58 protein-coding genes and 1 tRNA gene (1 of these 59 cut by a window edge) are annotated in these 56,131 nt (G+C 70.8%); 21 read left to right on the top strand and 38 right to left on the bottom strand.

Annotated features, from left to right (window positions below):
• The 15 genes from H5965_RS00295 to H5965_RS00225 form a co-directional block, all read right to left on the bottom strand.
• Positions 1 to 59, bottom strand: the 5' portion of a protein-coding gene (locus H5965_RS00295; protein WP_310967044.1) for a hypothetical protein. The gene continues 94 nt to the left of window position 1, outside the view; 59 of the gene's 153 nt are visible here — the first part of the coding sequence; the start codon lies at positions 57 to 59; its stop codon lies beyond the left edge, outside the window.
• A complete protein-coding gene (gene aroA / locus H5965_RS00290) occupies positions 59 to 1,297 on the bottom strand; it encodes a 3-phosphoshikimate 1-carboxyvinyltransferase (RefSeq protein ID WP_310967043.1) in 1,239 nt (412 codons plus the stop codon). Before aroA ends, H5965_RS00295 begins: the two co-directional genes overlap by 1 nt.
• 9 nt (positions 1,298 to 1,306) lie before the next feature.
• A complete protein-coding gene (locus tag H5965_RS00285) occupies positions 1,307 to 1,627 on the bottom strand; it encodes a putative quinol monooxygenase (protein WP_310967042.1) in 321 nt (106 codons plus the stop codon).
• A gap of 67 nt (positions 1,628 to 1,694) precedes the next feature.
• Positions 1,695 to 2,129: a DUF2550 domain-containing protein gene (locus H5965_RS00280; protein ID WP_003102655.1), complete on the bottom strand. Its 435-nt coding sequence runs from the start codon at positions 2,127 to 2,129 to the stop codon at positions 1,695 to 1,697.
• A gap of 25 nt (positions 2,130 to 2,154) precedes the next feature.
• Positions 2,155 to 2,520: a F0F1 ATP synthase subunit epsilon gene (locus tag H5965_RS00275; RefSeq protein ID WP_003102658.1), complete on the bottom strand. Its 366-nt coding sequence runs from the start codon at positions 2,518 to 2,520 to the stop codon at positions 2,155 to 2,157.
• A gap of 113 nt (positions 2,521 to 2,633) precedes the next feature.
• A complete protein-coding gene (gene atpD, locus H5965_RS00270; protein WP_086840690.1) occupies positions 2,634 to 4,061 on the bottom strand; it encodes a F0F1 ATP synthase subunit beta in 1,428 nt (475 codons plus the stop codon).
• Positions 4,061 to 4,999: a F0F1 ATP synthase subunit gamma gene (locus H5965_RS00265; RefSeq protein ID WP_310967041.1), complete on the bottom strand. Its 939-nt coding sequence runs from the start codon at positions 4,997 to 4,999 to the stop codon at positions 4,061 to 4,063. The genes atpD and H5965_RS00265 overlap by 1 nt, the downstream gene beginning before the upstream one ends.
• A gap of 11 nt (positions 5,000 to 5,010) precedes the next feature.
• Positions 5,011 to 6,648 carry a F0F1 ATP synthase subunit alpha gene (atpA, locus tag H5965_RS00260; protein ID WP_310967040.1) on the bottom strand — a complete coding sequence of 546 codons (1,638 nt, stop codon included), beginning with the start codon at positions 6,646 to 6,648 and terminating at the stop codon, positions 5,011 to 5,013.
• Positions 6,649 to 6,705: 57 nt separating this feature from the next.
• Positions 6,706 to 7,530 (bottom strand): F0F1 ATP synthase subunit delta, encoded by an 825-nt coding sequence (locus H5965_RS00255; RefSeq protein ID WP_310967039.1) that lies wholly within the window; start codon positions 7,528 to 7,530, stop codon positions 6,706 to 6,708.
• 6 nt (positions 7,531 to 7,536) lie between these two features.
• Entirely contained in the window at positions 7,537 to 8,097 is a 561-nt protein-coding gene (locus tag H5965_RS00250) for a F0F1 ATP synthase subunit B (protein ID WP_310967038.1), read from the bottom strand.
• Positions 8,098 to 8,126: 29 nt separating this feature from the next.
• Positions 8,127 to 8,384 (bottom strand): ATP F0F1 synthase subunit C, encoded by a 258-nt coding sequence (locus H5965_RS00245; protein WP_310968453.1) that lies wholly within the window; start codon positions 8,382 to 8,384, stop codon positions 8,127 to 8,129.
• Positions 8,385 to 8,439: 55 nt separating this feature from the next.
• Positions 8,440 to 9,225, bottom strand: a complete 786-nt coding sequence (gene atpB / locus H5965_RS00240) for a F0F1 ATP synthase subunit A (RefSeq protein WP_310967037.1) — start codon at positions 9,223 to 9,225, stop codon at positions 8,440 to 8,442.
• A 520-nt stretch (positions 9,226 to 9,745) separates the two neighbouring features.
• The gene (locus H5965_RS00235) at positions 9,746 to 10,189 is read right to left on the bottom strand and encodes a hypothetical protein (protein ID WP_086840678.1); all 444 of its coding nucleotides are present in this window, start codon (positions 10,187 to 10,189) and stop codon (positions 9,746 to 9,748) included.
• 48 nt (positions 10,190 to 10,237) lie between these two features.
• A complete protein-coding gene (locus tag H5965_RS00230; protein WP_310967036.1) occupies positions 10,238 to 11,395 on the bottom strand; it encodes an MraY family glycosyltransferase in 1,158 nt (385 codons plus the stop codon).
• 74 nt (positions 11,396 to 11,469) lie between these two features.
• On the bottom strand, positions 11,470 to 12,120 hold the full coding sequence (locus tag H5965_RS00225) for an L-threonylcarbamoyladenylate synthase (RefSeq protein ID WP_310967035.1): 651 nt from the start codon (positions 12,118 to 12,120) through the stop codon (positions 11,470 to 11,472).
• A 741-nt stretch (positions 12,121 to 12,861) separates the two neighbouring features.
• Between H5965_RS00225 and H5965_RS00220 the strand changes: the two genes are divergently transcribed.
• Positions 12,862 to 14,835 (top strand): M6 family metalloprotease domain-containing protein, encoded by a 1,974-nt coding sequence (locus tag H5965_RS00220; protein WP_310967034.1) that lies wholly within the window; start codon positions 12,862 to 12,864, stop codon positions 14,833 to 14,835.
• Positions 14,836 to 15,190: 355 nt separating this feature from the next.
• On the opposite strand, the gene prmC is transcribed toward H5965_RS00220, so the two are convergent.
• Positions 15,191 to 16,057: a peptide chain release factor N(5)-glutamine methyltransferase gene (prmC, locus tag H5965_RS00215; RefSeq protein WP_191316922.1), complete on the bottom strand. Its 867-nt coding sequence runs from the start codon at positions 16,055 to 16,057 to the stop codon at positions 15,191 to 15,193.
• 245 nt (positions 16,058 to 16,302) lie between these two features.
• On the opposite strand from prmC, the gene H5965_RS00210 reads away from it, so the two are divergent.
• The 4 genes from H5965_RS00210 to H5965_RS00195 are packed head-to-tail and all read left to right on the top strand — an operon-like array spanning position 16,303 to position 19,403.
• Positions 16,303 to 17,307 carry a glycosyltransferase family 2 protein gene (locus H5965_RS00210; protein ID WP_310967033.1) on the top strand — a complete coding sequence of 335 codons (1,005 nt, stop codon included), beginning with the start codon at positions 16,303 to 16,305 and terminating at the stop codon, positions 17,305 to 17,307.
• Complete coding sequence (locus H5965_RS00205; RefSeq protein WP_310967032.1) at positions 17,304 to 17,738, top strand: GtrA family protein; 435 nt, start codon at positions 17,304 to 17,306, stop codon at positions 17,736 to 17,738. Before H5965_RS00210 ends, H5965_RS00205 begins: the two co-directional genes overlap by 4 nt.
• Complete coding sequence (locus H5965_RS00200) at positions 17,731 to 18,996, top strand: mannosyltransferase family protein (protein ID WP_310967031.1); 1,266 nt, start codon at positions 17,731 to 17,733, stop codon at positions 18,994 to 18,996. The genes H5965_RS00205 and H5965_RS00200 overlap by 8 nt, the downstream gene beginning before the upstream one ends.
• A gap of 11 nt (positions 18,997 to 19,007) precedes the next feature.
• A complete protein-coding gene (locus H5965_RS00195) occupies positions 19,008 to 19,403 on the top strand; it encodes a VOC family protein (RefSeq protein ID WP_310967030.1) in 396 nt (131 codons plus the stop codon).
• A 128-nt stretch (positions 19,404 to 19,531) separates the two neighbouring features.
• On the opposite strand, the gene prfA is transcribed toward H5965_RS00195, so the two are convergent.
• From prfA to argS, 8 genes are all read right to left on the bottom strand, one after another.
• Positions 19,532 to 20,602 carry a peptide chain release factor 1 gene (gene prfA / locus H5965_RS00190; RefSeq protein ID WP_310967029.1) on the bottom strand — a complete coding sequence of 357 codons (1,071 nt, stop codon included), beginning with the start codon at positions 20,600 to 20,602 and terminating at the stop codon, positions 19,532 to 19,534.
• A gap of 78 nt (positions 20,603 to 20,680) precedes the next feature.
• Entirely contained in the window at positions 20,681 to 20,908 is a 228-nt protein-coding gene (rpmE, locus tag H5965_RS00185) for a 50S ribosomal protein L31 (protein ID WP_003102730.1), read from the bottom strand.
• Between the two features lie 182 nt (positions 20,909 to 21,090).
• On the bottom strand, positions 21,091 to 23,061 hold the full coding sequence (rho, locus tag H5965_RS00180) for a transcription termination factor Rho (RefSeq protein ID WP_310967028.1): 1,971 nt from the start codon (positions 23,059 to 23,061) through the stop codon (positions 21,091 to 21,093).
• A gap of 410 nt (positions 23,062 to 23,471) precedes the next feature.
• On the bottom strand, positions 23,472 to 24,356 hold the full coding sequence (thrB, locus tag H5965_RS00175) for a homoserine kinase (protein WP_310967027.1): 885 nt from the start codon (positions 24,354 to 24,356) through the stop codon (positions 23,472 to 23,474).
• On the bottom strand, positions 24,353 to 25,414 hold the full coding sequence (gene thrC, locus H5965_RS00170) for a threonine synthase (RefSeq protein WP_310967026.1): 1,062 nt from the start codon (positions 25,412 to 25,414) through the stop codon (positions 24,353 to 24,355). The genes thrB and thrC overlap by 4 nt, the downstream gene beginning before the upstream one ends.
• A complete protein-coding gene (locus tag H5965_RS00165) occupies positions 25,411 to 26,721 on the bottom strand; it encodes a homoserine dehydrogenase (RefSeq protein WP_310967025.1) in 1,311 nt (436 codons plus the stop codon). The genes thrC and H5965_RS00165 overlap by 4 nt, the downstream gene beginning before the upstream one ends.
• A 6-nt stretch (positions 26,722 to 26,727) precedes the next feature.
• Positions 26,728 to 28,158, bottom strand: coding sequence for a diaminopimelate decarboxylase (gene lysA, locus H5965_RS00160; RefSeq protein ID WP_310967024.1), 1,431 nt, complete (start codon positions 28,156 to 28,158; stop codon positions 26,728 to 26,730).
• Between the two features lie 3 nt (positions 28,159 to 28,161).
• On the bottom strand, positions 28,162 to 29,817 hold the full coding sequence (gene argS / locus H5965_RS00155) for an arginine--tRNA ligase (RefSeq protein ID WP_310967023.1): 1,656 nt from the start codon (positions 29,815 to 29,817) through the stop codon (positions 28,162 to 28,164).
• Between the two features lie 196 nt (positions 29,818 to 30,013).
• On the opposite strand from argS, the gene H5965_RS00150 reads away from it, so the two are divergent.
• Complete coding sequence (locus tag H5965_RS00150; RefSeq protein ID WP_310967022.1) at positions 30,014 to 30,823, top strand: DUF3105 domain-containing protein; 810 nt, start codon at positions 30,014 to 30,016, stop codon at positions 30,821 to 30,823.
• A complete protein-coding gene (locus tag H5965_RS00145; protein ID WP_310967021.1) occupies positions 30,823 to 31,524 on the top strand; it encodes a DUF305 domain-containing protein in 702 nt (233 codons plus the stop codon). Before H5965_RS00150 ends, H5965_RS00145 begins: the two co-directional genes overlap by 1 nt.
• Before the next feature lie 10 nt (positions 31,525 to 31,534).
• Here H5965_RS00145 and H5965_RS00140 read toward each other — a convergent pair whose 3' ends face one another.
• Both H5965_RS00140 and H5965_RS00135 read right to left on the bottom strand, forming a co-directional pair.
• Positions 31,535 to 32,455: a cation diffusion facilitator family transporter gene (locus tag H5965_RS00140; RefSeq protein ID WP_310967020.1), complete on the bottom strand. Its 921-nt coding sequence runs from the start codon at positions 32,453 to 32,455 to the stop codon at positions 31,535 to 31,537.
• Between the two features lie 195 nt (positions 32,456 to 32,650).
• Entirely contained in the window at positions 32,651 to 33,751 is a 1,101-nt protein-coding gene (locus tag H5965_RS00135) for an epoxide hydrolase (protein WP_310967019.1), read from the bottom strand.
• Between the two features lie 150 nt (positions 33,752 to 33,901).
• Here H5965_RS00135 and H5965_RS00130 point away from each other — a divergent pair.
• A tRNA-Arg gene (locus H5965_RS00130) sits at positions 33,902 to 33,974 on the top strand.
• Positions 33,975 to 34,050: 76 nt separating this feature from the next.
• On the opposite strand, the gene H5965_RS00125 is transcribed toward H5965_RS00130, so the two are convergent.
• From H5965_RS00125 to H5965_RS00095, 7 genes are all read right to left on the bottom strand, one after another.
• Positions 34,051 to 34,248: a ferredoxin gene (locus H5965_RS00125; protein ID WP_310967018.1), complete on the bottom strand. Its 198-nt coding sequence runs from the start codon at positions 34,246 to 34,248 to the stop codon at positions 34,051 to 34,053.
• Between the two features lie 15 nt (positions 34,249 to 34,263).
• On the bottom strand, positions 34,264 to 35,448 hold the full coding sequence (locus H5965_RS00120) for a cytochrome P450 (RefSeq protein WP_310967017.1): 1,185 nt from the start codon (positions 35,446 to 35,448) through the stop codon (positions 34,264 to 34,266).
• A gap of 9 nt (positions 35,449 to 35,457) precedes the next feature.
• Positions 35,458 to 36,918 carry a bifunctional 3-(3-hydroxy-phenyl)propionate/3-hydroxycinnamic acid hydroxylase gene (locus H5965_RS00115; RefSeq protein WP_310967016.1) on the bottom strand — a complete coding sequence of 487 codons (1,461 nt, stop codon included), beginning with the start codon at positions 36,916 to 36,918 and terminating at the stop codon, positions 35,458 to 35,460.
• The gene (locus H5965_RS00110; RefSeq protein WP_310967015.1) at positions 36,915 to 37,256 is read right to left on the bottom strand and encodes a DoxX family protein; all 342 of its coding nucleotides are present in this window, start codon (positions 37,254 to 37,256) and stop codon (positions 36,915 to 36,917) included. The genes H5965_RS00115 and H5965_RS00110 overlap by 4 nt, the downstream gene beginning before the upstream one ends.
• Positions 37,253 to 39,130, bottom strand: coding sequence for an acyl-CoA synthetase (locus H5965_RS00105; protein ID WP_310967014.1), 1,878 nt, complete (start codon positions 39,128 to 39,130; stop codon positions 37,253 to 37,255). The genes H5965_RS00110 and H5965_RS00105 overlap by 4 nt, the downstream gene beginning before the upstream one ends.
• Positions 39,127 to 40,056 carry a fumarylacetoacetate hydrolase family protein gene (locus H5965_RS00100; RefSeq protein WP_310967013.1) on the bottom strand — a complete coding sequence of 310 codons (930 nt, stop codon included), beginning with the start codon at positions 40,054 to 40,056 and terminating at the stop codon, positions 39,127 to 39,129. Before H5965_RS00100 ends, H5965_RS00105 begins: the two co-directional genes overlap by 4 nt.
• 73 nt (positions 40,057 to 40,129) lie before the next feature.
• Positions 40,130 to 41,254 carry a VOC family protein gene (locus H5965_RS00095; protein WP_310967012.1) on the bottom strand — a complete coding sequence of 375 codons (1,125 nt, stop codon included), beginning with the start codon at positions 41,252 to 41,254 and terminating at the stop codon, positions 40,130 to 40,132.
• A gap of 136 nt (positions 41,255 to 41,390) precedes the next feature.
• Between H5965_RS00095 and H5965_RS00090 the strand changes: the two genes are divergently transcribed.
• The 3 genes from H5965_RS00090 to H5965_RS00080 all read left to right on the top strand — a co-directional run bounded on the left by H5965_RS00090 (position 41,391) and on the right by H5965_RS00080 (position 43,782).
• Positions 41,391 to 42,047: a TetR/AcrR family transcriptional regulator gene (locus tag H5965_RS00090; protein ID WP_310967011.1), complete on the top strand. Its 657-nt coding sequence runs from the start codon at positions 41,391 to 41,393 to the stop codon at positions 42,045 to 42,047.
• A gap of 184 nt (positions 42,048 to 42,231) precedes the next feature.
• Positions 42,232 to 43,392, top strand: a complete 1,161-nt coding sequence (locus tag H5965_RS00085) for a right-handed parallel beta-helix repeat-containing protein (RefSeq protein WP_310967010.1) — start codon at positions 42,232 to 42,234, stop codon at positions 43,390 to 43,392.
• 114 nt (positions 43,393 to 43,506) lie between these two features.
• The gene (locus H5965_RS00080) at positions 43,507 to 43,782 is read left to right on the top strand and encodes a YggT family protein (protein ID WP_176175160.1); all 276 of its coding nucleotides are present in this window, start codon (positions 43,507 to 43,509) and stop codon (positions 43,780 to 43,782) included.
• Here H5965_RS00080 and H5965_RS00075 read toward each other — a convergent pair.
• Positions 43,779 to 44,438: a TetR/AcrR family transcriptional regulator gene (locus H5965_RS00075; RefSeq protein ID WP_310967009.1), complete on the bottom strand. Its 660-nt coding sequence runs from the start codon at positions 44,436 to 44,438 to the stop codon at positions 43,779 to 43,781. The two genes, H5965_RS00080 and H5965_RS00075, sit on opposite strands and share 4 nt — an antisense overlap.
• 115 nt (positions 44,439 to 44,553) lie before the next feature.
• Between H5965_RS00075 and H5965_RS00070 the strand changes: the two genes are divergently transcribed.
• Complete coding sequence (locus tag H5965_RS00070) at positions 44,554 to 45,783, top strand: FAD-dependent monooxygenase (protein WP_310967008.1); 1,230 nt, start codon at positions 44,554 to 44,556, stop codon at positions 45,781 to 45,783.
• A 4-nt stretch (positions 45,784 to 45,787) separates the two neighbouring features.
• Positions 45,788 to 46,750 (top strand): MCE family protein, encoded by a 963-nt coding sequence (locus tag H5965_RS00065; protein WP_310967007.1) that lies wholly within the window; start codon positions 45,788 to 45,790, stop codon positions 46,748 to 46,750.
• Between the two features lie 53 nt (positions 46,751 to 46,803).
• Here the strand turns inward: H5965_RS00065 and H5965_RS00060 are convergent, their stop codons facing one another.
• Positions 46,804 to 47,184, bottom strand: a complete 381-nt coding sequence (locus H5965_RS00060; RefSeq protein ID WP_310967006.1) for a PaaI family thioesterase — start codon at positions 47,182 to 47,184, stop codon at positions 46,804 to 46,806.
• Positions 47,185 to 47,246: 62 nt separating this feature from the next.
• Between H5965_RS00060 and H5965_RS00055 the strand changes: the two genes are divergently transcribed.
• Positions 47,247 to 47,609 carry a MarR family winged helix-turn-helix transcriptional regulator gene (locus tag H5965_RS00055; protein WP_310967005.1) on the top strand — a complete coding sequence of 121 codons (363 nt, stop codon included), beginning with the start codon at positions 47,247 to 47,249 and terminating at the stop codon, positions 47,607 to 47,609.
• A 6-nt stretch (positions 47,610 to 47,615) separates the two neighbouring features.
• Here the strand turns inward: H5965_RS00055 and H5965_RS00050 are convergent, their stop codons facing one another.
• Positions 47,616 to 48,347, bottom strand: a complete 732-nt coding sequence (locus H5965_RS00050; protein WP_310967004.1) for a class I SAM-dependent methyltransferase — start codon at positions 48,345 to 48,347, stop codon at positions 47,616 to 47,618.
• On the bottom strand, positions 48,344 to 49,264 hold the full coding sequence (locus tag H5965_RS00045) for a PAC2 family protein (RefSeq protein WP_310967003.1): 921 nt from the start codon (positions 49,262 to 49,264) through the stop codon (positions 48,344 to 48,346). Before H5965_RS00045 ends, H5965_RS00050 begins: the two co-directional genes overlap by 4 nt.
• Before the next feature lie 173 nt (positions 49,265 to 49,437).
• Between H5965_RS00045 and H5965_RS00040 the strand changes: the two genes are divergently transcribed.
• From H5965_RS00040 to H5965_RS00010, 7 genes are all read left to right on the top strand, one after another.
• Positions 49,438 to 49,947: a PH domain-containing protein gene (locus tag H5965_RS00040; RefSeq protein ID WP_310967002.1), complete on the top strand. Its 510-nt coding sequence runs from the start codon at positions 49,438 to 49,440 to the stop codon at positions 49,945 to 49,947.
• A gap of 110 nt (positions 49,948 to 50,057) precedes the next feature.
• Positions 50,058 to 51,518: a PH domain-containing protein gene (locus tag H5965_RS00035; RefSeq protein WP_310968452.1), complete on the top strand. Its 1,461-nt coding sequence runs from the start codon at positions 50,058 to 50,060 to the stop codon at positions 51,516 to 51,518.
• Positions 51,519 to 51,595: 77 nt separating this feature from the next.
• Positions 51,596 to 52,288 (top strand): family 16 glycoside hydrolase, encoded by a 693-nt coding sequence (locus H5965_RS00030; RefSeq protein ID WP_310967001.1) that lies wholly within the window; start codon positions 51,596 to 51,598, stop codon positions 52,286 to 52,288.
• Between the two features lie 121 nt (positions 52,289 to 52,409).
• Positions 52,410 to 53,195, top strand: a complete 786-nt coding sequence (locus tag H5965_RS00025; RefSeq protein ID WP_310967000.1) for an IclR family transcriptional regulator — start codon at positions 52,410 to 52,412, stop codon at positions 53,193 to 53,195.
• A gap of 31 nt (positions 53,196 to 53,226) precedes the next feature.
• Complete coding sequence (locus H5965_RS00020) at positions 53,227 to 53,730, top strand: GNAT family N-acetyltransferase (RefSeq protein WP_310966999.1); 504 nt, start codon at positions 53,227 to 53,229, stop codon at positions 53,728 to 53,730.
• Positions 53,731 to 53,864: 134 nt separating this feature from the next.
• On the top strand, positions 53,865 to 54,062 hold the full coding sequence (locus H5965_RS00015; protein ID WP_004561810.1) for a hypothetical protein: 198 nt from the start codon (positions 53,865 to 53,867) through the stop codon (positions 54,060 to 54,062).
• On the top strand, positions 54,062 to 54,478 hold the full coding sequence (locus H5965_RS00010; protein ID WP_310968451.1) for a VOC family protein: 417 nt from the start codon (positions 54,062 to 54,064) through the stop codon (positions 54,476 to 54,478). The genes H5965_RS00015 and H5965_RS00010 overlap by 1 nt, the downstream gene beginning before the upstream one ends.
• A gap of 253 nt (positions 54,479 to 54,731) precedes the next feature.
• On the opposite strand, the gene H5965_RS00005 is transcribed toward H5965_RS00010, so the two are convergent.
• Entirely contained in the window at positions 54,732 to 56,000 is a 1,269-nt protein-coding gene (locus H5965_RS00005; protein WP_310966998.1) for an aminotransferase class III-fold pyridoxal phosphate-dependent enzyme, read from the bottom strand.
• Positions 56,001 to 56,131 lie beyond the last annotated feature (131 nt).

Here is a 56,131-nt window from a genome sequence, read left to right as displayed (position 1 = left end):
ATCATGTCCTCCGGCTTCACGCGCTCCGGCAATTTCGCGAAGCGGCTCTCTTCGGCCATCAGATCCCCCAGCTCTCCCGCAGGGATCCCAGCGCCTGGTGGAAGCCGGGGAACGTCTTCTTCACGCAGTCCGGATCATCCAGCGTGATGCCGTCGGTCAGCAAGCCCGTGATGCTGAACGCCATCGCGATGCGGTGGTCGCGGCGGCACGCCACCAGGGTGCCCGTCGGCTGTCCCGGCTGGATCTCGATCCAGTCGCGGCCCGTCTCGACCTGGATACCGAGAGCGCGCAGGTTCTCCTCGCACGCGTCGAGGCGGTCGCACTCCTTGATGCGCGTGTTGTAGACGTCCTCGATGCGCACCGGGCCGGACGCGAACGGCGCGATCGCCGCCAGGGTCGGGACCGTGTCCGAGATGTCGCGCATGTTCACCCTGATGCCGCGGAGGCCGTCCGACGGGCCCGCGACCGTCACCGAGTCCGGCGCCAGGTCGACGTGGGCGCCCATCTCCCGCAGCACGTCGGCGAACTTCACGTCGCCCTGCAACGCGTCCGAGCCGAGGCCCGGGATGGTCACCGTGCGGCCGGTGACCGCCGCCGCGGCCAGGAAGTAGCTGGCCGTCGACGCGTCCGGCTCCACCGGGTACTCGCACGCGCGGTACGGCTGCGCCGGCACCACGAACGTCCGGCCCTCGCGGCGGACGTCGACGCCGAAGCGGCGCATCATCTCCAGGGTGATCTCGACGTACGGCACCGACACGAGGTCGGTCACCGTGATCCGCATTCCCTCCGCGGTCAGCGGCCCGACCAGCAGCAACGCCGTCAGGAACTGCGACGACAGGCCCGCGTCGAGGGTCAGCTCACCGCCCTTGATGCCGTTCGCGCGGACCGTCAGCGGGTGGTGGCCCGGCTCGCCGCGGAACTCGAGGTCGACGCCCAGCTCCTGCAGGGCGTCGGTCAGCGGCCCGAGCGGGCGGCGGCGCATCTGGTCGGACGCGTCGAAGCGGAACGTCCCGGTGCCGGCCGCGGCCAGCGCGGGCAGGAACCGGGCCGTCGTGGCGCCGTCCCGGCAGAAGACGTCGGCTTCGGCGACCCCCGGACCCGACGGCCGGCCCTCGATGGTCCACGCGTCCGCCTGCCGGTCGACGCGGTAACCGAGCTTCGCCAGGCCCTCGGCGAAGCCCTCGGTGTCGTCCGAGTGCAGTGGACGGCCGAGGGTCGTGGTGCCGTGCGCGGCGGCGGCCAGGAACAGGCCACGAGCGGTGACGGACTTGGAGCCGGGGATCTCGACGAGGGTCACACCCCGAGTTTAGTGCGGTGAAATCTCGGCCATCGGCCCCCAGTCGGAGGCGTCCTGGACGTTGATGATCTGCGGGTTGTCGCTGATGTACTTTCCCAGCGTCGCCACCGCCGTCTTGAAGTGCTCGGAGCTGACGTGCGCGACGGCCGCGTCTTGACCTTCGAAGCCCTCGACCAGCACGTACGTGTTCTGGTCGTCGACGCTGCGGGACCACTCGAAGAACTTGTTGCCCGCCTCGCCGCGGGTACTGCGGGTGAAGTCCCCGACGATGTCGAGCCAGGAATCGGCGTACTCGGGCTTCACCGGCCACTTGACCACGATGAGAATCATGCGCTCAACGGTAGGCCAACACCCTAGCCGTATCTGTCTCAGGTTTGAGACAGATCGCCCTAGGGTTTCAGGAGGCGCGCGGGAGACGCCGTCCGGGCGGGGCGGACTCGAGCCACGAGAGGAAGCCGGTGAGCGCGCCCGGCCCCATGGCGATCTCGATCGCTTCCTGGGTTTCCGACTCGCAGCGCAGCACCGTCGAGCCTTCGGGCACGGCGTAGGCCTCGGTGCCGGACGGGTCGCGGCGGTCGGCGATCTGCATGCTTTCGCGCTGGAAGACGCGGTCGGCGCCGGTGCGCAGGCTCCACACCCGGTACCAGACGAATTCGTCGCCCTCGTAGCGGCCCAGCCCCAGGTGCCAGCTGGACCGCGGGTTGTCCGGACGCCACCGCAGCGCGACGCTCACGCCGCCGCCGCGGCGCATCCGGATCCACCGCTGGCCGTACCAGGCGGCCAGCACCGCGAGCACGATCAGGAGCCCGACTACGACCACGGTGATCTTCACGGCCCGGCTCCTGCCCGTCTCGCGCTCAGGCCGACTGACCCGCTGCGCGGAGCTGGGCCGAGGCCCTCGCCCGCTCGGTCTCGTCGTCCCCGGTCAGGGCCGCTTTGGCCGCCTCGACGTCGATCTCGTCGGAGAGCTCGGCGCTCTCGGCGAGGATGCTCACCCCGGTGCCGGTCACGGAGAGGAAGCCGCCGTGCACGGCCGCGCAGACCGTCTCACCGTCGGTGGTCGTCACCTTGACCACGCCACCCTCGACCAGCTGCCCGAGCACGGGCTCGTGACCGGCCATGATGCCGATCTCACCCTCGGTGGTCTGGGCCACCACGAAAGTGGCAGTACCCGACCAGAGACGGCGCTCGACGGCCACCAGCTCCACGGACATCTCAGCCACGTGCACTCCTTAACTCGGGGTGTTGCCACCGAGTGTAATAGGTCTGTCTCCAGCTACGAGAACGGCGGGGGCCCGAGTCCACAATGGACACAGCCCCCGCCGAGCTCACGAGCTCACTTCTTGGTGATTTCCTTGTACTTCTTCTCGAGGTCCTCGAGGCCACCGATACCCAGGAACGCCTGCTCCGGGTAGTGGTCGAAGTCACCCTTGGTGATGCGGTCGAACGACTCGATGGTCTCCGACAGCGGCACCGTCGAGCCCGGGATCTGCGTGAAGGCTTCGGCGACCAGCATGTTCTGCGACAGGAACCGCTCGATGCGGCGCGCGCGCTGAACGGTCAGCTTGTCCTCTTCCGAGAGCTCGTCCATCCCGAGGATCGCGATGATGTCCTGCAGCTCCTTGTACTTCTGCAGGATCCGGATGACCTCGGAGGCGACGCGGTAGTGGTCCTCACCGACGATGGCCGGGTCGAGGATCGTCGACGTCGACGCCAGCGGGTCCACCGCCGGGAAGATGCCCTTCTGGAACACCGACCGGGAAAGCTCGGTGGTGGCGTCCAGGTGGGCGAACGTCGCGGCCGGGGCCGGGTCGGTGTAGTCGTCCGCGGGGACGTAGATCGCCTGCATCGAGGTGATCGAACGGCCACGGGTCGAGGTGATCCGCTCCTGCAGCTGCCCCATCTCGTCGGCCAGCGTCGGCTGGTAACCCACGGCGGACGGCATGCGGCCCAGCAGGGTCGACACCTCCGAGCCGGCCTGGGTGAACCGGAAGATGTTGTCGATGAACAGCAGCACGTCCTGGTTCTGGACGTCGCGGAAGTACTCCGCCATGGTCAGCGCGGACAGCGCGACGCGCATGCGGGTGCCCGGCGGCTCGTCCATCTGGCCGAAGATGAGGGCGGTGTCGTTGATGACGCCGTCCTCGGACATCTCCAGGAAGAGGTCGTTGCCCTCACGGGTGCGCTCGCCGACCCCGGCGAACACCGACGTACCACCGAAGTTCCGGGCGACGCGGGTGATCATCTCCTTGATGAGCACCGTCTTGCCGACGCCGGCCCCGCCGAACAGGCCGATCTTGCCACCCTGGACGTACGGGGTGAGCAGGTCGACGACCTTGAGGCCGGTCTCCAGCATCTCGGTCTTGCCCTCGAGCTGGTCGAAGGACGGGGCGCTGCGGTGGATGCCCCAGCGCTCGAGGTCCTCGCCGTAGCCGGGCTCGTCGAGGCACTCGCCGAGGGCGTTGTAGACGTGGCCCTTGACCTTGTCGCCGACCGGGACCGTGATCGGGCCGCCGGTGTCGGTGACCTCGGCGCCGCGCACCAGGCCGTCCTGCGGCTGCAGGGAGATGGTGCGGACGAGGTTGTCACCCAGGTGGCTGGCGACCTCGAGGGTCACCGTCTTGCGCAGCTGCTCGAACTCGATCTCGACCTTGAGCGCGTTGAACTGGTCGGGCACGGAACCGCGCGGGAACTCGACGTCGACGACCGGACCGGTCACCGACACGATGCGCCCCTTGGCGCGCGGGGCTTCAGTACTGGTCATCAATCATCACTTCCTGCTGCGGTGAGCGCGTTCGCGCCACCGACGATTTCGGAGATCTCCTGGGTGATCTGCGCCTGGCGGGCCTGGTTCATCTCCCGCGTCAGGTTGCCGACCAGCTCGTTCGCGTTGTCCGACGCGGCCTTCATCGCCGTCCGGCGGGCGGCCAGCTCGGACGCCGCGGACTCGAGGAGGGCCGCGTAGAGCCGCGTGTTGATGTACTTCGGCAGGAGGGCGTCCAGCAGCTTGTCGGCGCTCGGCTCGAACTCGTAGCTGGGGAGCAGCCCGGCGGGCTTCTCCTCTTCTCCCTCGGAGTACTCGACCTCGAGCGGCGCGACGCGCTTGGCGGTCGGCCGCTGGGTCAGCATCGACACGAACTCGGTGTAGACGATGTGGATCTCGTCGACACCCGTGATGCCGTCGGCGTTGCCGTGCTCGTCGTCGACGCCCCGCATGAACGACTCGACCAGGGCGTCGCCGGCCGCGACCGCGTTCGCGTAGCCCGGCTGGTCGGAGAAGCCCGTCCAGCCGTCCACGACCTCGCGGCCCCGGAACCGGTAGTAGTTCAGCCCCTTGTTGCCGGTGACGTAGACCTGCGGCTCCTTGCCCTCCTCGCGGAGGAGGGCAAGCAGCTCTTCGGTCGCGCGCAGCACGTTGGAGTTGTACCCACCGCACTGGCCCTTGTCACTGGTCACGACCAGGACGGCGGCCCGCTTCGGGTTCGGGCGCTCGACCAGCATGGGGTGGTCGAGCGTGGTGGCCGCGCCGGCCAGCGCCGAGAGCACCTTGGTGATCTCGTCCGCGTACGGCCGGGAAGCGGCGACCCGAGCCCGCGCCTTGGTGATGCGCGCGGTGGCGATGAGCTCCATCGCCTTGGTGATCTTGCCGATCGACTTGGTCGCCTTGATGCGCGACCGGAGTTCCCGGAGTTGTGCGGCCATGAGCTACCAGCTCACTTCTTCGGGGCGGGCTTGTTGACCTTGACGGTCTCCTGCCCGACCTTGTCGGCTTCCATGGCGTCCGCGTTCTCCTCGAGAGGCTTGCCCTCGGAGGTGGTGAACTCCTTCTTGAACTCGTTCACCGCGGCCACCAGCTTGTCGGCCGTCTCGTCCTCGAACTTCCCGGAGTCGCGGATCGCGCCCAGGATGTCGTCGTGCTTGCGGCGCGCCGAGTCGAGGAACTCGTGGTTGAAGCGGCGGACGTCCTCGGTCGGGACCGAGTCGTAGTGGCCGTTCGTGCCCAGCCACACCGTGCAGACCTGCTCCTCGACCGGGATCGGCGAGTACTGCGGCTGCTTGAGCACCTCGTACAGGCGGGCACCGCGCTCGAGCTGCGCCTTCGACGCGTCGTCGAGGTCGGAGGCGAAGGCCGCGAAGGCCTCCAGCTCGCGGTACTGCGACAGGTCGATCCGGAGCGAGCCGGAGACCGACTTCATCGCCTTGACCTGGGCGGCACCACCCACGCGGGACACCGAGATACCCACGTCGATGGCCGGGCGCTGGCCGGCGTTGAACAGGTCCGACTGGAAGAAGCACTGGCCGTCGGTGATCGAGATGACGTTGGTCGGGATGTAGGCCGACACGTCGTTCGCCTTGGTCTCGATGATCGGGAGACCGGTCAGCGAGCCGGCGCCCAGCTCGTCCGACAGCTTCGCGCAGCGCTCGAGCAGGCGGGAGTGCAAGTAGAAGACGTCGCCGGGGAACGCCTCGCGGCCCGGCGGGCGGCGCAGCAGCAGCGAGATCGCGCGGTAGGCGTCGGCCTGCTTGGTCAGGTCGTCGAACACGATCAGGACGTGCTTGCCCTCGTACATCCAGTGCTGGCCGATGGCCGAGCCGGTGTACGGCGCGATCCACTTGAAGCCGGCCGAGTCGGACGCGGGGGCCGCGACGATGGTGGTGTACTCCAGCGCGCCGGCGTCCTCGAGGGACTTCTTCACGGCGGCGATCGTGGAGCCCTTCTGGCCGACCGCGACGTAGATGCAGCGGACCTGCTTCTTCGGGTCGCCGGTCTCCCAGTTGGCCTTCTGGTTGATGATCGTGTCCACGGCGACGGCGGTCTTGCCCGTCTTGCGGTCACCGATGATCAGCTGGCGCTGGCCGCGGCCGATCGGCGTCATCGCGTCGATGGCGGTGATGCCGGTCTGCAGCGGCTCCGACACCGGCTGGCGCTCGACCACCGACGCGGCCTTCAGCTCCAGGGCGCGGCGGTCGGTGGTCTCGATGTCGCCGAGGCCGTCGATCGCCTGGCCCAGCGGGTTGACGACGCGGCCGAGGTAGCCGTCGCCGACCGGCACCGACAGGACCTGACCGGTGCGCTTGACCTGCTGGCCCTCTTCGATGCTTTCGAAGTCACCGAGGATCGCGGCACCGATGGAGCGCGCGTCCAGGTTCAGGGCGACGCCCAGGACGCCGCCGGGGAACTCGAGCAGCTCGTTGGCCATGGCCGAGGGCAGCCCCTCGACGTGGGCGATGCCGTCACCGGCGTCCACCACGGTGCCAACTTCTTCCCGGCTCACGTCCGGGGCGTAACTCGAGACGTAGTTCTCGATCGCGCTACGGATCTCATCCGAGGAGATCGTCAGCTCGGCCATGTCTTTCCCGCTCTCGCTTCGTTCTTGCCAGTATGCAAAGTCTTGTGTGACCTGGGGCTATGCCCGGGCCAGCCGCCTGCGCAACGCCGCGAGCTGTCCCGCCGCACTCCCGTCGATGACCTCGTCGCCGACGCGGACGACGAGGCCGCCGCCGAGCCGGGGGTCGATCTCGACGTGCAGCGCGATCGGCCGCCCGTAGAGGGCGTCGAGCTTCGCGCCCAGCTGGGCGGTCTGCTCGTCCGACAGGGCGTTCGCGCTGGTCACGTAGGCCACCGAGCGCTCGCGCCGCTCCGCGGCCAGCTTCACCAGCTTGTCGAGCCCGATGCCGACGCCGCGGCCCTTGGCCCGGCGCACGACCTGCTCGACGAGGGTCTCGGTGACCACGTCCACCTTGTCGGCGAACAGCCCGCGCACCAGGGTGCGCTTCGCGTCGGCGGAACCGGTCAGGTCCGACAGCGCCTTCTCGAGCTCGGGGTGGTTGGCCACGACCCGCGAGACCTGGAAGAGCTGGGATTCGACGGTGTCGACGTTCCCGGTCTTCTCCGCCGCGGTGAGCAGGGCCGAGCGACCGAGCGACTCGAGGCCGTCGGTCAGCTCGCGGGGGCTGGACCAGCGGCTGCCCGCCACGGTGTCGAGCACCTTCAGGGCCGGTTCGGACAGCTTGCCGTCGAACAGCCGGCGCACCAGCCCGGTGCGCGACTCCGCCGTCGCGGAAGCGTCGCTCACCGCGCGGCGCAGGCCGATTTCCCGGTCCAGCAGGTCGACGACCGAGAGCAGCTCGTCGCCGACCGTGGCCGCGTCGGCTCCCGCGTCGGCCAGAACCTCGCCGAGGCGTTCCTCGGCGAGGCCGAGCGCTTCACGGCTCGCAGCATGCAGCGTCATTTCTGGTTACTTCCCCGCTCCGTTGGAGGCACCGGCGGTCTCCAGCTCCGCCAGGAACCGGTCGACGGTGCCGCGGCGGCGCGCCTCGTCCTCGAGCGACTCGCCGACGATCCGGCTGGCCAGCTCGACGGCGTTGCGGCCCATGTCGGCCCGCAGCTCCGCGATGATCTGCGCCTTCTGGGCCTGCAGCTGGGCCTGGCCCTGGGCGACGATGCGCTGGGACTCGGCCTCCGCCTCGGCCCGCAGCTCCGCCTTGATCTGCTCGGCTTCGAGCCGGGCGTCGTCGCGGATCTTCGCGGCTTCGGTGCGGGCCTCCTGCAGCTGGGCCTTGTACTTGGCCAGCGCCTCTTCGGCCTCGGCCTGGGCCCGCTCGGCCTTCTCGATGCCTCCCTCGATCTTCTGCGCACGCTCTTCGTACGCGGCCTCGAAGCGAGGGACGACGTACTTCTTGAGGATGAACAGCAGGATCAGGAAGGCGACGATGCCGAGGATCAGCTCCGAGATGTCGGGGATGATCGGGTTGTGCGTTTCGCCCTCTGCGGCGAGGACCAAGGCACTGTTCAGCACGGCGTCTCCTTAAGCGAGATGAGCGTGACTCAGCCTGCGGAGGCGATGAAGTAGATGACGATGCCGATCAGGGCGAGCACCTCGGTCAGAACGAAGGTCGAGAAGCCGATGCCCTGCAGCTTGCCCTGCGCCTCCGGCTGGCGGGCGGTGCCGTTGATGACGGCGGCGAAGATCAGACCCACACCGATGCCCGGGCCGATCGCGCCCAGGCCGTAGCCGATCGCGGCGAGGCCGGGGTTGATGTTGGCGGCGGCTTCCGCGGCCTGGGCCAGAACGATGTTGCTCACGTGCATTTCCCTTCACTTCGGTCCACGCGCTCGCGTGGATCGGGGGCTTGTGTTCTCAGTGCTCCGACGCCAGCGCGGCGCCGATGTACCCGGCCGACAGCAGGGCGAAGATGTAGGCCTGCAGCACCTGGATGAAGGCCTCGAGGAACGTCATCCCGATGGCGAAGATCCACGCCACCAGGGAAACCGGCTTCAGCGCCCAGCCCGAGGTCTCGGTCAGCAGGAAGGTGCCGCCCAGGGTGAACACCGCCAGGATCAGGTGACCCGCGAACATGGCGGCGAAAACACGGATGGCGAGCGTGAGCGGGTTGAGGAAGAACTTCTCCGCGAACTCGATCAGCGCGAACAGCGGCAGCACCGGTCCCGGCACGCCCGGCGGCGCGAGTTCCTTCTTGAAGTACCCCTTGAAACCGTGCCGCTTGAACCCGACGAAGTGGTACACCGGGTAGACGACGAGGACCGACAGGGCGACCGGGAAGCCGAACCGCGCCATGGTCGGGAACTGCAGAAGCGGGATGATCCCGTAGAGGTTGTTCACCAAAACGAAGGTGAACAGTGCGAAAACAAGCGGCACGAACGGCTTGAAATCCTTCGAACCGATCTGCTCGCGCGCGATGTTGTTGCGGCTGAAGTCGTAGATCGACTCCGCGACGAACTGCCCCTTGCCCGGCACGACCTGCAGCTTGCGGGTCGCCAGCAGGAAGTACGTCGCGATGATGACAACCGAAAGCACGACGAGCAGCATCGGCTTGGTGACTCCGCCGAACAACGCCGGCAACTCGAAGCTTTCGGCGCCGGGCGGCGCGAACGTCGCACCCTCGGCCAATACCAGCGCGCCCACTGGGCTCCTTCCGGTTCTCCCGGCCGGCGTTCACTCCGCCGGGGGAATCGTCACGATCTGGACTTAACGTACCCGATACGTATCGGGACGTCGGAGGCGGCTGCCCCACTGTGCGATGAACACGGCTTCACGTTCTGCACACGGGGTTGTCTCGCGTGAACACTGCCCTGCGGTCTACTTCGGACCAGCGGCCGGACGGCGGAACTACACGGTCGCCACACTGCTGATCGCGGTTCGTCTGAGGGAGTGCGCGGTCGAGGCCGCCACCCTTGACGCGGACCATACCAGCAGGTCAATCCGTGCCGGACAGGCGTACTCCTAACCAACCGATCAGCCCAGGACTTAGGTCCCGGGTCGTCCCGGGACCCAGGTCCGGCGCGCGGCGGGACCGGGTCCGGAACGTCGCAGGCGAGGGGTCCCGGTCACCGTCCGCAGCAGCGCACGGAAGCGCACTTTTGTGGTCCCGGTCACACTCAAGCGGCCGCATGTGGATGCACGAAGAGTGACGAGCCCGAACCGGTCAGGACGGGATGATCGTCGGGATCTTGGTCTTGCGGAAGGCGGCGAACTCGGCCGCGGCGGCGAGCATGATGGCCACGATCATCGTGATGCCGAGCGACATCGGGTGCAGCGCGGTGACGCCCTTCAGCAGCGTCAGCGCCCCGAAGAGCAGGACGACCTTCACGACGTACCCGCCGAGCGCGATGACCATGACGAACATCGGGTCCTGGCCCGCGCTGAACTTCATCATGCCCAGCGTGGACAGCGACGCCAGCATCGCGAGCACGCCGCCGACGAGCGAGCCCAGGAAGCCGGGCAGGCCGTTGAGGATGCTGAACAACGCGATGCACACCAGCACCGCGGGCGGCGTCACCAGCAGCGAGGCCTTCGTCATCGCGCGGGCCGCCTGCAGCACCACCTTGGCGTGCGGGTTCTCCTGCTCGTGCGTTTCGGCTTCGCTCACACCCTGCTCCCTGCTCGGTTACCACCCGAGTGTAGAGACCCCGGCCGGTCAGGTGCCCGGCTGGTTGCGCGAGCGCAGCCGCGGGACGATCGAGACGACCACCGCGAAGACCAGCCCGATCCCGATGATCCACAGCGCCGCGGCGTCGTCGAACAGCGTCACCGACACCGCGCCGAAGGCGAGGATCCCGGCCCACAAGTAGATGAGCAGGACCGCCCGCCGCTGGGAGTGGCCGATCTCGAGCAGGCGGTGGTGCAGGTGCATCTTGTCGGCGGCGAACGGGCTTTCGCCGCGGCGGGTGCGCCGGACGACCGCCATGATCAGGTCGAGCATCGGCACGAACAGCACCGCCGCCACGACCACCAGCGGCGAGAGCAGCGCGATCGCGTCCTTGCCGCTGAACTGCGGGTACGGCACGCGCCCGGACGCCGACGTCGTCGCGCCGGCGAGCATCAGGCCGATCATCATCGAGCCGGAGTCGCCCATGAATATCTTGGCGGGCTGGAAGTTGTACGGCAGGAAGCCCAGACACGCGCCGGCGAGGGTGGCGGCGATCAGCGCGGGCGGGTAGGTGCCGACGTCACCGCCGGAGCTGTCGAGCAGGCCGAGCGAGAAGGCGCAGGTGGCGGCGGCGGCGATGAAGCCGAGGCCGCCGGCCAGCCCGTCGAGGCCGTCGACGAAGTTCATCGCGTTGACCATGACGACGACCATCACGACGGTGAGCAGCGCACCCTGGTTCTTGTCGAGCACCAGCACCGAGCCGAACGAGCCGCCGGTGCCGCCCCACGGCACCCAGAACGACACCCACTGCACGCCGAAGATGACCAGGATTCCGGCGCACATGACCTGGCCGGCCAGCTTCGTCCAGGCGTCCAGTTCGAACCGGTCGTCGAGCGCGCCGATCAGCGAGATCACGCCGGCGGCGAGCAGCACGCCGACCGAGTCGAAGGAGGCGTCGAAGCCGTGCGACAGCGCGGGCAGCTGGTGGGCCAGGCCCATCGCGCCGGCGACGCCGAGGTAGATGCCGACCCCGCCCATCCGCGGGATCGGGGCGACGTGCACGTCGCGGGCGCGCGGGTTGGCGATCGCGCCGACCCGGATCGCGACCCGGCGCACGACGCCGGTGAGCAGGTAGGTCACGGCCGTCGCGGTCAGCGCGACGAGGAGGTATTCCCGGATGGGGAGGAGACCGGATGTGGGCGGCACGGGGACGTCACGCTCGCGGGGTCGGGGTCACCCGCGACACGCTATCGTGTCGCGGTTTCCGCCGTGATCCGGCTTCAGGCCAACGATTCCGCGGGCACACCGAGCACCTCCGCGATGGCGTCCTTGCTCACCGAGCCCTCGCGCAGCACGACCGGTTCGGTGCCGGTCAGGTCCACGATGCTCGACGCGACGGGCTCACCGCTCGAGCCGCCGTCGAGGTACACCGCGACCGAGTCGCCGAGCTGTTCCTGCGCCTCCTGCGCGGTGCTGGCCGGAGGACGCCCGGAGACGTTCGCGCTCGAGACGGCCATCGGGCCGACGTCCCGCAGCAGTTCGAGGGCCACGGGGTGCAGCGGCATCCGCAGCATGACGGTGCCGCGGGCGTCGCCGAGGTTCCACTGCAGGCTCGGCGCGTGCGGCAGCACGATGGAGAGATCGCCGGGCCAGAAGGCTTCGATGAGCGCCCGCGCCTGCGGCGGCACCCCGAGCACCAGCCCGTCCACAGTGGACCAGGACCCGACGAGCACCCCGACGGGCATGTCCGGGCCGCGGTTCTTGGCCCGCAGCAGCGCTTGAACGGCGCCGGCGTCGAAGGCATCGGCCCCGATCCCGTAGACGGTATCGGTCGGCAGCACGACGAGCCGGCTCGACCGCACCGCCCCGGCGGCGGCGGCCAGCCCATCGGCCCGGGTCTCCCGCTTGCTGCAGTCGTAGACCACGCTCATGGGCGCCAAGAGTAGTCCGGCGCCCTTGGGGGACGTTCGCCGCGTCACACCGGGTGGGCGGGCAGCGGCTCGGTGGGTGTTGGGGCCCGGGGCGGGCGGGCATTGCGGCTCCGGGTCCGGCGGGTATTGCGGCTTCGGGGCCGGGGGGCATCGCGGCCCCGGGCCGGGCGGGCATTGGAGCCCGGGCCCGGCGGGCATCGCAACCCCAGGCCCGGCGGGCACCGCAGCCCCAGGCCCGGCGGGCATCGCAGCCCCAGGCCCGGCGGGCACCGCAGCCCCAGGCCCGGCGGGCACCGCAGCCCCAGGCCCGGCGGGCACCGCAGCCCCAGGCCCGGCGGGCATCGCAGCCCCAGGCCCGGCGGGCATCGCAGCCCCAGGCCCGGCGGGCATCGCAGCCCCAGGCCCGGCGGGCATCGCAGCCCCAGGCCGCGGGGGCGCCCCCCGTTTTCCACGCTACCGGCCCACACCGACAGTTCCCGGCGCTCCCGGCGCACCCGGCCGCAGTTGTCCACAACACCCGGCGAGGCCGGCCAGCCGAAGGTCGCGAATGACTCATTCGGGACCTCCCACGTCCCGAATGAGTCATTCGCGGCACCCGAGCCGGCCTGACAATCCGGCCAGACTTTCGTCGTGGGGCAAGCGGGTAAACCTCGCCGCGAGGCAGAACCGCGACACCGGGGCTCAATACGGTCGATCTTCGGGAACCACCACCCCTGTGGGTTCCCAGTGAAGGAGCCGCACATGCGCCCCAGAACCCCGAAAGCGCTCGCCCTGCTCGCCGCCGTCGCCGTCCTTTGCGGGCTCGGTGCCGGGACCGCCGCGGCCGAGCCGCTCACCCGTGGCTGGCCCGCCCCGATCGATGCCGCCCGGTGGGAGAACCAGGACCACATGACCTGGTCCGACTACCGCAAGGTCCCCGGCACGAACTGGGCCGACCCCACCCTGAAACCCACCCAGCGCACCTTCAAGGGCGCCGTCGTCCTCGCCGACTATCCCGATCAGGACTTCGTCGTCACGAAGCCGGCGAACTCGACGATCTTCGGCAACCCCGGCCCCGCCGCCGCGAACGTCCCGCGGGCGAAGGTCGCCCAGTACTACCAGGACTTCCTCAACAAACCCGAAGCCCTCAACAACGGCCACACGATCAACGAATACTGGATGGAGGACTCCGGCGGCCGGTTCGGCGTGCAGCTGACCGCGTTCGGGCCGTACCGGATGCCCGGGAAATCCTACGAATACGGCATGGAGTTCCAGCCGAGCGCCTGCCCGCCCGGCGCGAACTGCGCCCGCGACATCCGCAAGGACGCCGGGGACGCCTGGCGCGCCGACGTCGGCGACACCGCGAACCAGTTCGACTTCGTCTTCTACCTCTCCGCCGGCCAGGACGAGAGCTCGACCTGGCAGGAGTTCGGCGAGATGAAGTTCGGCACCAAGGAGAACGTGCCCGACAGCTTCGGGCCGCCCAACCACGACCTGCCCAACTACGCGGCCACCCGGTACGTGCCGTGGACGTCGTGGGCATCGGCCGCGAGCATCTGGCCGAACGCCCAGGACGGCAGCTCGGTGCAGGCCGAAAGCTCGGGCCAGTCGACCTACGCCCACGAGTTCAGCCACATCCTGGGCATCGGCGACAACTACAACAACCCGTTCGGGAACCCGCCGTCACGCTCCTACAGCGGGCCGTGGGACATGCTGTCGCGCGGCACGTTCAACGGCCCCGGCGGCCCGCACACCCGCTGGCAGATCCCGGCGACGCAGGGCAGCTCGATGGGCGCCCAGCACCAGCTGCGCAACAAGCTGAAGCTCGGCATCGTCGACCCGGCGGACGTGCTCCAGCTCGACCGCGACGAGCTCGCGAAGACCGGCCCGGTCTCGGCCCGGCTCACCGCGCGCGAGACCGAAGCGCAGCCCGGCGCGTTCACCGGCCTGAACATCAAGCTCACCGGCGGGGACAAGGCACCGAAGTGCGACCGGTCGAAGGACCCGTTCTGCGACGGCGGCGGCTACGACAACTACACGGTCGAGGTCGTCGACCGGATGGGCGCGGACTCGTTCGCGCCGGACTCCGGCGTCATGATCACCAAGACGAAGAACAAGGACAACGCCCCGTTCGACTGGGTGATCGACGCCAACCCGCAGGACATCGGCATCACCGACTACACGAAGCCGGACGGGACGCCGGTCAAGATCACCATCGGTGACTACCGCCAGCTCAACGACGCCCTGTTCAAGGCGGGCACCGAGGCGGCGAGCCCGTACGAGTACACCGACGAGGCCAACCGCCTGCGGTTCCTCATCACGGACCTGGCCCGCGACCGCCGCGGGATCCTGTCGTACACGGTGACGGTGGCGTCGCTGGACGGCTCGGGCAGCCAGGCCCGCGGAGCCGCCTTGACCCCGGCCCTCCCGGCCATCGCCCGCGGCGGCCTGGCGACGTGCGACTTCGGTCTGCTCAACACGGGCGCGGCGCGCGGCGCGAAGGCCCCGTACGACACCGACACCTACCGGCTGAGCGTCTCGACGGACGCGAAGGGCTGGGAGGTCAGGCTGCCGAACGAGCTGGCGACGGCGAAGTTCGGCGGGCACGTGAAGGTCCCGGCGTACGCGAAGCGCGGCCAGGGCGGCGACCTCGCGGCGAGGGTGAAGCTGACGGCGACGTCGGTCAGCGACCCGTCGAAGACCGCGACGGCCAGTTGCACGGCGTTCGGCTTCTGAGTGAGTGGTCCGGAGGGGTTGTGGACAACTTGGTCCGCACCCCCTCCGGACTGCCCGGAACTGTCGGTGGCCGCCGGTAGCGTGGAAGACGGGGGGGCGCCCCCGCGGCGGCCGGGCTGGTGAGCACGCGCTTACCCTTCCGCCCGCAGGTCGGGAGAGGGGCGCGGCGATCCGCCTCGGCGGAGTGGGCCCCGGGTGAAAGAACGCGCCGGCAGCCGGCGCCGGTCGGCGATGAAGCCGGTGACCCGGCGCAGCCGCCCGCGGCTCGGCAGCCGGCCCCGGAACCCCAGGTCCGCATCGACCAGCAGAAATCTGCCTTGACCAGGGGCCCGTCGCAGGTCGGCGACGAAGCCGCTCAGCCCAGGCGGCGCGCGGTGACGAACCGGGCGCGCCCGGTCAGGTCCGCGTGGTCCTCGACGCCGGTCAGGACGCGGCGGGCGCGGACCAGGGCCGGGACCGCCGAGCCGTGTGTGTCGTCGTGCTCGATCGCCAGTCCTCCGCCCGGACGCAGGAGGCGGGCGCCGGCCGCGATCGCGTGGCGGATCACCGCCAGGCCGCTCTCCTCCGCGAACACCGCGCGCGGCGGGTCGTGCTCCGCGACCTCGGGCGGCACCGGAGTGCCCTCCGGGACGTACGGCGGGTTGCAGAGCACCAGGTCGACCAGGCCGTCGAGCTCGGCGAACATCGTCGGGTCGCCGATGTCGCCCGAGTACAGCCGGATGGGCGTGTTGCCCGCGTCGGCGTGGACGTCGGCGTTGTGGCGGGCCCAGGCCAGGGCCTGCGGGTCGATGTCCACCGCGTAGACGACCGCGTCCGGGCGGGCGTGGGCCACCGCCAGCGCCAGCGCTCCGGAGCCCGTGCACAGGTCGACCACCACCGGGAACTCGCGGCCCTGCAGGAACTTGACGCCCCACTCGAGCAGCAGCTCGGTCTCCGGCCGCGGGACGAACACGCCCGCACCGACCGCGACCGTGATGTCGCCGAGCGCGGCCCAGCCGGTGAGGTACTGCAGCGGGATGCGCTTGGCGCGCTGCTGGACGAGCTGGCCGATGGCCTCGATGACCGGCGGGTCGACCAGCGGCACCATCGGCAGCCGGCCGCGTTCGACCCCGAGCACGTGCGCGGCGATCACCTCGGCGTCGAACCGCGGCGAGGCGACGCCCGCGCGCTCGAGGATCCGGGTGGCCTCGATGATGGCCAGGCGCAGCGGCTGCCGATTCACTCGTCGTCCTTCACCTCGTCGAGCCTGGCACACCAGGCGGAACTCCCCCGTGAGGACACGCGCCGGTCCTTCGCCGTCCAGCGTATCGAGGCACCCGCGCGGCGGGGCCGACAACTACCCACCCGGCCGGGTGCCGGGATCGCGGCGGGCCCGATCTTCTAGGATGCAGGGCACCGGGTCGGGGATTCGCCTGCTCGACGGCGCCGCCCGAACCGTTCCGCACCGAAACTCCGGGGAGCCCCGCAGTGCCCACAGAGCCGATCACCCGCCGGGTGGCGTTCATCTTCCCGATCTACAACGAGGAAGAGAACATCGACCTGCTGCACCGGACGGTGGACGAGGTGACCGCCCCCCTCGCCGGCAAGTACGACTTCAGCTTCCTCTACGTCGACGACGGCAGCCGGGACGGTTCGCTGGCCAAGCTCACCGAGCTCAGCGCCCGCGACGAGCGGGTCACGGTCGTCGAGCTGTCCCGCAACTTCGGCCACCAGATGGCCGTCACCGCCGGGCTGGACCTGGTCGACGCGGACGCCGTCGTGATCATGGACAGCGACATGCAGGACCCGCCGCGGGTGGCGCTCGAGCTGATCGAGAAGTGGGAAGAAGGCTTCGACGTCGTCTACGCGCAGCGCCGCTCGCGCCAGGACTCGGCGTTCAAGAAGCTCACCGCCGGCGGGTTCTACTGGTTCCTGCGGAAGATGGCCGCGGTCGACATCCCGAAGAACACCGGCGACTTCCGGCTGATCGACCGCAAGGTCGTCGACGAGCTGCGCAAGTACCGCGAGCGCGACCGCTTCCTGCGCGGGCTGGTCAGCTACATCGGCTTCAAGCAGACGGCGGTGCTGTTCGACCGCGACAAGCGGCACGCCGGCGTCACCGGCTACCCGCTGCGCAAGATGCTGCGCTTCGCCGCCGACGGCATCCTCGGCTTCTCGGTGACGCCGCTGCGGATGATCACGCGGATGGGCTACCTGATCTCGTTCCTGAGCTTCGTCGGCATCCTCTACGTCGGCGGCGTCAAGCTGTTCGCGCCGGAGACCGCGGTGCCCGGCTGGGCGTTCCTCGGGATCGCGATGTTCTTCCTCGGCGGGATCCAGATCATCATGCTCGGCGTGCTCGGCAGCTACATCGGCCGCACGTACTCCCAGGTGCAGAACCGGCCGCTCTACGGCGTCGCGTCGGTGCGCACGGGCCCGGCGGTGCCGGCCGAGGCCCGGGAAGGCGCCGACGCGGGAAGAGGCGCCCGGTGAAGCTGATCTCGGCGACCCAGCTGCGCTTCGGGATCGTCGGCGTGGCGAACACCCTCGTCGACGCCCTCGGCTACGCGCTACTGGTGACGCTGGGCGTCCCGCTGTTCGTCGCCAACTTCATCTCGACGACCACGGGCATGCTGCTCAGTTTCACGCTCAACCGGAACTTCACGTTCCGCGCCAAGGACGGCGACGTCCGGCGCCAGGCCCTGCTGTTCTTCGGCGTCACCGCGTTCGGCCTGTGGGTCGTGCAGGCGGCCATCATCTTCGCGGTCACCAGCGCGTTCCCCGGCGTGAACGTGCTGATCCCGAAGGGCGCCGGGATCGTGGTCGGCCTGGTCTGGAACTACGTGCTCTACCACAAGGTCGTCTTCCGGCACCGGCCCGCGCCCGCGGCCGGGGCGCCGGTCGCGGAGGTTACGCATGACTAGCACGGCCGTGGAGTCCCGGGTCACCGACCAGGTCGAGCCGGAGCGGCCGGAGCCGGCCCGCGCGAGCCGCTGGGCCTGGTTGAACGGCGATTACGCGCGCGTCTTCGCCGTGGTGCTGGCCTGGAACGTGGTGCTGATCGCGCTGGCGTACTTGTTCGCGCCGTCCAGCCCGACCGACGAGGGCATCCCGAAGACCGGCATCGGCTCGACGATGAGCCTGCTCGCGCACACCTACCGCTGGGACGCCGGCAACTACGGCGAGATCGCCATGCACGCCTACACCGGCAGCTACGCCCCGACGCGGGCGTTCTACCCGGTGTTCCCGGTACTGGTCTGGCTGGTGCAGACGGTCAGCTTCGGCACGATCGGCCTGCTCACCGCCGGGTTCCTGGTGAACCTGGTGGCCACCTGGCTGGCGGCGGTCGCGCTGCTCAAGATCGGCCGTCACTTCTTCGACGGCGAGCGGGCCCCGTGGCTGGTCGTCGCGGCGTTCCTCACCGCGCCCGCCGCGTTCTTCCTGCACTCGTTCTACAGCGAAGCGGTGTTCTGCGCGCTGGGCTTCTGGGCCTACCTGTTCGCGCTGCGCCGTCAATGGCTCTGGATGGGCCTGACGCTCATCCCACTGACGGCGTCCCGCATCACGGCGGCGGTGTTCGTCGGCCTGTGCTTCCTGGAGTTCTGGCGGTCGAAGGACTGGAAGGTGCGCGGCCTGCTGTCGTGGAACCTGCTGTGGTTCCCGCTGGCGTTCGTCGGCCTGGCCGGCGTGATGGTCGTCATGAAGATCCAGACCGGGGACTTCTTCGGCAGCTTCAACGCGCTCAAGGGCGTGCGGGAGTGGTCGTACCACAAGTTCAACCCGAACATCCTCGAGACGATCTGGCGCGAAGCCAAGATCACCGGCCACGCGCTGCTCGGCGACACCAAGATGGACGCGTGGACGCTGATGAGCCACGTGCTGCCGATGATCGGCCTGACGCTGCTGTTCGCGTCCTCGGTGTACGTCCTGGTGGCGCTGCGCGCGAAGGGCATCCCGCTGGCGCTGTTCGGGTTCGCGTCGATCGTGATGCTGACGATGAACAACAACGTGGTGTCGGTGCACCGGTACCTGCTGCCGTGCCTGGTGATGTACGTGGCGCTGGTGCTGTTCGGCGAGCGCCGCCCGCGGCTGCGCGGCGCGGTCCACGTCGTGCTCTACGCGAACGCGCTGGTCTGCGGGATGATCTACCTGCGCTTCATCACGGGTTTCTGGTCCGGCTGAAAGGTCCCGCGATGCGGATCATGCACCAGGTCGTCACGTTCGACGCGGCCGACCTGGCGGCCGAGAGCCGCTTCTGGGCCGGCGTCCTCGGCGGCGAGGTCGACGACGACGGCGACTGGCACATGGTGCTGGTGGACGGCGCCCCGCGGATCGGCGTGCAGCTCACGCCGGACCACGTGCCGCCGGAGTGGCCCGACGGCCCGGTCAAGCAGCAGATCCACCTCGACCTGTGGGTCGAGGACTTCGCCGAAGCCCACGAGCAGGTGACGGCCCTCGGCGCGAGGGTGCTGAAGCCCGCGGCGGGCAACACGACCGGCGACGACTTCCAGGTGTACGCCGACCCGGCCGGGCACCCCTTCTGCCTCTGCTGGCTGGTCGCCCGGCAGCCGGGCACCCAACCCGGGTGACGCCGTGTCGACCCTTCAATCACGCGTGTCGACCCTCCAAGCACGAACCGGAAGCCGGGACTTGTGCGTGAAGGGTCGACACGCGTGATCGGGAAGCCGACACGCGTGATCAGGAGGTCGACACGGCGTCAGCCGGACTGAGCCGCCAGGCGTTCTTCGCGGTCCGCCGTTGCCAGGGCGTCCAGCACGCCGTCCAGATCGCCGTCCAGGACCTGGTCCAGGTTGTAGGCCTTGTAGTTCACCCGGTGGTCCGAGATGCGGTTCTCCGGGAAGTTGTACGTCCGGATGCGCTCCGAGCGGTCGACCGTGCGGACCTGGGACTTGCGGGCGTCCGACGCCTTCGCCGCCGCCTCCTCCTCCGCGATCGCCTGCAACCGGGCCTGGAGGACCTGCAGGGCGCGGGCGCGGTTCTGGATCTGGGACTTCTCGTTCTGGCAGGACACCACGATGCCGGTCGGCAGGTGGGTGATCCGGACCGCCGAGTCGGTCGTGTTGACGCTCTGGCCGCCCGGGCCCGAGGACCGGAACACGTCGATGCGCAGGTCGTTCGGGTCGATCTCGACCTCGACCTCCTCCGGCTCCGGGTAGATGAGCACGCCGGACGCCGACGTGTGGATCCGGCCCTGGGACTCGGTCGCCGGCACACGCTGGACGCGGTGGACGCCGCCCTCGAACTTCAAGCGCGACCACACCCCGTCGACCTCGGCCGACTTCGTCTTGATCGACAGCGTGACGTCCTTGAAGCCGCCCAGGTCGGAGTCCACCGAGTCGAGGACCTCCGCCTTCCAGCCGTGGCGCTCGGCGTAGCGCAGGTACATCCGCAGCAGGTCGCCCGCGAACAGGGCCGACTCCTCGCCGCCCTCGCCGGACTTGATCTCCATCACGACGTCGGAGCCGTCGTACGGATCGCGCGGCAGCAGGAGCTCGGTGAGCTTCGACTCCAGGTCGGGGATCTTCGCCGACAGCTCCTCGGCTTCGGCGGCGAACTCCGCGTCCTCCGCGGCCATCTCCCGCGCGGCCGCGAGGTCGTCCCGGGCCGTGTCGAGCTCGTGGACGGCCCGCACCACCGGCGTCAGCTCGGCGTAGCGGCGGCCGAGCTTGCGGGCGCGCCCCTGGTCGGCGTGCACCGCCGGGTCCGCCAGCTGCCGCTCCAGCTCCGCGTGCTCGGCGAGCAGCCCCTTGAGCGAGCTCGAATCCACCTCTGCCACCTCTCAGCCCGGGGAACAAGACAAAAAACGACGCCCACTCGCGCGGGCGAGTGGGCGTCGTCGGAAAAGCTACTTGGCGTCGGCCTTCTTCTGGCGCTTGCCGTAGCGAGCCTCGAAGCGCGCGACCCGGCCACCGGTGTCCATGATCTTCTGCTTGCCCGTGTAGAACGGGTGGCAGTTCGAGCAGATCTCGACGTGGATGTTGCCGCTGGTCTTGGTGCTGCGCGTGGTGAAGCTGTTGCCGCAGTCGCAGTTCACGTTCGTGACCACGTACTCGGGGTGAATACCGCTCTTCATGGTGTCCTCTCTCGTTGGCTCCGGGTCCCCAGTCGTTCTCGCGGGGTGAACCGGCGCCGGACTTCAGCGGGTGATTCTGCCAGACGGGCAGACGTGTACTGGAACGCACCCCGCTGACCAGCTATTCCCGACGCGGAAGGGGCCTCCCCGGTCACCCGGGAAGGCCCCCTTTCAGACGGGACTCAGTCGTCTTCGCCGCCGCCGAGGGCGGTCTTCGAGACCTGCATGAGGAACTCGACGTTGGTCTTCGTCTTCCGCAGCCGCGAGATCAGCAGGTCGATGGCCTGCTGCGAGTCGAGCGCGTGCAGCACCCGGCTCAGCTTCACGGTGACCGCGAGCTCGTCCGGCGAGAGCAGCAGCTCGTCCTTGCGGGTACCGGACGGGTTGACGTCGACCGCCGGGAACACGCGACGCTCGGCGATCTTCCGGTCGAGCTTGAGCTCGGCGTTACCCGTGCCCTTGAACTCCTCGAAGATGACCGTGTCCATCGTCGAGCCGGTCTCGACCATCGCCGTGGCGAAGATGGTCAGCGAGCCGCCGTTCTCGATGTTGCGGGCCGCACCCAGGAAGCGCTTCGGCGGGTACAGCGCGGTCGAGTCGACACCACCGGACAGGATCCGGCCGGACGCCGGCGCCGCCAGGTTGTACGCGCGGCCGAGGCGGGTGATCGAGTCGAGCAGCACGACGACGTCGTGGCCCATCTCGACCAGGCGCTTGGCCCGCTCGATCGACAGCTCCGCGACCGACGTGTGGTCGGACGGCGGCCGGTCGAAGGTCGAGGCGATGACCTCGCCCTTCACCGAGCGCTGCATGTCGGTGACCTCTTCCGGACGCTCGTCGACCAGGACGACCATCAGGTGGCACTCGGGGTTGTTCGTGGAGATCGCGTTCGCGATGTCCTGCATGATCGTGGTCTTGCCGGCCTTCGGCGGCGACACGATCAGGGCGCGCTGCCCCTTGCCGACCGGCATGATCAGGTCGATCACGCGGGTGGTGAGCTTGTGCGACTCGGTCTCGAGGCGCAGCCGCTCGTTCGGGTACAGCGGGGTCAGCTTGGTGAAGTCGGGACGCCGCTTGGCCTCGTCCGGCTCCAGGCCGTTGATCGAGTCGACGCGCACCAGCGGGTTGAACTTCTGCCGCTGCTGCTCGCCGTCCCGCGGCTGGCGGACGACACCGGTGATGGCGTCGCCGCGGCGCAGGCCGTACTTGCGGACCAGCGACAGCGAGACGTAGACGTCGTTCGGGCCGGCGAGGTAGCCGGAGGTGCGGACGAACGCGTAGTTGTCCAGCACGTCCAGGATGCCCGCGACGGGCAGCAGGACGTCGTCCTCGCGGATCTCGGTGTCCGGCGAGCCGCCTTCGCCCCGGCCGCCCCCGCTGCCCCGGCGACGGCGGTCGCGGAAGCGACGGCCGCGACGGCCGCCTTCCTCGTCGTCGTCCGGCTGCTGGTTGCGGTTGTCACCGCGGTTACCGTCGCCGCGGTTGCCGTCCTGCTGGTTGTTGCGCTGGCGGTCGCCGCGGTTGCCGTCCTGGCGGTTGTCACCCCGGTTGTCGCCGCGGTTGCCACCGCCCTGGCGCTGCTGGTCGCGGTTGCGGTCGCCCTGCTGACGGTCGCCGCCCTGCTGGCGGTCGCCCTGGCCCTGCTGGCGGTCGCCGCCCTGCTGGCCGTCCGGGGCCCCGGCGGCGCGGTTGGAACCGCGGCGACGCCGGCTGCGGCCGCCCTCCTCGGGCTGGCCGTCCTGGCCCTGCTGGCCGTCCTGCTGCGGGCGCTCGGCCTGCGGCTGCGCGTCCGACGGCGCGGACGCGGGCGCCTCGGCCTTCGGCTCCGGCTTGGTCTCCACCACAGTGGCGGGCGCCTCGGCCTTCGGCTCGGCCTTGGGGGCCGCCTTCGCCGGCTCGCCGACACCTTCCAGCGGCAAGGTCTCGGCCGCCGCACGCGGCTTGCGGGACTTGCCCTGGCGCTCACGGATCGCGGCGATCAGATCGCCCTTGCGCATGCCCGTCGTCTCGCCGACGCCGAGCTCCCCAGCCAGCGAACGCAGTTCGGCGACGGTCTTACCGGTCAGCCCGCCGACCGTCCGCTTGGGAGCGGGGGCGGTGCCGTTCGTCTCGGCCGTGCCGCTCACGTCGCTCAAAAGATCGGTGTTGCTCACACATGTCCTTCCTGACCGATCCACGCCTCCAGGTGGATCAGCGGACTGCCGCTCGCTTCTGATCGCGAACCGGCGTAGTTGCCCCCCGATACGCGAGATGAGCTCTTCGGCCGTGCGGAACACAGCTGGAGCGCCTCCACCACAGGGGTTTGCGTCCTCCAAACGGAGGACACGGAATTCGGCACCGCCGAAACCGGAAACCCGCCCAAGTCGTTCCGCGTTACCCCGCTTGCCAGGCGGTGCGGATTCGGCGGATCGACGACGGATGCGGATCCGGGGATTCCCCGGGACCGGCATCGGGTGCGGAAACGCACGGTGATCGAACGCCCCCGAGGGTAGACCGCGGCGGTGCCGGGTGCAACAACCACCCCCCGCGTGGCGGCTGCCTCGTCGGCCACGTGACCCAGCCTTTACTGAGCCGCAACCTGCACGCCCGTGAGATCCACGGGCAGCTCGAGGACGTCGAAACTGGTAACGCCCACCTCCGGCGGAAGTATTCCCGCGGTGGTCAGCGCGAGCACCGTCGGACCGGCGCCGGAGACGGCGGCGGCCACTCCCCGTGCACGGAGCGTCGCCACCAGCTGCGTGCTCGCCGGGTAGGCGGGGGCGCGGTAATCCTGGTGCAGCCGGTCCTCGGTGGCCGTGAGCAGCAGCTCCGGCTTCGCCGTCAGCGCGTGGACGGCGAGCGCGGCGCGGCCCGCGTTGTGCGCCGCGTCGGCGTGCGGCACGGTCGACGGCAGCAGGCCGCGCGTGGTCGCGGTGGCCGAGCGCACCGACGGCACGGCGACGACCGGCCGGATCGACGGGTGCGGGGTGAGCCGTTCGGCGTGGAAGCGGCCGCCGTCGCACCAGGCCAGGACCAGGCCGCCGAGCAGGCTCGCGGCGGCGTTGTCGGCGTGGCCTTCGAAGCCCGCGGCCAGCTGCAGCGCGTCGAACGCGTCGATTTCCCGGCCGGCGAGCGCGTACCCGGCGGCGACGCCGGAGACGACCGCCGCCGCGGACGAGCCGAGGCCGCGCGCGTGCGGGATCGCGTTGTGGCAGCGCAGGTGCAGACCGGGCAGCTCGACGCCGAGGTGCTCGCAGGTCGCGTGGATCGCCCGCACCACCAGGTGGGTCTCGTCGGTGGGGACGTCCGCGACGCCGCCGGCACCCGCGTCGATCACCTCGACCTTGAGCCCGGTGTCGGTGACCCGCACTTCGACGACGTCGTAGAGGCTCAGCGCCATCCCGAAGGCGTCGAAGCCCGGCCCGAGGTTCGCCGTGGACGCCGGGACGGTGACCCGGAAGGCGTTCACCGCAGGTCCAGCGCCGCCGCGACCGCCGAGGGGTCCACGGCCAGCGGCTCGACCTCGACGTTGCCCGCCAGCGCCGTCTGGGGGTCCTTCAGGCCGTGCCCGGTGACCGTGCAGACGACCCGCGAACCGCGCGGCAGCCGGCCGTCGGCGGCCGTGGCCAGCAGGCCCGCCACGCTGGTGGCCGACGCCGGCTCGACGAAGACGCCTTCGCGGCCGGCCAGCAGCCGGTAGGCCTCGAGGATCTTCTCGTCGGTGACGGCTTCGAAGAGCCCGTCGGACTCGTCCTTCGCCTTCACCGCGGCGGTCCAGGACGCCGGGCTGCCGATCCGGATGGCGGTGGCGACCGTCTCCGGGTCCGCCACCGGCTCGCCGTGCACCAGCGGCGCCGCGCCGGCCGCCTGGAAGCCGAACATCCGCGGAGTGTTCTTCACCACACCGTCGGCCGCGTACTCGGCGTACCCCGCCCAGTAGGCGGTGATGTTGCCGGCGTTGCCGACCGGCAGGCAGTGGATGTCCGGCGCGGTGCCGAGCACGTCGCAGATCTCGAACGCGGCGGTCTTCTGGCCCGCGATGCGCACCGGGTTGACCGAGTTGACGAGCGTGACCGGGTAGTCGGCCGCGGTCTTGCGGGCCAGTTCGAGGCAGTCGTCGAAGTTGCCGTCGACCTGGAGGATCCGCGCGCCGTGCAGGACGGCCTGGGCGAGCTTGCCCATGGCGATCTTGCCCTGGGGCACCAGCACCGCGCAGGTCAGCCCGGCGCGGGCGGCGTAGGCGGCGGCCGAGGCGGACGTGTTGCCGGTCGACGCGCAGATCACCGCCTTGAGGCCGCTGGCCAGCGCGTGCGTGATGGCCACGGTCATCCCGCGGTCCTTGAACGAGCCGGTCGGGTTCGCGCCCTCGACCTTGAGGTACACCTCGCAGCCGGTCAGCTCGGACAGGTGGTGGGCGGGCAGCAGCGGCGTGTTGCCCTCCCCGAGCGTGACGACCCGCGCGCCGTCCGGGACCGGGACGCGGTCCCGGTACGCCTCGATGAGCCCGGGCCAGGGGTGCCTGATCACTGGTCTTCGCCTTCCACCCGCATCACGCTGACAACTTCGTGGACGACGTCGAGCCGGCCGATTTCGTCCACAGTGGACTGAAGGGCGGCGTCGGGAGCCTGGTGCGTCACCACGACCAGGCTCGCGCGGTCGCCGACGTCGCTCTGCCGCACCGCCGCGATGCTGACGCCGTGGTCGGCGAACGCCTGCGCCACCTGGGCGAGCACACCGGCGCGGTCGGCCACGGACAGGCTCACGTGGTACCGGGTCGGCGTCTGGCCCATCGGCCGCACCGGCAGGGCCGCGTGCGCGGATTCCCGCGGGCCGCGGCCGCCGACGACCCGGTTGCGGGCCACCGCGACGAGGTCGCCGAGCACCGCGCTCGCGGTCGGCGCGCCGCCCGCGCCCTGGCCGTAGAACATCAGCTCGCCCGCGGCGTCGGCCTCGACGTAGACGGCGTTGAACGCGCCGCCGACGCCGGCCAGCTGGTGGCTGCGCGGGATCATCACCGGGTGCACACGGGCGGACACCGACTCGACGCCGTCGTCGTCGGTGACCCGCTCGCAGATGGCCAGCAGCTTCACCGTGCGGCCCAGCATCCGGGCCGCGGCGAGGTCGGCGGCGGTGACGTCGGCGATGCCCTCGCGGTGCACGTCCGACGCCGTCACGCGCGTGTGGAAGGCGAGGGACGCCAGGATCGCGGCCTTCGACGCGGCGTCGTAGCCGTCGACGTCGGCGGTCGGGTCGGCCTCGGCGTACCCGAGCCGGCTGGCTTCGTCGAGCGTCTCGGCGTAGCCGGCGCCGGTCGAGTCCATCGCCGACAGGATGTAGTTCGTGGTGCCGTTGACGATCCCCATCACGCGGGTGATCCGGTCGCCGGCGAGGGATTCGCGCAGCGGGCGCAGCAGCGGGATCGCGCCGGCCACCGCGGCCTCGAAGTACAGGTCGGCGCCCGCGGCATCGGCTGCCTCGAACAGGTCGGCGGAGTGCTCGGCCAGCAGCGCCTTGTTCGCCGTGACGACGGACTTGCCCGCCTTCAGCGCGGCGAGCAGCCAGCCGCGGACCGGCTCGATGCCGCCGACGAGCTCGACGACGACGTCGACGTCTTCGCTGGTGACGAGCTGCTCGACGTCGGCGGTCAGCAGCTCCGGCGGCAGCTCGGGGTGCTTGTCCGGGCGGCGGACGGCGATGCCGGCCAGCTCGACCGGCGCGCCGGCGCGGGCGGCCAGTTCGCCGGCCTGCTCGGTGAGCAGCCGGGCGACCTCGCCGCCGACGGTCCCGCAGCCGAGCAGCGCGACCCTGATCGGACGTCGTTCCGGGGCAGACACGGTGTTTCAGACCTCCAGGCGCAGCATGTCGTCGGTCGTCTCCCGCCGCAGCAGCAGCCGGGAGCTGCCGTTGCGCACGGCGACCACGGCCGGGCGGGGCATCCGGTTGTACGTGCTCGCCATCGAGTAGCAGTACGCGCCGGTCGCCGCGACCGCCAGCAGGTCGCCGGGAGCCAGCGTGTCGGGCAGCCAGCAGTCTCGTACGACGATGTCGCCGGATTCACAGTGTTTTCCCACGACCCGGGACAGCACGGCCTGCACCGGCTGCTCGTTGTCGCCCGCGGAGCGGGAAACGACCCGGACGTCGTACACGGCGTCGTAGAGCGCGGTCCGGATGTTGTCGCTCATCCCGCCGTCGACGCTGACGTACCGCCGCGCCGACTCGTCGCCGAGCGAGACGTCCTTGATGGTGCCGACCTCGTAGAGAGTGATCGTGCCGGGACCGGCGATCGCGCGGCCCGGCTCGCCGGCGATCCGCGGCACCGGCAGGCCCGCGTACGCGCACTCCTTACGGACGATCTCGCGGATCTGCGTGATCATCTGCGCGGGTGGCGGCGGGTTGTCCTTCTCGGTGTAGGCGATGCCGAAGCCACCGCCGAGGTCGACCAGGCTCAGCTGGTCGAGCAGCTCGGGGCCGTGCTCCTTGGCCAGGTCGGCGAGCAGCCCGACGACGCGGCGGGCGGCGACCTCGAAGCCGTCGGCGTCGAAGATCTGCGAACCGATGTGGCTGTGCAGGCCGACGAGCTTGAGCGACCGCGCGTTGAGCACCCGGCGGACCGCCTCGGCGGCGTCCCCGCTGGCCAGGGAGAACCCGAACTTCTGGTCCTCGTGGGCGGTCGCGATGAACTCGTGGGTGTGCGCCTCGACGCCGACGGTGACCCGGATCAGCACCGGCTGCACGACGTCGTGGCGCGCGGCGATGTCGGCCAGCCGGGCGATCTCGAAGTAGGAGTCGAGCACGACCGTGCCGACCCCGGCGACGACCGCGGCCTCGAGCTCGGCGGGCGACTTGTTGTTGCCGTGGAAGGTGATCCGCTCGGCCGGGAAGTCCGCGCGCTGCGCCACGGCGAGCTCGCCGCCGCTGCAGACGTCCAGGCTCAGCCCCTGCTCGGCCACCCAGCGGGCGATCTCGATGGAGAGGAACGCCTTGGACGCGTAGTGCACCAGCGACGGGTCGTCGAAGGCCTCGGCGTAGTCCGCGCACCGGGACTTGAAGTCGGCTTCGTCGACGACGAACAGCGGCGTGCCGTGCTGCTCGGCGAGCTCGCGGACGTCGACGCCGGCGATCCGGACGACGCCGTCGGCGGCGCGGAAGGTGTTGCGCGGCCACACTTTCGCGGGCAGCTTGTCGAGCTCCTCGACCCCGGACGGCTGGAGCCCGGAGGTGTCGGCGTGGGGGTAGACGTCGGCGTGCCTGGGGCCCGCGGGGTGCGCCATTTCTTACATCCGTTCCGGAGCGGAGACACCGAGGAGGGCGAGGCCGTTCGCCAGCACCTGGCGGGCGGCTTCGCACAGCGCGAGCCGGGCGAACGTCAGAGGGGTCGCCTCTTCGTCGCCCATGGGCAGCACGCGGCCCACGGTGTAGAACTTGTGGTAGGCGCCCGCGAGTTCTTCGAGGTAGCGCGCGATCCGGTGCGGCTCCCGCATTTCGGCGGCGCGGCGCACGGTTTCCGGGAATTCGCCGATGGTGCGGATCAGGTCGCCCTCGGCGGGCAGCGTCAGGAGTCCGAAGTCGACGTCCGAAGTGGACTTGATGCCGAGGTCGGCCGCGTTGCGCTGCAGGGACGCCAGCCGCGCGTGGGCGTACTGGACGTAGTAGACCGGGTTGTCGTTGGAGTGCTTGCGCAGCAGGTCCAGGTCGACGTCCAAAGTGGAGTCCACCGAGTAGCGGATCAGCTCGTAGCGGGCCGGGTCGACGCCGACGGCCTCGACGAGGTCCTCCATGGTGATCACGGTGCCGGCGCGCTTGGACATCCGGACCGGCTTGCCGTCGCTGACCAGGTTGACCATCTGGCCGATCAGCACCTCGACCGTCGCCGGGTCGTCGCCGAACGCGGCGGCCGCGGCCTTGAGGCGGGCGATGTAGCCGTGGTGGTCCGCGCCGAGCATGTAGATGCACAGGTCGAAGCCGCGGTTGCGCTTGTCCTTGAAGTAGGCCAGGTCGCCGGCGATGTAGGCCGGGTTGCCGTCCTGCTTGATGACGACGCGGTCCTTGTCGTCGCCGTACTCCTTGGACTTCAGCCACCAGGCGCCGTCTTCGAAGTAGAGGTTCCCGGAGTCCTTGAGCTCCTGGACGGCGGCGTCGACCGCGCCGGACTTGTGCAGCGAGTCCTCGTGGAAGTAGACGTCGAAGTCGGTGCCGAACTCGTGCAGGCTGGACTTGATCTCGCCGAACATGAGCTCGATGCCGATCCGGCGGAACGTCTCGTGGCGCTGCTCCTCCGGCAGCGACAGCGCGCTCGGCTCGGCCTTGATGACCTCGGCGGCGATGTCGTTGATGTAGCCGCCCGCGTAGCCGTCCTCCGGCGCGGGCTCGCCCTTCGCGGCGGCGATCAGCGACCGGACGAACCGGTCGATCTGGGCGCCGGCGTCGTTGAAGTAGTACTCGCGGGTGACGTCGCCGCCCTGCGCGGCCAGCACGCGGCCCAGCGCGTCGCCGACCGCGGCCCAGCGGGTGCCGCCGAGGTGGATCGGGCCGGTCGGGTTCGCGGAGACGAACTCGAGGTTGATCTTCGTGCCGGCCAGCGCGTCGCCGCGGCCGTACGCGGCGCCGGCGTCGAGCACCTGGCGCACGATGTCGCCCTGCGCGGCGGCGGCGAGCCGGAAGTTGAGGAAGCCGGGGCCGGCGACCTCGGCCGAGGCGACGCCGTCGTCCGCCGAGACCGCCTCGGCGAGCGCTTCGGCGAAGTCGCGCGGCTTGAGGCCGGCCTTCTTGGCCACCTGGAGGGCGAGGTTCGTCGCGTAATCGCCGTGTTCGGGGTTGCGCGGGCGTTCGATGGTCACCTGCTCCGGCAGCACGGTGTCGTCGATGCCGCGTGCGGCGAGCACCTGCACGGCGGAGCTGCGGACCAGGTCGGCGAGAGCGGCGGGAGTCACTTGCCGAATTCTAGGTGTGCCCTGGTCGGGGGCTTTCATCGGTCTCGGCCACATCACGATCCGTGGGTGTGTGAGGCGTTAACGGTGATCAGACGCGTGGTCTCTACACTGGCCCGGGCGGGAATCCGTCCGCAGCCACCAGAGGGAGAACGCGGAAGCCATGGCGAACGGGACAACTCGGAAAAAGGGGTCGGCGGTGAAGGCGGCCCGCGGTTCCGTGGTGAGCAAGAAGGGGACGCCCTGGGGCACGATCGTCGCCGTCGTCGCCGTCGTGGCGCTGGCCGCCTCGGTGATCATCTACTACATGGTGCAGTCCGCGCCGAAGCGTGAGCAGGCCGACCGCGAGGCCGCCGCCGCGTCGTTCGCGCCGAGCGCGCAGGACCCCGACCCCTCGAAGCGCATCCCCGGCGTGGTGACCGCGACCTACACGGGCAGCGTCCACGTGCTCCCGACCGAGCGCGTCGCCTACGACAAGACCCCCCCGTTCGGCGGCCCGCACGACCAGACCTGGGCCACCTGCACCGGCACCGTGTACCCGACCGCCGTCCGCACCGAGAACATGGTGCACGCGCTGGAGCACGGTGCCGTCTGGATCGCCTACAACCCGCAGCAGATCTCGGGTGACGCGCTCAACCTGCTGAGCGTCCGCGCCAAGGGCAAGCCGTACACGATGATGTCGCCGTACCCGGGCCTGGACAAGCCGATCTCGCTGCAGTCGTGGGGCCACCAGCTGAAGCTGGACGACGCCAACGACCCGCGGATCGACGAGTTCATCGCGGCGCTGCGCAGCAACCCGAACGGCGTGTACCCCGAGGTGGGCGCGTCCTGCGACGCGGTCCCGGGCCAGTTCGACCCGGACAACCCGCCGCCGTTCGACGCGTCGAAGCCGGGCCCCGACGCGAAGCCGATGGACTACAAGGGCAGCACCGCCGCCCAGGGTGAGAACGGCATGCCGGCCTCCTCCGCTCCCGCGTCCGCCCCCGCTTCCCCGACACCGACCAAGTGATGTCCGAAGCCGACCTCGACACCGAACAGCCGACCTGGTCACGGTGGGTGATCATCGGCGGGACGCTGCTGGCGGTCCTGCTGATCGGCGCGACGGCCGGGATGTTCCTGACCCGCGCCATCGACGACGAGCCGGCGGCCGCGGTGCCGGCCGCCGGCTCGGTCGAGGTCGGCTTCGCCCAGGACATGTCGACGCACCACCTCCAGGCGGTGACGATGGCGGGCATCGCCCGCGACCGCACGACCGACCCGGAGATCAAGCAGCTGTCGTTCGACATCGAGCGCACGCAGCTCGAGCAGGTCGGCCGGATGAAGGGCTGGCTCATGCTGTGGGACCAGCCCGAGCAGCCGATCGGCGCCCCGATGCAGTGGATGACGGAACCGATGTCGGGTCACGACGGCATGTCGATGGCCCCGTCTTCGATCAACCCGGCGGGCGGTCCGCTGATGCCGGGCATGGCGACGGACCAGGAGCTTTCCAAGCTGCGGTCGCTGTCGGGCCGCGCGTTCGACGTCTTCTTCCTGCAGCTGATGTTGCGTCACCACCAGGGCGGGACGTCGATGGCCCAGTACGCGGCCGCGCATTCGACGCTGCCGGCGTTGAAGGCGCTGGTGAACAGCATCCTGACGTCGCAGGGCGCGGAAATGGACCAGATGAAGCTGATGCTCTCGGGCCGGGGAGCCCAGCCGCTGCCCGCTTGACCGGGGCGTTCTACCAGGACAGCTCCTGGCAGCGGCGCGCACACGACGGCGCCTCCACCTGCAGGGTCGCGTGCTCGATCGCGTACCGCGAAGACAGCAGGTCCTGCGCTTCCGTCAGCACGTCCGACTGCTTCGCCGGGGGCGCCAGCGTCAGGTGCGCCGAAGCCACCTCCATGCCCGACGTCAGCGTCCACACGTGGAGGTCGTGCACGTCCGCCACCCCGGGCAGTGCCGACAGTTCCGCGTTGATCGCCCCGACGTCCACGCCCTGCGGGGCGTGCTGGAACAGGATGCGCAGCGCGCGGCGGGCCAGCGTCCACGTGCGCGGCAGCACCCACAGCCCGATCGCGACACCGATGATCGGGTCGGCGTAGCGCCAGCCCGTCAGCAGCGTCACCGCGCCGCTGACCAGGACGCCGACCGAGCCGATCAGGTCGGCCAGGACCTCGAGGTACGCGCCGCGGACGTTGATGCTCTCCTTCGCGCCCGCGCGCAGCACCGCGAACGACACCAGGTTGGCCACCAGGCCGGCCGCCGCGGCCAGCAGGACCGGGAGGCCCGGGACCGCCGGCGGGTCGCCGATGCGGCCGATCGCCTCGATCAGGACGTAGCCCGCGACGCCGAACAGCAGCAGCGCGTTGGCCAGCGCGGCCAGCACCTCCGCGCGGTAGAGGCCGAACGTGCGGCCGACCGTCGGGCCGCTGCGCCGCGCCAGCATGATCGCGGCCAGGGCCATCGCCACGCCGAGGACGTCGGTGAACATGTGGGCGGCGTCCGACATCAGGGCCAGCGAGCCGGTCACCAGGCTGACGGCGAACTCGAGCACCATGAACCCGGCACCGATGCCCAGGGCGATGGCCAGCCCCCGCACGTGGCGTCCCGACGCGCTCGCCGGCGCGACCGCGTGCCCGTGGCCGTGTCCCTGACCCATTCCGCCTCCGTTCCCGGTTTGCCTTCGAGCCAAACATATAGTCGGATGCGCATATATGCAACAGAGGGCAGCCTAAGTTCACCCATCCGCAAGCTACCCCGCGCGGCGGAGCCGCCCAATCCACCAGCCGGGGTTTCCCGCCAGGCGGACTCGTCACGCTTCGGCGTCGACCATCCGGGTGAGCGACCCGCTCGCCTAACGCACCAGCCGGAAGAAGCCGCGGACCTGGTCGACGAACAGGCCGGGCTGCTCCATCGCGGCGAAGTGCCCGCCGACAGGCAGTTCCTCGAACCACCGCAGATCCGTGTAGCGCTGCTCGGCCTGCCGCCGCGACGGCCGGACGATTTCCTTGGGGAACACCGAAACACCCGCCGGAACGTCCACAGTGGAGAGATCGCGGTCGTTGTTCTCCCAGTACATCCGGGCCGAGGAGGCCGCGGTCGCGGTGAACCAGTAGACGGAGATGTCGTCCAGGATGCGCTGCCGGTCGACGGCGTCCTCCGGGTGGCCCTTGTGGTCGGTCCAGGCCCAGAACTTCTCGACGATCCAGGCGGCCTGGCCGGCGGGCGAGTCGGTGAGGCCGTAGCCGAGCGTCTGCGGCCGGGTGCCCTGCTGGGCGGAGTAGCCGCTGCCGTTCCGCCGGAACTCCTGCAGATCGGCCAGCGCCCGGCGCTCCGCGGGCGTCGGATCGTCGATGTCCATCCGCACGGGCGCGAAGTTGACGTGCACGCCGGCCACGTGACCGGACCGCGCGAGCGCGTTCGTGATGGCGGCACCCCAGTCGCCGCCCTGGGCGCCGTAGCGGTCGTAGCCGAGTTCCTGCATGAGCGCGTCCCACAGCTCGGCAACCCGCGGGATCTTCAGCGCGGGCTTGTCGCTCCACCCGAACCCGGGCAGCGACGGCGCGACGACGTGGAAGGCATCGGCGGGATCACCCCCGTGCTTGGCGGGATCGGTGAGCGGCCCGAGGACGTCGAGGAATTCGAGAACGGACCCAGGCCACCCGTGGGTCAGCACGAGCGGCAGCGCATCGGCCTCGGGTGACCGGACGTGCAGGAAGTGCAGGCCGACACCGTCGACGGTGGCCCGGAACTGCGGAAAGGCGTTGAGCCGCCGGGCGAACCCGAAGTCGTATTCTTCGCCCCAGTCACGGCAGAGCTCGCGCACGTAGGCGAGCGGAACCCCCTGCGACCAGTCATCGACGGTCTCGGGCTCGGGCCACCGGGTCCGCCTCAGCCGCTCCCGCAGATCGGCGACATCGCCCTCATCGAGAGCTACCTGGAACGGCTCGGCCATCTCGGCTCCTTCAGGTGGGCCTCCCACGCTAGCGACGTCCGGTCGAATGGATCAACTTGTTGGCGCTGACCTGCGCGTTTGTCAGTCGGACCACCTGCGGGAGGAAGGTGGCGGGGCATGCGCTAAGCTTTCGGAGTCGCCCAGCGATGGGCCCTCGTAGCTCAGGGGATAGAGCACTGCCCTCCGGAGGCAGGTGTCGCAGGTTCGAATCCTGCCGAGGGCACCCCTACTCTTCCGCGCCGATCACGGTGATCGGACTCGCGTGACCCAATTCCCGGAACTCTCCCGCCACGGCGGTCTCACGGAAGTTCCCGCAGCGCGGCGACCGGGCACGACGTAACGGCCGCCCGGGCGGCGGCGAGCTGCTCCGGCGGGATGTCGGTGCCTTCGAAGTGGTGGACGAGTTCGGCCTCGTCGTCGAAATCGAAGATCGCGGGCGCCTGTTCGGTGCACAGGCCGTGACCTTCGCAGCGAGCGTGGTCGACGGAGATCTTCACCGGGTTTCCTTCCTTTCAGGCCGGGATGAGTTCGAGCGGGAGCCGCCCGAGGCGGTGGATGATGTTGTTGCGCGCCCACTCGGGTGGGCCGGCCGGCTCGATCTTGTCGACGCGGGCCACCAGCGCGCGCAGCATTGCCTGGGTTTCCAGGCGGGCGAGGCCCTGTCCGGCGCAGCCGTGCGTGCCGCGGCCGAAGCCGAGCTGGCGGGCCGCGTCACGGCGGATGTCGAACGTGCCGGGGTCGTCCCACTCCAGCTCGTCGCGGTTGGCCGACGCGTAGAGGACGAGGACCCGGGAGCCCGCGGGCAGGGCCGTGCCGGCCACCTCGGTGTCGCGCGCGACCTTGCGGCTGAAGGCGCGCAGCGGGGATTCGAACCGGACGACCTCGTTGACCGCGTTGGGGATCCGGCCCGGGTCGTCCTTGAGGAGCCGCCACTGGCCGGGGTGGGTGGCGAACAGGTGCAGGGCGCTCGCGATCGCGCTGAGGGTGGTGTCCAGGGACGGCGCGAGGTAGTCGATCATCAGCGCCGGGCACTCGGCGTGGGCGAGTTCGCCGGCGTCGGCCGCGCGCAGCAGGTCGTCGCCCATGCTGCCGGGCAGCACCTTCCGCCGCTTCGCGACGGTGTGCGCGAACCGCGTCATGCCCAGGCCGGCCGGTACCGCCTGCACCGCCTGGCCGTTCAAGGGACCGAGGATGTCGAAGGTGGCCGCGCCCCACCGCAGCAGGTTCTCCCGCCCCTCCACCGGCCAGCCGACGAGGTCGGGGACCACCGCCGCGGGCAGTGCCGCCGCGACTTCGACGCCGTCGACGGTGCGCTGGGCGACTGCGGCGTCGACGATCTCGGCCGCTTGGCGTTCCACGACGTCCGTCATCGCGCGCAGGGCCCGGGGCGTGAGCCGGTGGGCGACCAGGGCTCGGCGGCGGGCGTGGTCTTCGCCGTCGCTGTTGAGCGTCGTGCCGCGGGAAAGCCGGTTGGCGACGGCATTCAGGGCCACGCCGTCGCCGGAGACGAAGGTCTTGTCGTCCAGCAGCACGGCCTTGCATTCGGCGTAGCGGGGCAGTGCGTACACCTTGTGCTTGGGCAGCCACACCACCGGACCGAGTTCGCGCAGGTCCGCGTAGTGCGGGTACGGGTCGAGGATCGCTTGCGGGGAATAGATGTCCGGCCGGTACACCGGCACTTCGTGGCGTCGGGGCATCGTCGCTCCTTATCGGGGGTACCGGCACCGGGAGAGGCTGTCGCCGGCGCTCAGCACCGTGCCGTCCGGACGGACGACGGCCGCGCCGGTCCGCAGCCAGCGGTGCAGCTCGCCGGAACGCCGGGTGGGGACGAGGACCGCGCCGGACTCCCGGATGGCGGCTCGCTCGGTCTCCGACGGCGTGTTCGTGGTGACGACGGCGAAGCGGCCGTCGACGACGTCGTCGAAACGGGTTCCGTCGTCGAGGAGGGCGTTGGGGCACAGCCGTCCCGCGGCCGTCCGCCCCAGCCGCGGCCGCACGACGAGGTCCGACCGGTGCAGGGCGGGCGTCGCGCTGTCGAGGACCCGGCCGTTTAGGCGCGGCGCGACCACCCGGCGGATGAGGTTGCCGATGCGGCCGCCTTCGGTCATGGCCTTGCCGACCAGCACCGCGCGCCGGATCATCGCGCGGGCGTGCGGCTTGCGTTCCACCTCGTAGGTGCCGAGCGCGGACGCGGGCAGGGTGCCGTCGAGGACGCCGGCGAGTTTCCAGGCCAGGTTGACGGCGTCGCGCAGCCCGGCGCCCATGCCCTGGCCGATGAACGGCGGGGTGAGGTGGGCGGCGTCGCCGAGCAGGAACACCCGGCGGTCGCGCCACCGGTTCGCGAGCTGCGCGCGGAAGGTGTACTCGGCGACGCGGACGATCTCCAGCTCGTCGGCCGGGATTTCTCTGGTCCACGGCGCGATCAGCGGGTGCAGCCGGCCGAGGTCGTCGAAGTCGCCGGCGGTCTCCCCCGGCAGCAGCCGGAATTCCCAGCGGTAGCGGGTTTTCCCGATGCGCATGTAGGTCGCGGCGCGGCCGGGGTCGCAGACCTGGTGCACGCCTTCCCATGCGCCGAGATCGGCGGTGGTGGCGATGTCGGCCACCAGCCAGCGCTGGTCGAACTTCAGGTCGGCCATCGTCGCGCCGATCGCCGTCCGGGCGAGGCTGTTGGCGCCGTCGCAGCCCAGGACGTAATCCGCGTGGATCGTCTCGCGCGTGCCGGTGCCGCGCTCGGCGGTCTCGACCCGCACGCCGGTTCCGTCCTGCCGGATACCGGTGACCTCGGTATTGCCGCGCACGGTGACGGCGCCGAGCGTCTCCAGGTGGGTGCAGAGCAGGTGCTCCAGGTCGGGTTGGTCGAACATGTTCGCCTCGGGGTAGCCGTGCCGGCCACCGCCGGGCGAACGGCGGAACTCGGCCAGCACCCGCAGGTCCGGATCGAGCAGCCGCAGCCCGTGGCACGGCCGGGAGATGGCGGCGAACGCCCCGGCCAGCCCGAGCCGCCCGAGGATGCGGTGCACCTCGTCGTCCAGGTGCACCGCGCGGGGCTGCGGGTAGACCGACTCCCAGCGCTCCAGCACCAGGCACTCGACGCCGTACCGGCCGAGCAGCGCCGCGGCGGTCAGCCCGGTCGGGCCCGCGCCGACGATGACGACGGGGACCTTCACGGCGACACCCCGAGGGCCACGAGGTAGCCGGCGACGAGCACCGCGCAGACCAGCGCCGGGACGAGGTCGCGGCCTCGGTCGTGGTTGCGCACGTGCGTGACGACGGCGCCGGCGAGCAGGAGCAGCAGGCCGGCTCCGGCCAGGGCGCCGAGCACCGGCACCGTCAAGCCGAGCAGGAGCCCGGCAGCTCCGGCGATCTCCAGCACGCCGATGCCGCGGTAGGCCGTGACGGAGAACCCGGCGTGTGCGGCGCGTTCCCGCATGGGTGCGAGCGCGAACAGCTTGGCCGCCCCGAACAGGACGAAGACGGCTGCCACGAGGACGGACAGGACGATCACGAGTCTCCTCGGAAGGTCAGACGGGTGGGGACGGTGTAGCGGCCGAGGGCGGCCCTCACCTTCGGTTCGTCCACATCGGACGGCAGGCTGATCGTGGCGGTCACCGTGCCGTCCTCGATCACCGCGTCGACGGTCACTCCGTCGAACGCCGCCAGTGCCTCGGTGATCGCGCGGCGGGCCGCATCGGCGCGCAACGCGAGCTTGTAGGGCTTGCCGACGTCGGTGACCGGCAGGGCATCGAGGACGGTGACGTCTTTCGGCGCGGCGGCCCGCTCGGGTACCCGGCCGGCGGCCCAGGCGAGCAGTTCGGCCTCGCTCGCCGTGGCCCCGGGCGCGAGGGTCACGTACGCGACGGGCACCTCCCCGGAATGCTCGTCCGGACGGCCGACCGCGCCGGCCGCGGTCACCTCGGGGTGGGCGAGCAAGGCGTCCTCGATCAGCGCCGGGTCGATGTTGTGGCCGCCGCGGATGATGAGGTCCTTGGCGCGGCCGGCCAGGTGCACGAACCCGTCGGCGTCCAGCCGAGCCAGGTCGCCGGTGTTCAGCCAGCCGTCGCGGAGTTTGCCGAGGCCGTCCAGGACGTACCCGGTTTCGGCACGCCCGACGACGTAGCCGGGGAACACGGTGGGGCCGCTGATGGCCAGCACCCCGGTCTCGCCGCGGGGCAGCTCCTCCCCCGTTTCCGGGTGGACGACCTTCATCCGCTGGTAGGGCAGGCGCTGCCCCACGCTGCCGGGGCGCGGGGCGTCGGGGAAGCTGCGCGCGCTGGCGCAGGTGGCTTCGGTCAGCCCGTAGCCCTCGACCAGCGTGACGCCGGTGTGGCTCTGGAAGCCCTCCCGGACGGCCGCGGGCAGCGGCGAGGCGCCGACCATGGCGTGGCGCAGGCTCGAGATGTCGGCGTCGACCGGGCACTGCGCGAGCACCGCGTACACGGTCGGGACGGCGCTCATCGCGGCGATCCGGTGGTGCTCGACGATCTTCCAGAACTCCCCGTACAACGCCGGTTCGCGGTAGCCGAGCGGACCGGCCCACACCGCGTGCTGGCCCTTGAACAGCGGCGCCAGCAGCGTGACGACGAGCGCGTTGACGTGGAACAGCGGCAGCGCCGCGAAGACGACCGCGCCGGGGTCGAGCACCGAGTTCGCCGCGATCATCCACGCGTCGGCGACCTCGTTGGCGTGCGTGTGCGCGGCGAGTTTCGGCGCTCCGGTGGTGCCGCCGGTGTGGAACAACGCGGCCAAGTCCGACGCCACCGGGGCTTCACCGGCGAAATCGGAGGAGTCCATTGTGGTGGAAAGCCCGGCGAGGTAGCCGACGTGCACACCCTCGATGGCCGGCAACGCGGCCGGTTCGCCGGTCGCGCCGGTCGGGCGCAGCACGAGGACGACGTCCAGCTCGGCGGCCAGCGCCTGCGCGGTGTCCCAGGTTTCCGGCGCGAGTTCGGGTCCGGCGGTGATCAGCACGCGGGCGCCGGACCGGCGGAGCAGTTCGGCGAGGTGGTCGCGGGACAGGCCGCCGTTGAGCGGCGCCGCGATCCCGGCCAGCTGGGCGGCCAGGGTCGCCGGGACCAGGTCGGCACAGTTGGGCGACATCAGCGCGACCGCATCGCCGCGCCGGATCCCGAGGTCGTGCAGCAGGTTGGCGTAGCGGTGGACGTCGGAAAGCAGCTCGCCGAACGTGCCGCGGACGGGCTCGCGCCACCGCGCGGCCTCGGGCAGCACGGTGGTCGCCGGGTGCTCCGGCCACCACGCGGCGGCCCGCTGCAGCAGGGCGTACGTCGACTCCGGCAGACCCCGTTCGGCGAGCGGGACGGCCTCGATCGCGGCCAGGTCGGTGGGCCCGGCACAGCGCGGCCACAGGGAAGCGCCGGTCATCGCTTGTGCCTCACGACCGTGCGCTGGGTGCCCAGGTCGAGAGCACCGTCGTCGGTGGCGACCGACGCCTCGACGACGTCGCCGTCGGCCAGGTACTTCGGATTCTTCGCCTGTCCCTTGAAGAACAGCTTCCACTTCAGCGCCGGGGGCAGGAGCGCGGCGAGCTTTTCCACGACCTTCGGCGGCGCGGACAACGCGGTGCCGGCCGGCGTTCCGGTCAGCACCAGGTCGCCGGGATCCAGACGCTGGAACCGGGTCAACGCCCGCAACGCTTCGAGCGGGCGGTAGATCATGTCCTCGCCGACGACCGAGTCCTGCCGGACCGAGCCGTTGACCGACAACCGCAGCCGCAGGTCGCCGAACCGCTCGAGCTCATCGGCGTCCAACAGCACGAGAGCGGGCCCGGCCGGGGTGAACGTCGGATAGGACTTGGCTTCGTAGAACTGGGTTTTGGGGAGCTGGATGTCGCGAGCGGAGACGTCGTTGGTCACGACCAGGCCCGCGACGTACTCGCTCAGCGAGGGGATGTCGGTGCCGACCGGGATCTCGCGGCCGATGACCAGCCCGATCTCCACCTCGTAGTCGAGCAGCCGCACGTGCGACGGCTTGACGACGTCGTCGAACGGGCCGCTGATCGAGCCGGAGGTCTTGCGGAAGAACGTCAACGGCACGGTCTTCGGGTCCATCCCGGAATCCGTGACGTGCGAGGCGAAGTTCGTCATCTGGGCGACGACGCGGCAGGGCGCGGTGACCGGCGAGACCAGGACGAGGTCCTCGACGGAGTCGGTCGCGGGCCCCGCGGCGGCGATCGCCGTGCGGTCGGCGAGCAGCTCGCCGGTGGTCTTCGCGGCCGTGGGGATCTTCGCCGCGCCGTCCGGGGTGGCGAGGTACCAGGCGTCGGCGGTGCGCAGGACGGTCGGACTCATGCGCACACCTCGCTGACGCTCGGTGCCGCCTGAGCCGGAAGCGCTGTGTTGAATGATTCACTCGCAAGCTCGTTCATGAGCGGGCCACCTTCAGCAGGCCCAGCAGGCGCCGGGCGTCGAATTCGTTGTCTTCGCGCAGGGCGGTGAACATCGCGCGCAGTTCGCGCAGGGATTCCTTGCCGGGCTTGACGCCGAGGAAGTCGGCGGTCGCGGGCGGCCCCCACTGGGCCAGCCCGGAGGCGGTCAACGGGGCCCAGCCGGGTTCCAGGGTGCTGTCGAACAGGTCGCCGTCGCTGAAGTGCTCGACCATGAACCCGTCCGGATCACGCCAGTAGTCGAACAACTGGCTGCCCTCGATGTGCCGCCCGATGCCCCACGAGTGGTGGTAACCGTGTTCGCGCAGGTACTCGCCGCCCGCGGCCAGCGCGTCGAGGTCGGTGACCTGGTACGCCGAGTGCACGTACCGGTCGGCCGGGCCGAGCAGCAGGGCGAGGGTGTGGTGGTCGGCCGGGGTGGCGCCGCGGTCGCACCGGATGAAGCTCATCACCGGCCCGCGCTCGCGCCGGCCCGGGTGGTACAGGAAGTCGCTGACGATCAGGCCCAGGTGTTCCAGGTACCAGTCCAGCACCGCGCGGTAGCGGGTCGTCTGCAGCACCACGTGCCCGAGCCGCTGCGTCAGCGCGGGTGCTCTGGGCGGGCGTTGCGTGGCATTGACCCGCCGGGCTTCGTGGCCGAAGTTGAGCAGGTGCGGCTCCTGCGGCGGCAGCGCGGGCAGCTCGTGGGTGTCCGAGACGACCCGGACCCGCAGGCCGCTCGGATCGGGCAGGTCCACGACGACGCCGCCCAGCGTGTCCGGCAGCCGGGCGACCGGCCGCCCGGTGGCTTCGGCCAGCCGCAGAACGTCGCCCGAGGTGGCGGCCAGGAACGCCGGCCCGAGGAACTTCGACCGGGCGCCCCTGCGGATGAGCACGCACGGCGCGCCGGCGTCGGTGCCGCGCAAGTGCAGCTCGCGGCCGGTGCTGAGCACGGTGGTGAACCCGAAAGCCCTGGCGAACACCTCCGCCCGCTCCAGGTCCGGCTTTTCGAACTCCAGCCACGCCAGGTCGTGCACCTTGATCACCGGGTTCGCCGCCCGGCCGGGGTGCTCACCCGCGAGCGCGCCGCGCTCGCTGTGCAGCCCGCTGTGCGGATCTCCCACGGCTGCTCCCTCCATCGACGTTGATGACGACATCGTCAGTTACGAGCATCTCCTCAGTCAAGAGTTTCTGACGAATTCCTCAGCAATGACGTAATGCGCTAGGATGCGGCCACGACCAGCGAAGACGGGAGCACGGATGCCGGAGCACGTTCCGAGCCGGCTGGAACGGCGCAAGGCACGCACCCGCGCGGCGCTGATCCGGGCGGCCCAGGCCCTCATCGCCGAGGGGAAGACCGCAGTGCCGATCCTGGAGATCACCCAGGCCGCGGACGTCGGGATGGGGTCGTTCTACAACCACTTCGAGACGAAGGAGCAGCTCTACCAGGCGGCGGTCGAAGACGCCCTCGACGTCCACGGCGCCCTGCTGGACGAGCTGACCACCGGCCTGGACGACCCGGCGCAGGTCTTCGCGCAGAGCTTCCGGCTGACCGGGCGCCTGCACCGGCGGCACCCCGAACTCAGCAAGGTGCTCCTGCACCACGGGCTCGAGCTCGCCACCTCGGAGAGCGGACTCGCTCCCCGCGCCCGCCGCGACATCGAGGCCGCCGTGCGGGCCGGCCGCTTCACGGTCACCGACACCGAACTGGCCATGGTCACGGTCGCCGGCACCGCACTCGGCCTCGGCCACCTGCTGCACTGCCGCCCCGAACGCGACGACGCCGCCACGACCGACCAGGTGGCCGAGGACCTGTTGCGCATGCTCGGCCTCAGCGCCGCCGAAGCCCACGAGGTCTGCAGCCGTCCGCTGCCCGACCTCGACACCTTTGCGACCGGGCCGGGCACCGCCGCCTGAACCTGGACTCGGGGAAAGCCACGTGGTTATCGCGCCCTGAAAGCGTTTTCAGTACAGACGACCCGCTTGGCCCACTCGGGCCGCCGCTACCCGGTGCTACCGTCGCCTCACCGGAAATCCCGCTCCTCCTGGGAGCGCTCTCGGATCCGGGTGTCCGACAGTTCTTGCCCGCAAGGAGGCGTGCATGAGTTCGTACGGAAGCATCAAGAAAGCGCTTACAGCAGCCGCCGCGCTGGTCACGGTGGCCGCGCTGGCTCCGCCGTCCGATGCCGCGGCCACCACGCTTTACGTGGCGCCCAACGGCAAGGACTCCGCCGCCGGGACGCAGGTGGATCCGACCACCCTGCCGTCGGCCCTGAGCCGGATCGGGTCCGGTGGCACCATTTCGCTGCGCGGTGGCACCTACTCCTACAGCCAGACCGTCACCATCGCGCCCGCCAACAGCGGCACTTCCAGCGCGCGCAAGACGCTCTCCGCCTACCCCGGCGAGACGCCCGTGCTGAACTTCTCGGCCATGAAGGAAGACCCGGCCAACCGCGGTCTCGCCGTCAACGGCTCCTACTGGCGCGTCGCCGGGATCGTCGTCGAACGCGCCGGGGACAACGGGATCTTCGTCGGCGGGAGCAACAACGTCATCGAGCGCGTCGTCACCCGCTTCAACCGCGACTCCGGGCTGCAGATCTCGCGGATCGCGTCGAGCACGCCGAAGGACCAGTGGCCGTCGAACAACCTCGTCGTGAGCTCCGAATCGCACGACAACGCCGATTCCGACGGCGAGGACGCCGACGGGTTCGCCGCGAAGCTCACCGCCGGGCCCGGGAACGTCTTCCGCTACGACGTTTCGCACAACAACATCGACGACGGCTGGGACCTCTACACCAAGACCGACACCGGCCCGATCGGCCCGGTGACCATCGAAGACTCCCTCGCCTACGCCAACGGCACCCTCAGCAACGGCACCGTCAACAAGAACGGCGACCGCAACGGCTACAAGCTCGGCGGCGACAAGATCGCGGTGAACCACGTCGTCCGGCGCGACATCGCCTACCGCAACGGCCACCACGGCTTCACCTACAACAGCAACCCCGGCTCGATGTCCGTCACGGACAACGTCGGCATCGACAACGCCGAACGCAACTTCTCCTTCGACACCGGGACTTCGGTGTTCCGCAACGACACTTCATGCCGCTTCGCCAGTGGTGGCTCGAACGACAAGACCGTCGGCAACGTCGACAGCTCGGACCAGTTCTGGACCGGCAAGAACGGGTCCCGGTGCTCGTCCTACGCCGGCACCATGAGGTGGTCCTTCGCCTCCGACGGCCGGCTCGTGGTGACCTTCGGCTGATCGCTACCCGCGGTGACCGCCGTCACCCGATCCTGTCGAAATCCTGTGAACCGGACAGAACTGGCACTCCCGGCTCCCCTCGCGCGTTCTCGGGGTAGGAAGAACGGAGGGGCCATGGGTGCGCTAGGGACGCTGCTCGGGTTCGCGCTGAGCCTGTACCTGCTGGTGCTGGTCGCGCGGATGGTGCTGGACTGGGTCGCGGTGGTGGGCAACACCCCGCCGTGGGCGCGGCGCGCCCGTGGCCTGGCCTACGCCGCGACCGAACCGGTGATCGGGCCGGTGCGGCGGGTCGTGCGGCCGGTGCGGATCGGCGGGATCTCGCTCGACCTGGCCTTCACGCTCGTCTTCATCGGCGTGATCGTGCTGCGGAGCATCGTGTACGCGCTTTAAAGCGTGCCGCGGAAGCTCGAGGACAGCCGGTCGACGCTGCGCTCGAGCTCGGCGCGCAGCCCGCGCAGGTCGACGCCGTCGGGGTCGATCAGGGCCTGCATCGAGATCCCGCGCAGCTGGGCCAGCAGCGCCGAAGCGTAGGAATCGGGGTCGCGGACACCGGTGATGGACCCGTCCGCGACCCCGCTGGCCACGGTCTGCGCGATGGCGAACCGGAACCGGCGGTCGGCCTCGGTCAGCGCGCCGCGCAGGGCCGAGTACTCCGCCGCCGCGTCGCCCCACAGGGCCAGGAACGCCTGGTTGAGCGTCGGCATCGTGCGGATCAGCTCGAAGATGATGTCCAGCAGCGCGCGCAGCATGTCCATCGGCGTCGCGTTCGCCGATCCGGTCCGGGCCGCGACAGCCTCGCTGTAGGCGTCGGTGAACGCCTCGACGGCGTGCTCGACGAGCCGCCGCCCGAGCCCGTCCTTGTCGCCGAAGTACTGGAAGACGACCGAACGCGCGTAGCCGGAGCGGGCGCAGACGCCGCCGATCTTCAACCTGCCGAAGCCCTCTTCGGCGATCAGGTGTGCAGCGGCATCCAGGATGCGTGCCTCGACGACGCCGTCGCCGTCCTCCTGGATCCGGCCTTCGGCGGCGCGGTCCACCCGGGCCATGTTAGCGACTGCAACCGCGCGGCACTGGCCGAGCCGTCAGCGGATCGTGCGAAGACGGTAAGCGGTCGCCCGCAGTCTCGGTGCCGGCAGCCACCGACCCGAGAGGAACCCCCCGATGACCACCAGGACCGTGCTCGTTTCCGGGGCCGGCATCGCCGGCCCGTCCGCCGCCCACTGGCTGCACCGCGCCGGCTACCGCGTCACCGTCGTCGAGTCCGCGCCCGCCCCGCGGCCCGGCGGCCAGGCCGTCGACTTCCGCGGCGAGCAGGTGAAACTGCTGGCCGCGATGGGGGTGCTCGACGAGGTCCGCCGGTACGAGACGGCGATGGGCGACCAGACCGTGCTCGGCCTCGACGGCCGTCCCGCGCTGACCGTGCCCGGCGCCGCCTGGAGCGGCGAGGTCGAGATCCTGCGCGGCGACCTCGCGCGGATCCTGTACGAGCACACCGCGGACCACACCGAGTACGTCTTCGGCGACCGCGTCACGAGCCTCACGGAGACGGCGGCCGGCGTCGAAGTCACTTTCCGCCACGGCGCACCGCGGACGTTCGACCTGGTCGTCGGGGCCGACGGCGTGCATTCCGGCGTCCGGGCCGCCGCCTTCGGGCCGGAACCGGACTTCCGGCGCGACCTCGGCTTCGGCATCGCCGGGTTCACCGCGCCCAACCACCTGGGGCTCGACCACACCAGCGTCCTGTACAACGAGCCCGGCCGCGGCCTGATGGTGAGCAGCCACCGGTTGCCGGACCGGCTGCACGTCGGCCTGGTGTTCGCGGCGGACGGCGTCGAGTTCCACCGCCGCACACCCGCCGAGCAGGGTGCGCTGCTCGCGCAGCTGTTCGCGGACACCGGCTGGGAGACGCCGAAGCTGCTCGAAGCGCTGCCCGCGGCCGACGACCTGTACGTCGACTCGATCAGCCAGATCCACCTCGACCGCTGGTCGAAGGGGCGCGTGGTGCTCCTCGGCGACGCCGCCTGGTGCGCCGGGCCGGGCGGGTCCGGCACGGGGCTGGCGATGATGGGCGCCCAGGTGCTGGCGGGCGAGCTCGCGGCGGCGGGCGGCGACCACGTGACGGCGTTCGCGAAGTACGAGCGGCGGCTGCGCAAGCCGGCCGCGGTCGGGCAAAAGAATGGCAAGGGGTCCGGCAACTTCCTCGCGCCGCGCACGGCCGCGAAGATCCGCAGCCGCAACCGCGCCTACCGGATGCTGAGCACCCGGCTGTTCGGCGGCATCTTCGCCTGGATGACCGACCGCGCGGCCAACGCGCTGGAGTACCGCGAATACCCCGATTCCTCTCATCGGGGGACTCGGCTGGCGACCCGGCGTGAGGTGGGTCACTCTTGACGCCATGTCAAATCCGGTCAGGACGGCCGTCGCGGGCCTGGCCGTGCTGGCCTTGGGCGTGGTGACGGCGTTGAACGCGCGGTCGCTTCCGGTGCTCGGCGACGGGACGACCTACGCGGCCGAGTTCACCGAAGCGGCCGGGCTGAGCGCCGGCAACGACGTCCGCATCGCCGGCGTCGAGGTGGGGCGCGTGTCGGACGTGCGCCTGCGCGGCGACCACGTGCTGGTTTCGTTCCGGGCCAAGGGAGCTTGGCTCGGCGACGCGACGGGCGCGGCGATCCGGCTGAAGACGGTGCTGGGCCAGAAGTACCTCGCGCTCGATCCGCAGGGCGAGGGCACGCTCGACCCGGGGTCGCCGATCCCGCGGTCGCGCACGACGGTGCCGTACGACATCCTGGCGGCGTTCGGGGAACTGTCGTCCACAGTGGACCGGATCGACACCGCGCGGCTGGCTCGCAGCTTCGACACGCTTTCGTCGACACTGGCGAACACGCCGCAGAGCGTCCGCGCCGCCCTCACCGGGCTATCTCGGCTTTCGGACTCGCTCGCCTCGCGCGACAGGCAGCTGACTGCGTTGCTGGGCAACACGCGCGTGATTTCGCAGACGCTCGTCGACCGCGACGCGGCGGTGCGCCGGCTCCTGGAGGACGGCAACGAACTGCTCGCCTCGGTGAGCAACCGCGAGGCGGCGATCAGCCGGTTGCTCGACGGCTCGCGGCGGTTGTCGTCGGAGTTGTCGGGGCTCATCGGGGAGTCGCCGGTCGAGCCGTTGCTGACCCAGCTGGACCAGCTGACGTCGATGCTGCAGCGCAACCAGGACGCCCTGGCCGCGGGGATCCGGGGGTTCGCGCCGTTCGTGCGGCTGGGGACGAACCTCGCGGGGAACGGGCGCTGGATCGACGGGTACCTGTGCGGGCTGGTGCTGCCTTCGTTCGGGCCGCTGAACGAAGAAGGCTGCCACGGCTAGGGTCGGAAGCCGGCAGGGCCGGTGCTCAGCGAAACACCGTAACCAGCCACTGATCAGTCGTGCACCACCCGGGCGCTTCCTTGCGCAGCGGCGCACAGCACGGGCTCCCGACCTTCGTCCACTGTGTACAGATCACACCGGCAGGTGGCTGCCGATCGCCCCGCTCGCAGCACGACAGCGCGGGCCCGCAACACCGCCCCCACCGCCGGTCGCAGGTAATCGATCGTGAACCCGGCCGTCAGCAACGCAGGCCCCAGGACGGTTCCGGCAGCGAACGTCAACGCGTTGTCGGCGGCATACGCCAGCACGCCACCGTGGAGGAACCCGTTCTGCTGCTTCAGCTCCTCGCGCACCTCCAGCTCCAGCGTGGCCGCGCCGTCGCCGAACTCGGTGAGCCGTGCGCCGAGCAGGCGGCTGAACGGCTGCCCGGCCAATCCCGCCCGAACCCGACCAGCGCCTGTTCTTCCTCCTCCAGCAAGCCGCCCACCGGCTCCGCGTGGCCGCCGACCGGCGCTGCCTGGCCGCCGCCGGAATCACCACCGCCCAGCTCGGCGCCCTGTTCGCCGTGCGCGAAGGCGGCCTGACCCAGCGAGAGCTCGCCGCGCGGCTCGGTCAGCGCGAATCGGCCGTGACCGCCATGGTGACCCGGCTGGTGGACGCCGGCCTCGTCGGCAAGAACACCCATCCGCACGAGCACCGCGCGGTCGTCCTGGAGCTGACCGCCGCCGGCGAGGACGCGCTGGTCCGCGTCGCGCCGGAGATCGAGGAATTCAACGCGCAGCTGCGCGCGGTACTCGGCGAGGCCGGCTTCCGGCAAACCGCCGAAGCCGTCGGCAAGCTGGCCCGCCGGGAGTGGTGAGCCGAGCTAGGCCACGATCAGCCGGAAACCCGCGTCCCACTCCGGCAGATCGAGCAGGTCCGCGTGGTCCGCGTGCCACCGCCCCGACTCCAGGTCCTCCCGCAACCGCGCGATCCCCCGCGAGACCGCCGCCGGCGAGGTCTGGGCCAGGGCCGAGCACGACTGGCGCACCCCCGGGTCCAGGTACGCCTCCGGCCGGCGCCAGTACGCCGGGAACACTCCGTCCGTGAAGTCCCACGGCACCGGCAACGGCACCACCGCCGACGCCCCGAGGAAGTCCGCGATCTCCGGCGCCGAAGGGCGGGACGCTTCCAGCGCGGCGACCTCCGGCACGTACTCCCGCACGAACCAGAACTCGCTGTGCAACGCCGTGTCGTACGCCAGGACGACCTGCCGGGCCGCGACCCGGCGCAGCTCGCGCAACCCCGCGCGCCAATCCGGCCAGTGGTGCACCGTCAGCACCGCCAGCGCCGCGTCGAACGTGCCCGGCGCGAACGGCAGCGCCTCCGCGACCGCGCGGACCACCGGCGCCGCCCCCGCCGCGCGCTGCCGGATCATCTCCGCCGACGGCTCGACCGCCACGACGTGCCGTGAAGGCGGTTCGTACGAGCCCGTCCCCGAGCCGACGTCCAGCACCGAAGCCGCGGGACCCAGCGCCGACAGCACCGGCGAGAGCCAGCGCGGGTCCGTCCGCCGGCCCCGTGCGTAACCGACGCCGATCTCGTCGTATCGCGTCATCCGCGCTCGGGGCCGTCGCCGCCGTTCTGCTCCGCGAGGAACCTTTCGAACTGCGAACCGAGCTCCTCCGCCGTCGGCATGTGCTCGACCGACTCCGCCAGCAGGCTGCCGCGGTCGGACGCCTCGATGAACGTGTCGTACTGCCGCTCGAGGGCGCGGACGACGTCGGCGATCTCGTCGGACTCCGCGACCTGCCGGTTGATCTCGGCGTCCGCCAGGTCCGCGGCCGCGCGCAGCTCGCCCTCGGGCAGGCTCAGCCCGGTCGCCCGGCTCAGCGCGTCGAGCACGATCAGCGACGCCGCCGGGTACGTCGACTGCGCCAGGTAGTGCGGCACGTGCGCGGCGAAGCCCATGGCGTCGTGGCCCCACTCGCCGAGCCGGTACTCCAGCAGCGCGGCGAGGCTGCCCGGCACCTGCAGCCGGTTCGGCAGCTGCTGGTTGTCGACGACCAGGTCCTTGCGGGTCGCGTGCGCGGTGACGCCGAGCGGGCGGGTGTGCGGCGCGCCCATCGGGATGCCGTGGAAGCCGGCGGTCAGCCGGACGCCCCAGCGCTCGACCAGGTTCCGGACCGCCGCGCTGAACCGCTCCCAGTCGTGGTCCGGCTCCGGGCCGGACAGCAGCAGGAACGGCGTGCCGTCGGCGTCGTGCAGCAGGTGCACCACCAGCTCGGGCGCGTCGTAGTCCTCCCAGTGGTCGACCGCGTAGGTCATCGTCGGCCGCCGCGAGCGGTAGTCGATGAGCCGGTCGACGTCGAAACGGGCGACCACCCGGTGCTCGCCGCCCAGGAGGTGCTCCGCCAGCAGACGGCCCGCCGAGCCGGCGTCCATGAACCCTTCGAAGTGGTGCAGCAGCACCGCCCCGGTCAGGTCGGGGACGTCCGAGTCCACCTCGTACAGGTCGTCGGGATCGAGTCCCACCTGATCCTCCTGCTCGCCGCTATACCAATCCGTCAAGCACAACACACCCCGGGTGGGATTCCATTCCGCCGACGGTGTCGCCGATCGTAACGCCACGCGATCGAGGCCGGTTCGGATCGCCATCGTGACAACTGTCGTGGGCGCGCAAGGCACCGATCGGGCACGCTTGACCCGTGAGCGAACACACCACGAACACGGCGCTGCGGCTGCGGCCGCCGGCGCACCGGGTCAGCCGCCGGGCCATCGGCTACTGGACGGTGACCGCGTCGATCCTGTGGATCATCCTGGTCGGGGTGCAGACGCTCATCGTCGTGACCAGCGACGACGCGCCGTCGTTCCTGACCGTGACCCTGGTGCTCTCCTGCGTGCTCGGCCCGCTGCACCTGATCGTGATGCCGCAGTGGCGCTACCGGGTGCACCGCTGGGAGGTCACCGACGAGGCCGTCTACACCCAGGCGGGCTGGCTGAAGCAGGAGTGGCGGATCGCGCCGGTTTCGCGGATCCAGACCGTCGACATCGAGCGCGACCCCTTCGAGCAGCTGTTCGGACTGGCGAAGATCACCGTGACGACGGCGTCCGCGGCGGGCCCGCTGCGGATCTCGGGCCTGGCGCACGACCGCGCGCTCGCCCTGGCCGACGAGCTCACGAAGACGACCCAGGCCGTCCGGGGCGATGCGACGTGAGCCCCGCCGACGCACTCTTCCCCGCGGAGGCGGCAGAAAGCACCGCCGAAGTGCTCACCCCGCCCGCCGAGGGCACGCAGGACGCGCCGTGGCACCACCTCGACCGGCGCATGCTGCTCATCCGCCCGGTGCTGGACCTGGTGAAGTCGCTGCCGGTGCTGCTGGGCGCGCTGCTGTTCGGCCACGGCGAACCGTGGCAGTGGATCGGTCTCGTGTTCACCGCGATCGCCGTGTTCACCGGCGTCTCGCACGTGCTGACCTCCCGCTACCGGATCACCGAGGCGCAGGTCGAGTGGCGCACCGGGCTGCTGCAGCGCAAGCACCGGGCCATCCCGCGCGACCGGATCCGCACGGTCGACGTCACCTCGGAACCGAAGCACCGGCTGTTCTCGCTGGCCGCCGCGCGGATCGGCACCGGGCGGCACTCGCACGGCAAGGGACCGGGCAAGGACGAGCTCGTCCTCGACGCCGTCACCATCGCCGAGGCCCAGCGGCTGCGGACGCTCCTGCTGCACCGCAAGGCCGAAGCCGTCTCCGAAGAGGCCGCCGCGCCGCCGGAGCAGCTGATCGCCGCGGTCGACAAGCGGTGGCTGCGGTACGCGCCCTTCACGCTGTCCGGGCTGGCCGTGGTCGGTGCGGCGGTCGGCACGGTCTACCACTTCGCGCACGAACTGCACTTCGACCCGATCCAGTTTTCGCTGGTGCAGGCCGTCGTCGGGCACTTCGCCGACACCCCGGTGTGGCTGAGCCTGGTGCTCGCCGCCGCCGGGCTGCTGGTGCTCGTCTCGCTGCTGTCCGTCGGCGGGTACGTCCTGTCGTTCTGGAACTTCCGGCTCACCCGCGAGCCCGCCGGCACGCTGCACATCCGGCGCGGGCTGATCACCACGCGGTCGGTGTCGATCGAGGAGGACCGCCTGCGCGGCGCCGAAATCCGCGAGCCGCTGCCGCTGCGGCTGGCCGGCGGCGCCCGCTGCGTCGCCATCGCCGCCGGCCTGCGGGAGGGCAAGAGCGCGGATAAGGGCGGCAGCCTGCTGCTGCCGCCGGCGCCGCTGGCCCGCGCGCACGAGGTCGTCGCCCGGGTACTGGGCGAGGACCCGGCCGCGACGCCGCTGGTGCGCCACCCCCGCCGGGCGCTGTACCGGCGGCTGTCCCGGGCCGTGCTGAGCGTGCTGCTGCTCGCCGCGGCGCTCTACGGCCTGGCGTGGCTCGGCGCGCTGCCGGATTGGCCGTGGCAGGTCGCGCTGGTGCTGGTGCCGGTCGCCGCGCTCGTCGGCTGGGACCGCTACCGCGGCCTCGGCCACGCCCTCACCGGCCGGTACCTCGTGACGCGGTCGGGTTCGCTGGACCGCGGCACGGCCGCCGTCCGCTGCGACGGGATGACCGGGATCGTCGTCGAACGCTCGTACTTCCAGCGCCGGGCCGGGCTGGTCACGCTGATCGCGCCGGTCGCCGCGGGCAAGGGCAGGTACCAGGTGCTCGACGTCGGCGAGGCCGACGGGCTGGCGCTCGCCGACCGGGCCGTCCCCGGCCTGCTGACGCCGTTCCTCACCGGTGACCGGGACCGCGGTTGACGCCCGGCCCGGGCCGCTCCTAACGTGAAAATCCGCCGTCCGAACCCTCGATTCGCGTTCGACGAGAGGACGGCAGGATGTTCCGGAAGCTTCTCGGTGTGGTGGCCGCGGGGATCGTCGCGGCTTCGGTCCCGGCGCCGGCCGCGGCGGCCGAAAACCCTTATGGTGACCCGAATCTGGTCTCGATGTTCGACGGAACCGACCTGAGCGCGTGGACGTCGTCGAAAGCCGGGCTCTGGTCGGCGAAAAACGGCGTCATCCACGGCAATGGCACCGCGCGCGGCTGGTTGTACTACAACAAACAGCAGGTCGGCACGTTTCGGTGGATATTCAATGTGCGGCAGGTCAAGGGCAACCACAAACCGACCGTGCTGATCTGGGGCACCACCGACCCGATCCGCGACGCACTGAGCGCCATCCAGTTCCAACCGCCGAACGGGGGACATTGGGACTACCGGCCGGGGCACAACAACGGCGGCGGGAAACTGTTCCGGCAACTGCCGCACACCAGCATCGACATCAAGAAGTGGGCCCAGTGCGAGCTGATCGGCGACGCCGCCACCGGGGTCGCGCGGATGGCCTGCTGCCCGCTCACCGGCACGGCGATCACCTGCAAGGGCGTGGAAGTGCTGCAGTTCACCGACAAGACGGCCGGGCGCGTCGGCCCGCTCGCGCTGCAGGTGCACAACTCGGGGATCCAGGACGAGTACCGCGGCCTGTACGTGGAGTCACCCGTGGTGACGAAACCGGGCGAGTTTCTCACCATGTGACGTCCGGTGCGCCGGCGATGGCTCTATTCCGGGCCATTGCTGGCCTTCCTTTCACACTACGTGCTAATTTATTCACCCCGTGTGATAGCGAAGGTCGTTTTTGTCTCACCGAGAGGTCACGATGACGCCTGCCGTCAGTACCGTCGACGGTTCCGCCACCACTTCCCCCCGGCGCACCCCCGGTGCCAGCAGTTCCCGCAAGGTCCTCCAGTTGCTGCTGGCCTTTTCGGAGCGCCGGTGGGAGGCGAGCGTCGCCGAGCTGGCCGCGACGATCGGCACCCCGGTGGCGACGACCTACCGGTACGTGGCCCTGCTCAAGGAGCTGCAGCTGCTCGAGGAGGGCCGGGCCGGGCACTACCACTTGACGAGCCAGGTGATGCCGCTGGCGCGGGCCGCCCAGCTCGCCAACGACATGGTGCAGCTGGCGCGGCCGGCCATGGAGGAGGCGGCGCGGGAGCTCGGCGAGACGGTGATGCTGTTCCAGCGGTTCGGCGACGCCGCCGTGTGCGCGGACCGCGTCGAGTGCGACCGCGCCATGCGGTTCACGTTCGAGCCGGGGCATTCGCTGCCGCTCGGCGTCGGCGCGTCCGGCAAGATGCTGCTCGCGCTGCTGCCGGAGATCGAGCGCGACCAGCGGTGGGCGTCGATCGTCGCGCAGCGCGGCGCGGCGGTGCGCGACGAGCTGAAGCAGGCGCTGGAGAACCGGTACGCGGTCAGCTCCGGCGAGCTCGACGAGGGCGTCTGGGCCTGTTCGGTGCCGGTGCAGACGATCGGCAGGCGGCCCACCGTGCTGAGCCTGGCCGGCCCGGCCGCCCGGATCACCGAAGAGGCCCGGCAGGCGGCGATCACCGCCCTGCAGGAGTACGCGATCCGCATCCAGCGGGCGATCGCGTCTTATTCGCTGTGAGAAATCCGCGCGGGCGCGTAGAACTGCCCGGGTGATCCGGCTCGCGCGTCCCGACGACCTGCCCGCGCTCATCGACGTCGAGCGCGAGGCGGGTGCGCTGTTCCGCGACGTCGACATGGCGGCGATCGCCGACGACGACCCGGGTTCGGTGGAGTCGCTGGCGGTTTTCCAAGCGGCGGGCCGCGCTTGGGTGAGCGCCGACTCCGCGGACCGGCCGGTGGCCTACCTGATCGCCGAGGTCGTGGACGGGTGCGCGCACATCGAGCAGGTGTCGGTCCGGCCGTCGCACGCGCGGCGGGGAATCGGCCGCGCGCTGATCGAGACGCTGGCGGAGTGGGCCCGTGCGCGCGGATTGCCGGCGTTGACGCTCACGACGTTCGAAACCGTGCCATGGAACGCGCCGTACTACGAACGACTGGGGTTCCGGGCCGTCCCGGAGGCGGAAATCGGCGACGGACTGCGCTCGATCCGCCGGGCCGAGATCGCCCGCGGCCTCGACGCCTGGCCGCGTGTCGCCCTGATTCGCCCGCTCTGACCTGGCCTTTTGCCCGTTGGTCCCCTAGTTGAGGGAGAGAGTGGCGCGGGCGGTCGAACATGTGTTCTACTGTGCCTTGCCGGTCCCGGAGGGGGAAGCTCCGAGGGCCGGCCCACCAACTTCGGGAGGTAGTCGTGGCGGTCAAGATCACCCACCTGACGAACGGCCAGCAGGTCCGGTTCGCCAACGCGGACGGGGCCCGCCGGTACGCCGAGATCATGGGCGGCGGCGTGGACAAGTGGCGCTTCACGGTCGTCCCCGAGGACCCGATGCTCCGGAAAATGTCGGACTCCGTCGTTAACGTGCCGGTATGGCGCATGACTTCCAGGTAGTGGTGGATTCGGCCGACCCGCACGCGCTCGCCGACTGGTGGGCCGAGACGCTCGGCTGGTCCGTGGAACCGACGGACGCGGACTTCGTCCGCGAGATGATCGCGAAGGGGTACGCGACGGAGGAGGAAACCCGCACGTACCGGGGCTCGCTGGTGTGGAAAGCGGGGGCGGGCATCCGGCACCCCGATTCGCCACCGGAGGGCCCGCCACGGCGGATCCTGTTCCAGGAGGTCCCGGAGGCCAAGACGGTGAAGAACCGCCTCCACCTGGACGTGTGGGTGGGCGCGGAGAACGTCGAGGGATCGGTCGAGAAGCTGAAGGCACGCGGCGCGGAGTTCCTGTGGCGGGGGCGGCAGGGGCCACACAGCTGGGTGACGATGGCCGACCCGGAGGGGAACGAGTTCTGCGTTTCGTGAGGCCGGGGCCGGGGCCGGGGCCGGGGCCGGGGCCGGGGCCGGGGCCGGGGCCGGGGCCGGGATGAGGCTAGGTCGGCGGCGGACTGGGGGCCGCCGCCGGCTTGGTGAGTTCCGGTTCCGATCACGCCACTCCCGCGCCGGAGCACACCCACCCCGCGCTGGAGCGCGCGAGTTCCGCTCAGCCGCCACCAGCACCAGCGTCGCGAATGACTCATTCGGGACCTCCGACGTCCCGAATGAGTCATTCGCGACCTCACACCTGCGCCGCCAGGCGGTCCAGCGCCTTCGGCAACGCCGCCGCCAGCAAATCCAGCTCCGGCTCTGCCGCCACCAACGGTGGTGATACCGCCACCCCGCGCCCGAGGTTGCGCACGATCACACCCTCGTCGCGGCAGGCTCGCTGCAGCTTCACCGGTGCCCCGGGGTCGCCGTCGAGCAGCTCCGCGCTCAGTTCCACCGCCGCCAAGAAGCCCAGGCCGGCCCGCACCTCGGCGACCAGCGAATGCCCCGCCACTCCCGATACCGCGTCCGCCAGGGGTTTCTCCAGCTCGCGGCCGCGCGGGATCAAGCCGTCGCGCTCGTAGATGTCCAACGTGGCCAAGCCCGCCGCGCACGCCACCGGGTGCCCTGCGTACGTCGGGCCGTGGCGGAAGATCGGAGCTCCCGGCGCCCCCGTGAAGAACGGCGAAGCCACCTTCGGCGCCACCACCAGCGCTCCCAGCGGGATCGTTCCGCCCGTGATGCCCTTCGCCGTCGTGATCATGTCCGGTTGCACCGGCCACCGGTCGATCCCGAACCACGTCCCCAGCCGGCCCCAGGCCGCGATCACGCAGTCCGCCACGAACAGCACCTCGTGCCGGCGGCAGATCGCCGCCACCTCCTCGAGGTAGCCCTCCGGCGGCAGCAGCACGCCGCCCGCGCCGATCACCGGCTCGCAGAAGAACGCCGCCACCCGCGACGCGCCCACGCGCTCGATCTCCGCCTCCAGCGCCGTCGCATCGTCATATGCCACGTGGGAAAACGAAGGCGGCTGCGGGCCCACCCCCGCCGCGTTCGCCGGGATGCCGCCCACCGCCGTGCCGAAACCGTGGGTTCCGTGGTAGCCCTGCGCCCGGCCGATCACGTGGACCTTCTCCGGCCGCCCCGTCTGCGCGAAGTACGCGCGGGCCAGCTTCACCGCCGTGTCGATGACGTCGCCGCCGCCCGAACCGAAGAACACCTTCGACCCCGGCTCCGGCGCCAAGGCCGCCACCCGGTCCGCCAGCTCGATCGCCGGGCGGTTCGCGTTGTAGCCGAACAGGTTCCACGAGTCGAGCTCGGACAGCTGGCGGGAAACCGCTTCGGTGATCTCGGGACGGCCGTGGCCGAAGTTCGCGTACCAGAGCGACGCCGTCGCGTCGAAGTACCTGCGGCCGGTGTCGTCCCAGATGTACGAACCCTCGGCCCGGGTGACGACCATCCGGTCACCGTCGACCGCGCCCATGTCGGCGAACGGGTGCCACAGGGCGTGCTGTGCTGCCATCGGTCCTCCATAAGATTGTTGGTGTTCAGGACGGGTTGTCCTGGATGCCCAGGGCGATGGGGTGTGGCTGATCGGTCCTTGCCTTGTGTGGTGGCTTCTGAGGAGTGGCCGCCCTGTCGTTCTGGACGCCC

The organism is Amycolatopsis sp. 505, assembly GCF_031625235.1.
Taxonomy (GTDB): Bacteria; Actinomycetota; Actinomycetes; order Mycobacteriales; family Pseudonocardiaceae; genus Amycolatopsis.
This window is presented reverse-complemented; position numbering and strand designations above follow the sequence as displayed.

Coding starts and splice junctions, on each gene's coding strand:
- H5965_RS00285 (WP_310967042.1), bottom strand. CDS start 1,627: ATGATTCTCATCGTGGTCAAGTGGCCGGTGAAGCCCGAGTACGCCGAT.
- atpD (WP_086840690.1), bottom strand. CDS start 4,061: ATGACCAGTACTGAAGCCCCGCGCGCCAAGGGGCGCATCGTGTCGGTG.
- H5965_RS00265 (WP_310967041.1), bottom strand. CDS start 4,999: ATGGCCGCACAACTCCGGGAACTCCGGTCGCGCATCAAGGCGACCAAG.
- atpA (WP_310967040.1), bottom strand. CDS start 6,648: ATGGCCGAGCTGACGATCTCCTCGGATGAGATCCGTAGCGCGATCGAG.
- H5965_RS00255 (WP_310967039.1), bottom strand. CDS start 7,530: ATGACGCTGCATGCTGCGAGCCGTGAAGCGCTCGGCCTCGCCGAGGAA.
- H5965_RS00225 (WP_310967035.1), bottom strand. CDS start 12,120: ATGAGCGTGGTCTACGACTGCAGCAAGCGGGAGACCCGGGCCGATGGG.
- H5965_RS00220 (WP_310967034.1), top strand. CDS start 12,862: ATGCGCCCCAGAACCCCGAAAGCGCTCGCCCTGCTCGCCGCCGTCGCC.
- H5965_RS00200 (WP_310967031.1), top strand. CDS start 17,731: ATGACTAGCACGGCCGTGGAGTCCCGGGTCACCGACCAGGTCGAGCCG.
- H5965_RS00195 (WP_310967030.1), top strand. CDS start 19,008: ATGCGGATCATGCACCAGGTCGTCACGTTCGACGCGGCCGACCTGGCG.
- rpmE (WP_003102730.1), bottom strand. CDS start 20,908: ATGAAGAGCGGTATTCACCCCGAGTACGTGGTCACGAACGTGAACTGC.
- lysA (WP_310967024.1), bottom strand. CDS start 28,158: ATGGCGCACCCCGCGGGCCCCAGGCACGCCGACGTCTACCCCCACGCC.
- H5965_RS00145 (WP_310967021.1), top strand. CDS start 30,823: ATGTCCGAAGCCGACCTCGACACCGAACAGCCGACCTGGTCACGGTGG.
- H5965_RS00140 (WP_310967020.1), bottom strand. CDS start 32,455: ATGGGTCAGGGACACGGCCACGGGCACGCGGTCGCGCCGGCGAGCGCG.
- H5965_RS00135 (WP_310967019.1), bottom strand. CDS start 33,751: ATGGCCGAGCCGTTCCAGGTAGCTCTCGATGAGGGCGATGTCGCCGAT.
- H5965_RS00120 (WP_310967017.1), bottom strand. CDS start 35,448: ATGCCCCGACGCCACGAAGTGCCGGTGTACCGGCCGGACATCTATTCC.
- H5965_RS00105 (WP_310967014.1), bottom strand. CDS start 39,130: ATGACCGGCGCTTCCCTGTGGCCGCGCTGTGCCGGGCCCACCGACCTG.
- H5965_RS00100 (WP_310967013.1), bottom strand. CDS start 40,056: ATGAGTCCGACCGTCCTGCGCACCGCCGACGCCTGGTACCTCGCCACC.
- H5965_RS00090 (WP_310967011.1), top strand. CDS start 41,391: ATGCCGGAGCACGTTCCGAGCCGGCTGGAACGGCGCAAGGCACGCACC.
- H5965_RS00085 (WP_310967010.1), top strand. CDS start 42,232: ATGAGTTCGTACGGAAGCATCAAGAAAGCGCTTACAGCAGCCGCCGCG.
- H5965_RS00080 (WP_176175160.1), top strand. CDS start 43,507: ATGGGTGCGCTAGGGACGCTGCTCGGGTTCGCGCTGAGCCTGTACCTG.
- H5965_RS00075 (WP_310967009.1), bottom strand. CDS start 44,438: ATGGCCCGGGTGGACCGCGCCGCCGAAGGCCGGATCCAGGAGGACGGC.
- H5965_RS00070 (WP_310967008.1), top strand. CDS start 44,554: ATGACCACCAGGACCGTGCTCGTTTCCGGGGCCGGCATCGCCGGCCCG.
- H5965_RS00065 (WP_310967007.1), top strand. CDS start 45,788: ATGTCAAATCCGGTCAGGACGGCCGTCGCGGGCCTGGCCGTGCTGGCC.
- H5965_RS00050 (WP_310967004.1), bottom strand. CDS start 48,347: ATGACGCGATACGACGAGATCGGCGTCGGTTACGCACGGGGCCGGCGG.
- H5965_RS00035 (WP_310968452.1), top strand. CDS start 50,058: ATGCTGCTCATCCGCCCGGTGCTGGACCTGGTGAAGTCGCTGCCGGTG.
- H5965_RS00030 (WP_310967001.1), top strand. CDS start 51,596: ATGTTCCGGAAGCTTCTCGGTGTGGTGGCCGCGGGGATCGTCGCGGCT.
- H5965_RS00025 (WP_310967000.1), top strand. CDS start 52,410: ATGACGCCTGCCGTCAGTACCGTCGACGGTTCCGCCACCACTTCCCCC.
- H5965_RS00005 (WP_310966998.1), bottom strand. CDS start 56,000: ATGGCAGCACAGCACGCCCTGTGGCACCCGTTCGCCGACATGGGCGCG.